Origin of the sequence: Blautia sp. HCN-1074 (genome assembly GCF_037890165.1) — a bacterium.
Classification (GTDB): Bacteria; Bacillota; Clostridia; order Lachnospirales; family Lachnospiraceae; genus Blautia_A.
This window is the reverse complement of sequence record NZ_JBBKBP010000025.1, coordinates 1-57671: the sequence shown is the minus strand read 5'-3', so window position 1 is coordinate 57671 and position 57671 is coordinate 1. Positions and strand designations below refer to the sequence as shown.

Sequence of the window (57671 nt, the reverse complement as noted above, 5' to 3'; positions counted from 1 at the left end):
TAACCATGCATTAAAAAATAAAACTTTACAAAAAAATATTTCTTATTCATTCTCTGCAAAGCTTGATTACTGTCATTCATTTCTCAGTCAGCAACTTGTTGGTACAGTGGTGTACTGACCACTTGAATTACTGCAAAATAAAACTCCAATAGTGCTTTAGTTAGTTCTATCTAACCTCGTGTTTTAATATATACTAAAATGATTCTGCTGTCAAGTTAATTTTATATAACTTTTTCTTTTATCTCAAAATCCTTTATTTGAACGCTCATTGTTTATTCGCAATATTTTATAAATATGATCTCAACCAAAAGAAGTGCGGCCAAAAGCCACACCCCCTTCTTAATTTTCTATTGTGATAACACTGCCAATTCCATCTTCTGTTCTTTTTTTATTCACTATGATCTTTTTGTCAATACGCTCTTTCAGTTCTGATACATGAGAAACAATTCCCACTAATCTGCTTCCCTGACTTAAATCTTTTAACGCGCGGATTGCCTGATCCAGTGAATCTTCATCCAGAGATCCGAAACCTTCATCCACAAACATGGTGTCCAGCTGAATTCCACCTGAATTTGACTGAATCTCATCAGAAAGACCAAGCGCCAGAGATAAGGAAGCCTGAAAAGATTCTCCACCTGAAAGAGATTTGACGCTTCGGTTGCTTCCGTTATAATGATCGATAACATCCAGTTCCAGTCCAGTTTTTCCTACTCTGCTTTTATTTTCTTTTCGCCGGATCAATTCATACTGACCACCACTCATTGTCATCAGCCGGATATTTGCTCTCGCAAGAATACGGTCAAAATACTGCATCTGAATGTAAGTTTCCAGCATGATTCTTGCCTTACCTGTTATCGTGCCATTTGCGGTATCTGACAAAGATTTCATCCATTTCCATCGGGTTTCCGTTTTCATAAGTTCGGTCTGCTGCCTGCGGACTTTTTCATACATATCACCGTTGATTTCCAGACGGGCATGAACTTCATCACGTTCTGATGAAAGTATTTTCTTTTGCTCCTGAAAACTTTCCTTCTGAATTTTTAAATCTTCTGATGAAATATTTACAGATTCTTTTAACTGTTCTGTCAAAGATGTGATTACCGAATTCAGCTCTGTCATTCTCTTCTCTAAGGCATCTTTTTTCTCTGTTATTGTCTTATAATGCAGCTCCAGTTCCTGACGTTTCTGTGTCTGGCTCTGGATCTGAGACAGGATTTCCTCTTTCGTGCGCTCTCCAAGCTCTTTTTCCATTGTCTCTTTCTGTTTCAGGAGCTGATCATATCGTGATTTCTCTGCCGCTATCTGCTGCTGATTTTGATTTATCTTATCTGTAAAAACAGTAAGATCCGTCTGTATTTTAGTGATCTGCGTCTCCAGAAGTTTTCTGTATTCCAGAAGTCCCGCCAGTTTTTCCTGCTTCTGATTCAGGAAATTCTGTTGCTCTTTCAGCCATTTTTCTGCATTCTTTCCCCTATTCACAAATAACAGCATATTATCACAATTTTGCTGATGATTTTCTTCCACCTTATCAATCTGTTGTTGTAGCAATACTAAGTTCTCGTCGCTTTTTTGCCTGTCCTCTTTATACATTGACTCAAGCAGCTGATTATCCAGCTGGCTTTGAAGCTGCTCACTGATACTCTCCTGCTGGCTTTTTCTCTTTTCAAGACTGATACGAAGTTTCTGGTATTCTTTCTCGTGCTCCTCTGATTGCAAAGTCATTTCTTCCTTTTGCTTCAAGATAGCCTGCTGAGCTTTTTTCTGCTCTTGGATTTCTTCTATCTGTATCTGAACAACGCTTTCCTGTGTCTCAAGAAGCTGCTGTGTCACTGAAACATCCTCTTTTTCCACATCCAGGTACTGTACTGCATAATTTTTGTAATTTTCCTGTAATTCTTCCTGTGAATGCTGTAACAGTCCGGCAGCTTCTCCTGCCTGCACACTTGCTGCAGAAGCTTCTTTCTCTGCCATTTCCGCAAGTTTTTTCTGCTGTTTCAGCTGTTTTTCTGTCGGTACTTTTTCTGGAATCTGTGTAAGCTTTGGATGATGGACAGAACCGCATACAGGACAAGGAATTCCTTCCTGTAAATTAGCCGCAAGAACCCCTGCCTGCGCATCCAGAAAAGCCTGTTCCATTTTATTTAAAAGATCTTTTGTTTCTGCCAGCTTCGCAGACGCGGCCAGATATGCTGCTCTTTTGCTTTCTGCCTCTTTTGCAAAATTCTGACAACGTATCTGCTGCTCTTTCATCTTTCTGATATGCTGCATTCGCTGAATCAGATTATTCTCTTTAACTTCCAGATTCTCACCAGAAATAAGTTTTTGTTCCAGCTCACCCAGATTCTTTTTTAATTTCTCAGAAAGTGTTTCTTCTTCCTCGGACTGCCTCTCCAATTCCAGAATTTTTGTATGCAGAAAATCCAGATTTCCACAATTTTTGTGGATTTCTGTATAGAGATTATCAATCTTCTCCTTCTGATAATCTGTTTCCGCTTTCTCTTTCTCAGTCTTATCTGTTGTCTGATATTCTTTTTGTTTCTCTTCCAGAATGCTGCCTGCCCCTTTTTGTTTCTCATCCAGAGACACGCTGTTTTTTTTCAGATTCTCTATCTGCGCACCGGCATCTTCCAGTTCTTTTATCAGATTTTCCAGCCTTGTATAGCGATCCAGATTTTCTTTTTCTTTCTGTATGGAAAGCAACAACTGCTGAACCTGTTCTGGTTCTGTCGCAGCATTTTCTGCCTCTTCTTTTGCTTTTGCAAGCTGTGGAATCAACATTTCCATCTCTTTTTGCAGCTGTTCCCTTTTTACTTTTGCATCCGCTTCTTTATGAACCTTTCCTAAAAGCTGATTCACATCTTCCAGCTTTATATCATTCTCTTTAATCTGCTTATTTAAATCTTTCAGAACTTTTTTATCTGCTTTAAGCAGCTCTCCCAGAAGTTCCAGTCCTTCTTCCAGATTTCCCTCAAATCCATTCTTCTCAAGCAACTCCCACTGCTGTCCCAGTGTATCCTGTGCCGGATATCTGACCTGTTCTGTGTATTGCCGGATACTGCGCAACAGTTCTTTATACGCCTTATCCAGACTGCCAGCCTCGAATTTCAGCTTCTCCTGAATAACCTTGTAAATATCTGTATGAAAAAGTTTTCTGAAAATATTGCTCCGCTCTTCTGTATCCGCTAAAAGCAGCTTTCTGAAATCTCCCTGTGCGATCATGGCAATCTGCGTAAACTGCTTCATGTCCAGCCCAAGCAACTCTGTGATTGTCTGATTTACCTCTTTCAGCTTCGTCACCGGCGCTTTCCCATCAGAAAAAGTCAGAAGTGCCTCTCCCTTCTGTATCGTCATCCCAGTGCCTCTGGCTTTCGGACGCTCATAATCCGGACTCCGTTTTACCGTATACATCTTATCTTTATATTCAAAAACATATTCCGCATAAGTAGGAGTCTCCGATTTTGCATACTTACTTCTAAGCATCGATGCCTCTCGAATCCCACCGCTGGTTTCCCCGTACAGAGCAAACGTAATTCCATCAAAGATCGTAGTCTTTCCGGCTCCCGTATCTCCTGTCACCAGAAAAAGCCCCTGACCGCCAAACTGCGTAAAATCAATCACCGTCTCACCTGCATACGGTCCAAATGCAGATAATGTCAGCCTCAATGGTTTCATGCCTGCACCTCCTTCAGATTCTGAATCAGCCTTTCCATAAACTCCGTCTGCTCTTCCTTCATCGGCTCATTATTCAAAAGTTCATAAAACTCCCCAAACAACTCCAGCTCCGACTTCTGCTCCTGTGCCTCAACAGCCTGAACTTCCCTGTTCTCCCTGGTGCGCTTATTATCATACTCCAGCCGCATCAGATTCGGGTAAATCGTACGCAGTTTCTGCAACGCACCCGGCACATCCTCTTCATCTGTCAACGTAATCTGTAGATAATCCATCTTATTCTCCGCAGTATAACTCTCCTTCGCTGTCACTTCCATATAAGTTCCACGAACTTTTCGCATATCCCTCAAAGGAACCAATGGAACCGTACTAATCTGCACATTCCCCTTTTCTAATAGCTCCACGATTGTCACCGACTTCTTATGTTCCACTTCCGAAAAAGAATACTTCAACGGTGTCCCACTATAACGCAGCGTCTCTTTTCCCATCTTCTGCGGCCTGTGAATATGCCCCAGCGCCACATAATCAAACTCATCAAACACTTCTGCACTCACATTATCAAGACCACCCACCGAGGTCTCTTCAGAATCACACCTGTCAGCCCCAGTCACAAACTGATGCGCAACCAGAACATTTCTCTGTGAAGCATCCACCTCACATTCCTGCAAGGCAACCGTAACACTATCCTCATAACTTTCGATATCATCCCTCTGCAAAACATGACGCACCGTCGCCGGCTTCAAAAACGGCAGAAGATAAACATTCACTAACCCATACTCATCCTCCAGCCCAACCTTCTTCACCTTCCCGTCATAAACCTGTGAAATATAAATATCACTGCTCTCAAACAACTTCGCCCCAAAAGAAAGCCTCTCCGCCGAATCATGATTTCCACTGATCATATACACCGGCATCTTCAACTTCGCCAGCCTCGTAATAAACTCATCAAACAATTGCACCGCCTCCGCCGACGGCACCACCTTATCATAAACATCCCCGGCAATCAGAATCCCATCAACACGCTGTTCTTCAAAAATTCCCAGCATCTGATCCAATATATACCTCTGATCCTCCAACATAGAAAAATCATGCACTCTTTTCCCAATATGCAGATCCGCAATATGTGCAAACTTCATCCATACACCCTCTCCCATTCAAAATAGCAACCCCCGCAGGAGACTTACTTGATTCGGTTAATATATCTATAAATTGATTTTTGAATCAATAATCAAGATATCAACTTATTGATACCACTCCCATTACTTAATTTATACCTTCAGAATATTTCTGCTTTCCCTATATTCCTCCGGAATCTCTTCCGTCAGAATACATCCATCTGCAAATTCCCCAAATGTCACAGAACTCACCTGTCCAAACTTAGTCGTATCTGCCAGAACATACACATCTTTGCACTGTTTCATCGCTGTGCTCTTCACGATTGCCTCATTGGCATCCGGTGTTGTGAAGCCCTCTCTTTTCGCGATTCCATTCGTTCCAAAGAAGCCTTTGGTGAAATGATACATCTGGATCATCTGCATCGCCTGGCTTCCGACAACCGCCTCTGTAGAACTCTTCAGTTCTCCCCCGATCAGGTAGACGCGAATCCCCATCTTCGCCAACGTCTGCGCATGGGATACTGCATTTGTGACAAAGGATGCCTGTGTACCTTCCAGATATTCTAACATCAGCCCTGTGGTAGTTCCTGCATCCAGATAAACAAAGTCATCCGGTAAAATAAGACTGGCTGCATATTTTGCTATCTTTTTCTTTTCTTCTTTATTTAGTTCTGATTTCTGCGCTACTGTGGGTTCGTAGGCAGTTACCTTGTGATTTAATGCCACTGCCCCGCCAAAAACTTTGGTAAGCTTTCCTGCTTTATCCAGCGCTGTGATATCTCTGCGCACTGTGGACTCTGATGCATCCAGAAGTTCTTTCAGTTCCGTAACAGTGATACTCTTTTTTTCCTCCAGAAGCCTCAGAATAATTTCATGTCTCTGTTCTGTCAGCATACTGTGCCTCCATTTATCTATTTTAATTCAAATATTATAAACCCCATCGCCAAAGGCGATTTTCAATGAGCTTTACCTGATGATTATATTCTCTATTTCATTATAACAGAAACAGGAGATGATTGCATCATCTCCTGTCCCTCTTATTCCTTATATTTAATTCCGCTAATTACAGATTCTCCTGCATAAATTTGCTTACTGCTTCATATGCTGCTTCTTCATCAGCACCTTCGATTGTGAATGTTACTTCATGACCTTTCTTAACGCCAAGTCCCATCAGTGCAAGAAGTTTTCTGCAGTCTACTTTCTTTCCTTCTTTTTCGATAGATACTGTAGATTCAAAACCTTTTACCAGTTTTACAAGTTCTCCTGCCGGACGTGCATGAATTCCTTCGTTGTCTGTGATTACATACTTAAATTCTTTCATTTTTAATATCCTCCATATCTTTGTTTTGTTTTTTACCTGTTTGATTCATATACCAATGAACGGTAAACAGACCTGTCAGTTTTTGTTTCATTTGACTATCTTTTAACTGTTTATGCAATCTTCTTTTTTAACAGGCCAAGCAGGGCTGCTGAGATTACAGTTCCCACAACTAATGCCACCAGATACATTACTGCATTTCCAACTACAGGGAATACGAAGATTCCACCATGTGGTGCCATCAGTGTACAGTTAAATGCCATGGAAATAGCGCCTGCTACAGCAGATCCGATGATGCAGGATGGAAGTACACGAAGCGGATCAGATGCTGCGAACGGAATCGCACCTTCTGTGATAAATGCAAGGCCCATGATAAAGTTTGTCGGACCTGCGTCTCTCTCTTCTTTTGTGAACTTATCCTTAAACAGCAGTGTTGCCAGTGCGATTGCACAAGGAGGTGTCATGCCACCGATCATAACTGCTGCCATAATATCATAGTTACCTGCTGCAATAGCAGCTGTTCCAAATACATATGCTGCTTTGTTGAACGGGCCGCCCATATCGATTGCCATCATTCCACCAAGCACCATACCTAACACTACTTTACTAGAACTTCCCATTCCTGTCAAGGCATTGTTCAAACCTGTGTTGATACCGCCCATGATTGGTTCTACGATAAATGTCATCAAGAGTCCCATAACAAGGATTCCGACTACAGGATAGATCAGAACAGGTGCGATTTTCTCTAATGCTTCAGGAAGTTTGTCACATAATTTACGGAGTCCAAGAATCAGGTATCCTGCTACAAAACCTGCAAGCAATGCACCAAGGAAACCAGATTTTCCGTTAGCTGCCATCATACCACCAACCAGACCAAGTGCAAGCGCAGGTCTGTCACCAATCGCCATAGCGATAAATCCGGCAAGAATCGGGAGCATAAATCCAAATGCTGTTCCACCAATATTCTTAAACAAAGCTGCTACCGGTGTGATCGTACCAAAGTTTACTCTCTGGTCTGCCGGAAGTGCGCTTAAATCTACGCTCAATCCATCGATCAGGAATGCGATCGCGATCAGAATACCGCCGCCTACAACTAATGGAAGCATATGAGATACGCCGTTCATCAGCTGCATATATATTTTATGCCCTACACCGCCGCCGGATTTCGTATTAGAGGAAGATGACTGTGAACCGGCTGCCGCATGATAAACGGGCGCATCTCCGTTAATTGCTCTCTCAATCAGCTGTTCTGCTTTGCTGATTCCATCTGATACCTGACATTCAATTACTTTTTTACCATCAAATCGTTCCATCGGAACTTTGGCATCTGCTGCAACAATAATACAATCTGCTTCTGCAATTTCCTGATCTGTCAGCACATTCTTTGCACCACCGGATCCACGGGTTTCAATCTTCACAAAACAGTTCTTTGCTTTTGCAGCTTTTTCAATTCCTTCTGCTGCCATGTACGTATGTGCGATACCGGTAGGACAGGAAGTAACCGCAAGAATCTTCGCCTGTGTTCCTTCTGCTGATCCGGTATCTGCCAGTCTCTCATCAATATCTTTCTTTTCACTGTCTGCCCTGTCAATAATGTCCATAAACTCATCTACAGAAGATGCATTGCGGAGAGATTCTGTAAACTCCTCATCCATCAGCATCACAGAGAGCTTACTGAGTACATCCAGGTGAATGTTATCCTCTGTATTCGATGCTGCGATCAGGAATAATAAGGTTACAGGTTCGTCATCCAGTGCTTCAAACTCTACACCATTTTTGATGACCATTGCCGCAAGCCCCGGCTTCTTAACTGCATCACATTTACCATGAGGAATGGCAATTCCCTCGCCAATACCTGTCGTGCTCTCTTCTTCTCTTAAATATACCTGTTTACGATAAGCCTCACGATTGCTGATCTTCTCACTCTTTACCATCAGATCAACTGCCATATCCAGAGTTTCTGACTTTGTTTTCGGAGCAGCTGTCAGCGATACGCTTCGTCTGTCAAGCAGATCTGTTATTCTCATCTTTTCTTCCCCCTTTATTATTTTCCGGTTATCTGACCATAAACCGCTTCTATTTCTTCCTTTGTTGCAAGATTTTCAGAAAATGCACTTGCACTTCCTGCTGCAATTCCCATGTGGAATGCATGTTCATAATCCTTCTTCTCCATCCAGCCTGCAACAAATCCTGCTACCATGGAATCTCCTGCACCCACACCATTTACCAGTCTGCCTTTTGGTGCAGGTTCCTCAAATACCTGTCCATCCTCTGCTACCAGAACCGCACCTTCGCCAGCCATGGAGATCAGAACATTTCCTGCACCTTTTTCCTGAAGTTTCTTTCCATAAGGAATTACATCTTTTCTTGTTTTTAATTCTACACCGAAGATCTCGCCCAGTTCATGATTGTTTGGCTTTACAAGGAATGGATGATATTTCAGAACATTGACTAGAAGATCCTTTGTTGCATCAACTACGATCATCACACCTTTTCCATCCAGTCTTGCCATGATCTGTTCATACATGTCATCCGGCATAGAAGATGGAATGCTGCCTGCCAGGAAAAGTACATCTCCTTCTCCAAGTTCTTCCAGCTTCTTCATCAGTTCCTCTACTTTATCCTTGCTGATCATCGGTCCTGCACCATTGATCTCGGTTCCGTCAATAGATTTCAGTTTCAGATTGATTCTTGAAACCCCTTCACTAATCTGAATGAACTCAGATTTCACTCCCATCTCATGTAATCTGCGGATAATTTCTTCCCCTACAAACCCTGCGGTAAATCCAAGTGCAGTGTTCTCAATCCCAAGATTCATAAGGACTGTGGAAACATTAATTCCCTTTCCCCCCGGAAGCATCAGTTCTGAACTTGTTCTGTTTGTCAGTCCCAGTTTAAAATCATCTACCGAAACGATGTAGTCCAGAGATGGATTAAAAGTTACTGTGTAAATCATCTCTTCTTTCCCTCCCGTTTTATATTGATATACTTTCGAACTCTTTATTGCACTTGCCCAAAAAGATTCCAAGAGCACATATTGTCATGTCTTTTCTGCGTGTTCGTGACTGTTTTTTGTTTACGGTCTTAGTATAATGTCATATTCGCTCAAAGTCAATCAAACTAATTCATAAAAATAATGACTGATTTTGGTTAACTTTGCACAAAATAAAGTCATAATCAAGCAAACGCAAGCAAAAAAATCCTCTGATCAGGATTGCTATAAATTCCATAATCAGAGGATTTACTGTTTTCTGTTCTTTTATTACTTTTGATTTCTTACATTTTATGCTTTTCTGCTGCAAAAAATGTTTTTGTTTCTTTTACGATCACTCCGCTTAATGCGAACAATGCGATCATATTCGGAATCGCCATCAGTCCGTTGAAGATATCTGCGATCGTCCATACAGCACTTACTGTCATATACGGTCCGATAAACACTGCCAGAATGTAAAGCCAGCGGTATGTAAGGATTGTTTTCTTATGTCCGTTTGTCAGATATTCCAGACATCTTTCACTGTAATAATCCCATCCAAGAATCGTAGTAAATGCAAAGAATACCAGACAGATCATTAATACAAATGCAGAAACCTGTCCAGGGATCGGAAGTCCGTGCTGGAATGCATAGGTAGTTACCTGAACACCTTCCAGACCTTCTACCTGCCATGCACCTGTCAGTACGATGGAAAGACCTGTCATTGTACAGATCACGATGGTATCAATAAATGTACCAGTCATACTTACAAGGCCCTGACGTACAGGCTCTTTTGTCTGAGCTGCTGCCGCTGCGATAGGCGCACTACCAAGACCTGCTTCATTTGAGAAGATACCACGAGCCACACCTTTCTGCATGGATACGATCATTGTTCCTACCACACCGCCTGTCACTGCTGACGGATTAAAGGCTCCCTTCACAACTGTAACGATTGCTGCCGGAATCTCTGTAATGTTTAAAAGAATCAACGCAACACTGAAGATCAGATAAATCACCGCCATAAACGGTACAATAATCTGGCTGACTGTTGCAATTCGTTTCAGACCTCCGATGAGGATTGCTGCAACACAGGCTGCAAGGATCAGGGAAGAAATTACAACTGCCCAGGAATACTCTCCAAGGAATGGGATATTCACGCAGTTTGATTTGTTCGGATCAAAGAAATTCTGAACTGCACTGGAAATACCATTTACCTGGCTGAATGTACCGATTCCGAAAAGGCCTACACATACGCCAAAGAATGCAAAGATCTTTGCAAGCCATTTCCATTTTGTTCCCATACCTTTCTCAATGTAATAGAAAGGACCGCCAAGGCTGTGACCGTCTTCTGCTACCACACGGTATTTCACTGCAAGAAGACCTTCAGAGAATTTTGTTGCCATTCCGAAGAATGCTGCAAGAATCATCCAGAATAAAGCTCCGGGACCACCGGCGCAGACAGCAGTTGCAACACCGACTATATTACCGGTTCCGATTGTAGCGCTCAGTGCTGTACATAAAGCTGCGAAGCTGGAAATCTCACCATCGCCTTCTTCTTCGTTTTTAAACATCCATTTTAATGCAAGGGGGAGTCTTCGTATCTGAAGAAGTCCGAGTCTGACAGTTAACAGGATACCACCTGCCATGATCAGGACCATAAGGGGTACACCCCAGACCAGATTGTCTACTGTTGTCAAAAAAGAATTGATCGCTTCCCACATAATAATAAATCTCCTTTTTCTTTTAAAAAGTGTAATATATTGTACAGCTGGGAAACAAAGTAATAACAGACCGTTTCAAAAATCAGAAGTTCAGAAAATACTGTTCATATATTTAAAATGAATCAGCAGGGATGATAAAGCATCCTCTGTCCTTTTGCCTGAGAGATTCAAAACACGGATCAGATAACCAGTTGTGGGAAGTTATCCACATTCCATGTTATTTGCACCTTCGGCCCCCGATCTAACGGGTGTCTCCAGAGAAACGATCCATTTGCAGTTCTTCCCTGCATCCAGGGAACCTGAGAGTTTTACTCCTTCGGTGGGTATAGCCTTTTGTGTGGCTTCCTCTTTCCTGCAAACTTCACCTCGTTAATTTGCTGTTACTGTGGTATACTATAGCTCTTAAATTTGAACTCGTCAATAGAAAATTAAACTTTTATAAAAAAAGTATAAAAATTCCAGAGATTTCCACCTTGTAAAATCCCTGGATATTTAAATAATTTTTATACATCAGCCATATCAGCTGCAAACAGCGCCGCGCCAAGTGCACCGCAAAGCTGAGCTTTGTCACTGATTACCAGCTTTGTTCCAAGCTTCTCTTCCAGTGTCTTTACCAGACCCTTATTCTTAGAAACACCACCGGTCATCATATATTTCTCCTCACCGCCCACACGTCTGGTAAGAGCTGCGGTTTTTACAGCAACCGCCTTATTCAGACCATGGACAATATCATCTGTTGCCTTATTCTGGGCGATCAGAGATACAACTTCTGATTCTGCAAACACTGTACACATACTGGAAATTGTAATATCTTCTTTGAATTCCAGCCCACATTCGCTCATCTGATCCAGATTCATTTCCATGGTACGTGCCATCATTTCCAGAAATCGTCCGGTTCCTGCCGCACATTTGTCATTCATAACAAAGTTTGCAACTGCACCGTTCTCATCCAGTCGGATCACCTTGCTGTCCTGTCCGCCAATGTCAATAACAGTACGGACTTCCGGATTCAGGAAATGCGCACCTCTTGCATGGCAGGTGATCTCTGTGATACTCTTATCACCATTTTTAATAGCTGTACGTCCGTATCCGGTAGTAACCAGCGCATCAATATCTTCTCTCTGCAATCCGGCCTCTTTCAATGCCTCTGCAAGGGCACGGTCTGCTCCAATAGCAGCTCCTGCTCCTGTAGGCAGGATAATACTGGTCACAATCTCATGATCTTTATTTAAAATCACCACATCTGTACTGGTGGAACCACTGTCAATCCCTGCGAAATAGCCTTTTCCCATTTTTCTCTCTCCTTTTGTGTCTCCATCTATGGTCTGCTCCAGTGTTTCAGGCTGAATGCTCTCTGCAAAAGCTTCCAGCCTGGTAAGAAGCTGACCGCTGCTCTGAATGGTATAATCTGATTCAATTTTTAAAAGAGGTACATCTGTATGGTTCTTAATCTCAGCATATTCGAAGCTGTAAAAATCACAAAACTTCACTGTATGATAAATAATTCCTGCAACAGACGGATCATTATAAAGCTTCTTACGGCCTGTGGGGTCCATCATCCGCATACATGGAATCTGCCCCAGAAGCTCTCCTGCATACCAGTCCATCAGTTCATCAAAAGAAGCACCCTCCGGTGGAAGTATATTTCCCACAGAGCGGTTATGCACACAGGTATCATTCTCTACAGGAAGGGGCATAGCCTTGCTGGTCATTTCAAATAATTCCTGTCCCATTCTGGCACCAAGCACTGCAATATGAGGCTTTGTAATTTTCTCCTGTGCATGGAAAGCAGCCCGGAATTTTCCGGCATCAAACTCTGTACCTTTGTACTGCGCATAAGCCTTGGCCAGACCTTTTAACTGTGCAGCCATACGCTCTCTGCTGCAGGCACTGTCACAGTGAAGCACATCCAAAATATAAAGAAAATCCAGCTTACCGCTTTCCAGCAGAATATCATACACACTTCGGATGGTATCACAGCAGCTCACCAGAACAAGTTCCTTAATTTTTCCCTCCATGACTCCTTCCAGAAGTGTTTTCCCAAAACCACAGATATTGGGATGTGAAACCTGATCAGCCAGGTCAAAGCCATCCGGCATATGGTTAAAGTTCTCACATTCCCTGCCAAGAGATTCCAGAAGCTCAATTGGAGTATATTTACAGACATAATAAGTTTTATTCATTCTCAGCACCTCCCAGCATTTCCAGAAAAGCTCCCAGCCTGGTGGAAGTCTGTCCTTCTCCTCCATGGCTTCGATCACACCCGTCACCGTCCAGGATCAAAAGGGGCAGTCCGGCTTCCTCAAATTTCTTCTTTGCAAGCTGTGCAGCTCCAAGGGTATGTTTACAGCCCCAATGTCCAAACCACACAGCACCGTCTGCTCCTGCCTGTTTCGCATGACGGATGCCGGCTTCAATCCTTCTAAGGGCACTTCCGTTCAGTGAATGACATACCATTCTTTCTGCCATTGCTTCAAAGGGGTTCTCAGGATCAAAGTCCGGCTCACAGGTTTCTGCAAGTTCACATCCCACAATCTGGGCTTTCTCACTGAAGCAAAGCTCCTGGCGCACTGCATCCGACCAGAACGGAATGGTATGCATCCAGTAAATGTGTTTCCCTTTCGCTGCCGGTGCTTTCTTAATATCTTCAAGAAGCATCTGTGTATACTTTTCTTCTTCTGCTGTTCCAAGAAGGATATTGTTGGTCATTCCTGCATATAACGGTGTGACCAGATCAGAGGGCACATATCTGTCCGCACGCAGCTGCTGATATTTCCTATAATTTTCCAGAGTCCGCTTACTGCAGACAAGGCGTTCCTTTAATCTGTCCTCAGAGATTGTTGTTCCTGTATTTTTTTCCAGAAATACTTTTAAATCCCTTAACTGATCTGCCACATACTGTACATTCTCTTTCGTCTGATTCCATGGTACATCAATGGCAAATACAGGTACCTGGTAGAAATCTGCCAGGGTACGGAATGTAAGCAGGTTGGCATCGCAGGTCAGGTTGGTATAAACAATACATCTGGGCTTTGGCAAAAGTCCTTTCTGCGCTGCACCCAGAAATGTCTTATGATAACTGCACAATGTCTCTGCAATTCCCTGATTCTCTGCCTGCTGTAAAAATGCTCTCTCCGCTTTGCTTGCAGAAAGATAGCAGGAAAATCCCTCTACATTATAGGGATGTAATCCCACCTCCTGCATCATTTCGCAGGGAGTAAAAATACTTACAATAACAGAATCTTCCGGTTTCTGAAGGGGACGCAGCATGGTATCCATCATCAGATTTGCAAGATGCCTGTCTGCAGGCATCAGTCTCTTGTCCTGCATATAACGGAACTTCAGATTCTGTGCTTCCCAGCCGGTTTTTAGCAGCCAGCGGGCTGAGTCTGGCTTTGTATTAGTCAAATTTTCAACATAATGACCAAATGTCTCAATAATCTGCATAATTTTCTTCCTCATTATGGTGATGATAATTTATCAGTTGTTGGCGCACAAATAGCGCTACGTAATATTTTAGTAATATCTTTTTTTCAAGTCAAGCTGAATTTTCTCCAAAGTTCACCTGTTTTTGTACATTTTTCTTGACAAAAAAGTCTTAAATGATACACTTTTGAATGTATTATTTTTCAAAAAAGGCAGAAATAATATAGGAAAGATTTTTACGAAAGGAAGGAATTTTTAAAATGCGTTCATTGGCAGTTTATTTAAAAAACTACAAAAAAGAAAGCATCCTGGCGCCATTTTTTAAATTTCTGGAGGTTGTATTTGACCTGATCGTGCCTATTGTCATTGCACAGATCATTGACGTAGGTATCGCAAACCATGACAACAAATACATTGTCCAGAGATTTTTTATTCTTATTTTAATGGCAGCTCTTGGTCTTGCCAGCAGCATTACAGCTCAGTTCTTTGCAGCCAAAGCCAGCGTAGGCTTTGCCACTAAATTAAGACAGGCAGTTTATGACCATATACAGCGTCTGTCTTTTACAGAGCTGGATACTCTTGGAACAGATACTCTTATCACAAGACTCACCGATGATGTCAATCAGATTCAGAACGGATTAAATATGGGACTTCGTCTTCTTCTTCGAAGTCCGTTTATTGTACTTGGTTCCATGGTCATGGCATTTACTATCGACTTTAAATGTGCCCTGGTTTTTGCTGTTGCGATCCCGTTTCTGTTTCTGGTTGTCTTTGTTATTATGTTTCTCAGTATTCCTCTGTTCAAAAAGGTACAGGGAAAACTGGACACAGTAACCGGACTGACCAGAGAAAACCTTACAGGCGTCCGCGTTATCCGTGCATTCTGCCGTGAGAAGGAGGCTGTTGCAGAATTTGATACCCGCAATCAGGAGCTGACAAAGTTAAATCTCTTTGTAGGAAAGCTTTCCGCTTTGTTAAATCCGGTCACTTACGTACTGATCAATATTGCCACTGTCATCCTGATCCAGAAAGCAGGAGTAGAAGTAAATCTGGGCGGTATGCAGCAGGGACAGGTGGTTGCCCTTTATAACTATATGGCTCAGATGATCGTGGAGCTGATCAAGCTTGCCTCCCTGATCATCACTCTGAACAAATCCGCAGCATGTGCAGGACGTGTGGCAGATATCCTGAAAGTGAAATCTACTATGAACTACCCGTCTTTCTCCACATATTCTGCTCAGACATCGAAGGACCTTGCAACAGCAACTGCTGATGCTTCACTTTCTGAAAATGCCATCGTATTCGATGATGTAACCTTTGCGTACAGCAAAGCCGGTGCCCCCAGTCTTTCCCATATCAGTTTTTCTGTAAAAAAGGGCCAGACAATAGGTATTATTGGCGGTACCGGAAGTGGAAAAACCACTCTGGTAAATCTGATCTCCAGATTCTATGATGCCAGCAAAGGAACTGTTCTGCTAGACGGTCAGAATATTGAGAATTACACCAGAAGTGATCTCCGCTCCAGAATCGGCGTTGTTCCCCAGAAGGCAGCTCTTTTCAAGGGCTCTATCCGTGACAATCTGAAATGGGGGCGGGAAGATGCCTCTGACGAGGATCTGTGGCAGGCACTTGCCACAGCACAGGGAAAAGAGGTGGTAGAGGGGAAACCGGGACAGCTTGATTTTATGCTGGAACAGAACGGCAAGAACCTTTCCGGCGGTCAGAAACAAAGACTTACCATTGCCCGTGCCCTGGTAAAAAAACCTGAAATCCTGATCCTGGATGACAGTGCCAGTGCCCTGGACTTTGCCACTGATGCAGCACTGCGTAAGTCTCTCAACAGACTTGACTGGAGAGTAACCACATTTCTGGTATCCCAGCGTTCCTCCAGCATTCAGCAGGCAGACCTGATCCTTGTCCTTGATAACGGTACTCTGGCAGGTAAGGGTACTCATGCTGAACTGCTGCGCACCTGTGATACTTACCGGGAAATCTATTTCTCACAGTTTCCGGAAGAAAGAGACAAATACGCCTCTGTATCTGCAGATAATATAATGAAGGAGGTGACTGTATGAGCAGATCAACAGTAAAGGATCCTGCTAAGAGCAAAAGCAGTGAAACCTTTTTTAAAGTACTGCGTTTTATCGGAAGATACCGTTTCCTGCTAATCCTCAGTATCATACTGGCGGCAGTTTCCGTTATCCTTCAGCTGTATGTCCCGATCCTGTTCGGAAATGCCATTGACCAGGTCATTGCCCAACATCAGGTAAACTTCGAAATGATGTGGTACTATCTGTCACGTATTCTTGTAATGGTCATCCTCTCTTCTGCTGCCACATGGCTTATGAATGTGATCAATAACCGCATGACCTACCAGACAGTTAAGGATATCCGTGCCAAAGCCATCCGACACATCCAGGTACTTCCCCTCTCTTACCTTGACGGACACAGTACCGGTGATATCATCAGCCGTATTATCGCAGATACAGATATTCTGTCTGATGGTATGTTGCTTGGATTTACCCAGCTTTTTTCCGGAATCGTAACCATCATCGGAACACTGATCTTCATGTTCTCCAAAAACTTCTGGATTACTTTGATGGTCATTGTCCTGACCCCCGTAAGCTTTTTGGTGGCCAAATTTATTTCTTCCCATACCTTCCAGATGTTCCGTAAGCAGAGCGATACCAGAGGACGTCAGACTGCTCTCATTGAAGAGATGATCGGAAACCAGAAGGTGGTTCAGGCTTTTGGATATGAGGAAAAATCTTCTGAACGCTTTGCAAAGGTCAACGAAGAATTACAGGAATGCAGCCTGAAGGCTGTCTTTTACAGCAGCCTGACAAACCCTTCCACCCGTTTTGTCAATAATATTATTTATGCCTGTGTTGCGCTGGTGGGTGCGTTCATTATCCCGGGAGGCAGACTGACAGTCGGAGGTCTTTCCGTACTTCTCTCCTATGCCAATCAGTATATGAAGCCATTCAATGACATCAGTTCCGTTGTTACAGAACTTCAGAATGCTCTTGCCTGTGCAGGCAGAATCTTTGATCTGCTGGAGGAGGAACCAGAAGTTACAGAGGCTTCTGAGACGCTGAAAGATGTGAAGGGTGAAGTAGATATTAAGAATGTATGCTTCCATTATGATGAATCAAAGAAACTGATTGAGAACTTCAACCTTCATGTAAAACCAGGTATGCGCATTGCCATCGTAGGACCTACCGGGTGCGGTAAATCAACCTTTATCAATCTTCTGATGAGATTCTATGATGTAAATGCCGGATCCATTTCCGTAGACGGCAAACAGATCAGAGACATTACCCGCCATTCCCTCAGAAGCAGCTACGGTATGGTGCTTCAGGAAACATGGATCAAAAACGGAACTGTCCGCGACAATATCTCCATTGGAAAACCGGAAGCTACAGATACCGAAATCATCGAAGCAGCCAAGCTTACCCACAGCTGGGAATTTATCCGGAGACTTCCCAAAGGACTGGACACCATACTCAATGAAGACAGCTTAAGCCAGGGGCAGAAACAGCTGCTGTGTATCACAAGAGTTATGCTCTGTCTGCCTCCGATGCTGATCCTGGATGAAGCTACTTCAAGTATTGATACCAGAACAGAATTACAGATCCAGGAAGCGTTTGAACGAATGATGGAGGGAAGAACAAGCTTTATCGTAGCTCACCGCCTCTCTACGATCCGAAACGCAGACCTGATCCTTGTTATGAAAGACGGCAGCATTATTGAGCAGGGTACTCATGATGAACTGATCGCAAAAGGCGGCTTTTATCACACTCTGTATAACAGCCAGTTTGCAAAAGTTTCTGAATAAACCAAACCAGATAATAAATCAAAAAGGAACAGCTGTCCATCACGGCTGTTCCTCTTTTTGATTTTGTAAAATGTTTTTTTATTTTTATCAGATTGCCCGGGTAGCATCTTTCAGCCATTCTTTTTCTTCTTCGTTCAAATACGGAGAAATCTTCTCATATACCTGTGCATGGTAATCATTGAGAAGGTTACGTTCCCGGACACTCATCAGTTCCGGCACCACTCCATCCAGATCAAAAGGTACCATGGTCAGAAATTCAAAGCACATAAACTGACCATACTCTGTTTTTTCAGCTTTTTTGCAGACCATCAGATTTTCATGACGGATTCCAAATCCATCCTCTCTGTAATATCCCGGCTCATCGGAGGTGATCATTCCCTCCTCCAGCACTGCATTTCCACCCGGAACAGTTTTCCATCGGAAACTATTGGGTCCTTCATGGACATTCAGAAGATACCCTACTCCATGACCGGTTCCATGCTTAAAATCCTCTCCCATTTCCCACAGTGGCTGTCTCGCCAGAATATCCAGATTTACGCCGGTACAGCCATGAAGAAATCTGGCAGCTCCCAGATTCAGAGTTCCCCGCAAAACTGCTGTGAAGTACTTTTTCTCTTCCTCAGAAGTGGGTCCCATGACAATAGTACGGGTAATATCAGTAGTTCCCTCTTTATAATGTCCTCCTGTATCTGCCAGAAGAAAACCGGTTGGTTCCAGAGGAATATCTGTTTCGGGTGTTGCAAAATAATGTACAATGGCAGCATGCTTTCCATAGGCAATAATCGGATCAAAACTGTTATCTATGAAATTCTCCTGTTCCGAACGGAATTCATACAGCTTTTCTGCTGCACTTAATTCTGTGATCGGAATCCTTCCAACATTTTTCTTTAACCAATATATGAACTTTGTAACTGCAGCTCCGTCTCTGATATGCGCAATGCGTTCATTTTCCACCTCAACAGGATTCTTAGTCGCCTTGGGAAGAAGTGTAAGATTTTCTTCATCCAGAATCCGGGTGTCTGCCGGAATATTACTAACCAGACGACTGTTGACTTTCTTTTTGCAGAGAAGAACTTTTTCGTCCTTTTTAAATGTTTTCACATACTCATAGATATTGTCATAGGGAAAAAGAGTCACACCATCTTTTTCCAGTGCTTCCAGTACGTCTGTCTGAAAGGCTTTCTCATTTGCAAAAAGTCTGATCTCTGTTTTTGTCATTACCAGATAAGAAAGAACCACCGGACAGCAGTGGATATCTCCCCCACGTATATTTAACAGCCAGGCAATATCATCCAGAGAGGTCAGTACAAATAAATCTGCACCCTTTTTCTCCACTGCTTTGCGGATTCTTGCGCATTTATCAGCTCTGGATTCTCCTGCCCATTTTATATCCAGCTCTGTAACCGGTTCACAGGAAAGTACTGGGCGGTTTTCCCATATATCGCCTGCCAGATCATGATCAACACTGAGAGACACACCGTTTTCATCCAGCATTTTCTCTAATTCTGCTGCCTCTTTTGCACTGACAGTACGTCCGTCAAATCCCAGACACATTCCCTGTGTCAGATTTTTTTTCAGGAATTCATGAACTGTCGGAACTTCCGGCTCACCCATTTTAAATAAAGTAATTCCTGTTCCCTTCAGCTGATTTGCAGCCTGAATAAAATAACGTCCATCCGTCCATAACCCTGCCATATCCTGCATAATCAACGCAGTACCTGCAGAACCGGTAAATCCTGTGATATATTTTCTGCATTTGAAATATTCACCTACATATTCTGAACCATGAAAATCATCTGTAGGAATCAGATATGCATCAATTCCTGTCTCTTTCATGCGTGCACGAAGTGCTGCTATTCTCTCTTTTACTGTCATTCGTTTTTACCCTTAAGGCTGCTATCTGCAGTCGTTTTATCATTTTCGCCAAGTGTTTCGTTCATACTTCCCATACGATATCCCAGAATATCCATGGTCACATAAGTAAATCCATACTCCTTAAATTTCTTTGCAATATCCTCTCGGACATTTTTTTCCAGAAGTTTCGGAAATTCCTCCGGCATGATCTCAATTCTTGCAAGTAAACCGTGAATACGGACACGTACCTGATGGAATCCATAGTCAAGCAAAAGCTGCTCTGCTTTCTCAACCATTCCAAGCTTTTCCTCACTGATAGTCTCACCGTACACAAACCTGGAGGACAGACAGGCAAATGACTGTTTATCCCAGGTCGGAAGCCCCATTTCTTTGGAATATTCTCTAATCTCTGCCTTTGTCAGTTTCGCCTCACGTAGCGGACTCTTAACTCCCAGCTCTTTTACGGCAATCAGACCTGGTCTGTAATCGCCGTTATCATCCATATTTGATCCCTCTGCAATATATTCAATCCCATTTTTTTTCGCAATATCGCCAATCTTCTCAAACAGTTCTTTTTTACATAAATAACATCTGTTCGGAGGATTCTTTGAAAATCCCTCAATCTCCAGTTCCTCAGACTGGCAGATCACATGCCTGATCCCCTCTTTCTCACAGAATGCCTTTGCCTCATTCAGTTCTCTTTTCGGGAAAGAACATGACTGGGCTGTAATGGCGATTACTTTGTCCCCAAGTACATCATGCGCTACCTTTAACAGAAAAGTAGAATCCACGCCGCTTGAAAAAGCAACCGCTACGCTTCCGAGTTCTTTCAGATATTCTTTTAAATGTTCCAGTTTATTTTCCATGGTGTAAACCTCCTGCTTGTTTTCCTCTTCGTTACTATCAAACGGATATTTATAAGCTACTTTCGCAATTTACTCATAACCGTCTTTTTTCTTTGTAAAATTCTAATTCGATTAATCATATCATTAAAGTAGGGTATAATGTCAAGTGCTAAATTTGTTACTGAGAACGGAACCCGTTACTGTTCACTCCGTACCCGATAACCGGAGCCCCAATACACAATATTGAAATTCCAATATTGCTAACGAAATAGATATATTATATAATACATTCGTGTGTGTTTGAAATACCATTTTGCAAGATTTATCATAAGTTTGCCAAAGATTTTTTATTATCAGGCACGAAATGGGCACTGGCATCATTACTGTTCACATCCCTTTTTCAAACACACTCTGGAAATTTTATATCATAAAAAATATATTGGAGTATATCATGAAAAAATCAACTACCTCATCAGTTCATGCATTTGGCAGTCAGGAATCTCTCTGTCTTAAGGGAATTGCCATCGTCATGCTGATCTGTCACCACTGTTTTTTAGGTCCGGCGCGCTATAAGGGTCAGGCCGTTACGTTTATCATTCCAGAAAACATATGGAATTATGTTGCTCTCTTTTTCAAGATTTGTGTATGTATTTTTGCATTTATCAGTGCCTATGGAATTACCTGGAAAATAAAAAGTTCCTGTCATTTTGATTCTGCAGAGCAAACTCAGAAAGACCTCAGAAATATATTACTTTCCCGCCTGATCCGCCTTCTGGCCAGTTTTATTTTGGTTTTTCTGCTCGTAGACGTTTTTGCTTTGTTTTATGATCCAGGGCGCTTTGCAGAAATTTATGGAACTTCATTTCCTGTATGTATCGCATATTTTATTTTAGATATGCTGGGACTTGCACAGCTTTTACACACACCTACTTTTTTAGGTACTTATTGGTATTACAGTCTGGCAATTGTGATCATTCTGCTGGTACCATGTTTTTACTTACTTATCAGGAAGATAGGGACTGTTCCTTTTCTTGGGCTGATCGCAGTCATCAATTTTACAGTTTCTATTCCAAATCATAATTTCTGGCGTTATCTTTTATGTATTGCAGTTGGAGTTTCATGTGCTTACAACAATACCATTGTTAAAATTATGAATTGGGATATCATAAAATCACAAAAATGGAACCATCTTGTAAAATTTTTCATAGAATTTTTACTACTATTTGTTCTTATGGTTCTACGACAGGGTCCATTAATGGATATACTCTATCCATTTTGGGATGCAGTAATTCCAGTTGTTTTTGCTTCTTTTTGCTGTGAATTTATAGTTATAATTCCTGGTTTGCGACAGCTTCTTATATTCCTTGGAACATATTCGGCTAATATTTTTATTATACACAATTACATTCGCAAAGTATGGTTTTATGATTTTACCTATAGCTTTAAATACCCTCTGTTAATCGTAATGGTTTTACTTTCAATTTCACTGGTTTTGTCCATCTGTATTGAACAACTAAAGAAAATCATTCATTACAATAGTTTTACCTGTCTTTTGGTTCAGAAAATATGTAAATAAAAACTTTATCCATCACACAAAATGTCCCTGTGTTACCATCGTAAGTAACGCAGGGACATTTTATTATTCCTTTATTTTTCATCTGTATGTGTGACCTTTGCCAGCGTATCCAGTGACAGTATTTTTCTGATATTTAACAAAAATAACGTACAGGCAGTAACTACAGAAATGATATCTGCAATTGGCTCTGCATAATACACACCCATAACACCAAAGAAATGCGGCAGAATAACAGCAAAAGGAATTAACAGCACTACTTTTCTAAGTATTGCAATACACAGAGAAATTTTCGCCTGTCCCAGGCCAAGGAAAGAGCTCTGTATTCCACTCTGAAGTCCGAAAATAGACATTCCCATAATATATATCGGCAGAACTCTCTTTACCAGATCTATCAAATCCGCATCATTCGTAAACATTCCTGCAAAAACACCCGGACAGATCATTGCAAACATCACATATGCAAAAGAAAACAAAAATGTGATAATAAGCATATTTTTTATTGCTTTTTTGACACGTTCAAACTGTCCTGCGCCAAAATTATAACTGATAATCGGCTGTACTCCATTTGTGAATCCATTGATTGGTACAAAAATCAGCTGTAGAACACTCTGTAAAATTGTCATAGATCCAACATACAAGTCTCCGCCATACGTCTGTAATCCATGATTCATTACAATAGTTATCGCACTCTCCGTAGCAGCCATAATAAACGGAGATACTCCCAATGCCAGTATTGAGCCAAGGATTTTCACGTCTGGCTTCAAATCAGAAATTCGGAGATGGATCTGCGATTTCGCTGAAATCAGGAAACGCAGCACCCAGACCGCACTTAATGCCTGCGAAATCACAGTTGCTGTCGCAGCTCCTACAACTCCCATATCCAGAACAAAAATGAAAACAGGATCCAGAATAATGTTAACTATTGCACCGATTAATACTGAAATCATAGCCGTTCTTGCATATCCCTGACAGCTGATAAACGTATTAAGTCCTACCGCAAGCTCCACAAAAACTGTTCCCAGAAGATATACTGTTATATACGAAGCCGCATATTCTATAGTATAATCACTGGCGCCAAACATATAAAGCAATGGCTTTTTTAATCCCAGAAATACTGCCATGAGCCCGCCTGAAAATACTAATAGCAAAAAAGTAGAATTCCCAAGAATTTTTTCTGCACGTTTATTGTCTCTTTGTCCCATAGCAATAGCTGCCAATGGTGCTCCTCCTCCATTGGCAAATCCTGCAAATGCAGATACGATCGTAATGACAGGAAAGGTAACTCCCACTCCGGTCAGTGCTGCTGCTCCGACTCCCGGAATCCTTCCTATATATATTCTGTCGATAATATTATATAAAACATTTACTATCTGCGCTAATACAGATGGCAATGCCAGCTGCAGCATCAATTTTAATATCTTTTCCGTTCCAAGACGACTGTCTGATTTTGTTTCCATATGATTTCCTAATTTCCTTTTCGTTAATGTGTTGATTTCGCTTTCGGGTAAATATGTTTCATCCTGGCATCGTCAAAATGTGTATCCACCCATTTTTCTATCTGATTCTGTGCCGTTATTCCCTGTGCACGCTGATCATAACGTATCAGTGCTATAGAGGAAACATGCTCTTAAAAAAACGGGCATTTGCCTTGATAGTACTTTCTGTAAGATTTACACAATGAGTTTCTTTTTAAAATGCTACTCCAGGTTCATTGAATCCAATATGATCATTTCCTCCAATTCCAAGAAGCTACAAATCAATCCCACCTACCATGGAAATTATCTTGTCATATTCTTTACAGGCATGCTCACTGTCTGCATCCATTCCGTCTGGAACATATGCATGGGATTTTTCAATATTTATATGGTTCAATAAATTTTGATCCATATAATATCGGTAACTCTGATCATTGTCTGGAGACAAACCTTTATATTCATCCAGATTTACAGTAGCAATTTTTGAAAAATCAAAATTCCCTTTTTTATGCCACTCAATCAACTGTTGATACATACCCACTGGTGTAGAACCAGTTGCTAAGCCCAGTACTAGTACAGCGAATATTAAGTAACTGCTATATTGATTTGTCTGATTTTTCATCTGCGGCGTTGTCGTCAATCGCCGTAGCCACCGTTGTTGATGTTACCGAGCCTATCTGTCAGGCGATTGACTCTGCAAAAGCGGATATGACCATCTTTGATTCTTCCGGCATAGAAGCATTTGTTACCGAAAATAATCCCAAGTATGCTAACAGGATCATCAAACAGCTTAAGGCATACGCGAAAGCTCAGGGCTTTGATAAATCCTATGATCCTTATAAAGCTGCCTATGGTTCCATGCCTTCTCATGCTTCTGCTAATCCTGAGATTAAGCAGCTCTATATCAATGGGCATTTTTGCTATGTCTTCAAGTTCGGCATTGTCACTAACGGATTGGGCATCATCCGCCACATATCTTTTTATAACAAAAACTTTATGGCTTCACATCCTGATATCGTTGTTGAAAAGAAACCCGATTCCCCTGACGAAGATAAATGTGTTCATGATCCAAAGCTTTTAATCCCGACACTTAAGGACTTCTTTTCCAAGCATCCTTTGATTAATCCAAAAACCTTCCTGGGTGATGCTGCTTTCGATACCGCACAGCTCTATAAGAGACTTCTTACCGGTAACACTTTTGGTAATGACAAACATTTCTCGAAAGCTTATATTCCGCTGAATGCAAGATCCGGACTTGAAAATCTGGATTATTCCATCAATGAAGATGGTATTCCGTGTTGTCCCCATGATCCTTCTTTACAAATGAAGTACGAAGGCACTTCCAAACTTCGCAGTGGAGTAACAAGATATAAATTTGTCTGTCCAAGAATGAAATGGATTTATGATAAATCAACTCAAAAATCCCATCGTCATTGTTTCTGTGACAACCCTTGTACTTCTTCTAAATGTGGGCGGATGGTCTACATCTACCCGGAAAAGGATCTTCGTTCTTATCCCGGAACGATCCGCGGCACCGAAAAATGGGATGATACCTATAAAATCAGGACTGTTGTCGAAAGAGATATCAACCACATCAAAGACAATCTCTGTATTGCAGGACGCCGAACCCAAAATGAGAAGACTCTGCATGCTGATCTGATTCTTGCCGGGATCACACAACTTATTACTGTTGTTCTCACAGATAAGATCAACCACCACGAATATATTCGAAGCATAAAACCACTCATAGCTTAGGACTTACCACTTTCATAAAGTCCATAGCTTATTAAAGTGCGCCTAAAATGTCCGATTATCCATTTTTCATTCCAGAAGTCGTGCTCTGCGCGAATTCTTCCTTGTTTTGGTTCAAGGTTGCGAACGAGCACCGCGAGTTTCGCAATTACCTAAATATATATTGATTCGGCTCAACAGAACGTAAAAGTTGAACTGTCTCAAATGTATTATTTAAAAAGGTGCTATAGCTTCATTATAATATAGGCAATGACTGTTCAGCAACTTATTTTTCACATTGCGAAGTGTGTTACTGAAAATAGAACGAATAATATTGATTTATGGATGTTTTTTCGTTCCAATCGTGATTCATCGCATAGGTGAAGTTACTAATTTATATTGTTCAGATTGTATCATTTAAATCACATCCGCTGGTAATCCGATCCCAACGGTTTTCACGCTTATCCATTTCATCAGTAAAATATGGAAGTCTGGTCTCTTCCAGTTCTTCCAACCTGGAAACCTTTCCATTCAGGTAATTATCAATCCGGCGTCCTGTGCTTTTAAGTCTGGTGATCACTCCACCTAATTTCACATCAAGTAGCTCATAACCAAATGGCTTTGCATCTGTCATCCAGATTTCCTCTCTGATCCGTTTCATCTCTTCCAGATTGCAGATGATATCAGGGATTTCATTCTGACTGATTTCTTTTAGTATCTCTTTCTCTTCCCTGTCATAGGCATCTTTGATATGTACTCCCAGATCAGCTTTACCAGACAGTACAGCTGCCAGCTTTTCGTAGAAAGAAAACACAAGTCCATATTTCGCTGATTTCGTACAATCTTCAGACAAACAGTTGTATATTTCCTGATAATATGCCTTAATATCTGTACTTGATGCCTTTACATGATAATCAAAGAGACCCAGCATTTTCTCATAATCCCTGATATCATCATGATAATAATCCCAGTATACCAGTCCTAAATTCCTGTCCGGTTTTTCCCATTGAGAGCAGTCAGCATTTTCCGGCACATCATAATAACCCCCACGCGTATTTGCAGTAATATACATATCACTCCATATCATCGGTTTTAACCCCAGTGCCTTACAAATATCCATGACTCTTTCACAATGTTCCCTGATCAGCAGAGATCCTTCTTTATATCCATTTTCTCTCAGGGAATTTCCCAGACCCAGCATAACCGCTTCATCCATTCCAAGATGTACCCTGCTTGTAGAAAAATTCTCTTTCACTGAAATCAGAAGTTTTTCAATAAACTGATAGGTTTCTTCCTTATCCGGCTGAAGAATATCAGCGGAATCACGGATTTTACTCATTTCCGGCCATTTAAGGGCATTATGCAAATGAGCCAGTGTTTGAATACATGGAACCAGTTCTATTCCAAACATAGCAGCATATGTATCAATTTCCTTTATCTCATCTCTGGTATATTTTCCACGATAGGCTCCAAAATAAGGTTCACTCTTTACTTCGTAAGTATCTTCTGTATAAAGCATAAGCACGTTCATTCCCAGCTTTGCCAGTATTCGAATCAGGAATTTCACTTTTTCAACTGTAAACACAGCATTTCTGGAACAATCCAACATCAGACCGTTTCTTTCAAAATAAATATGCTCCTGATACTGGAATGTTTTATCTTCCATATGATGTAACACATAGTTTAATGCACGGTAATAATGAGCTGCTTCACGGCAGATCACATGGATCTGGTTTCCATTCTTACTTACCGCCATTTCCGGTCTGTCCTGAAATTCTACAGACAATTCTATATTTTCAGTAAAAATGTCACTTTCACTGAGTAATATTTCTGTCCCCTGCCTGATATTTTTATATGTTTCTTTATCGGATGTAAAAATAATGTTCATTAATATTCCTTTCTCCTTAAAATTTTACTCTTCTCAGCAACACGTTATCCAAACAGACCCAGGTAATTACAAGTCTATGCTGGAAGTATATGGATCAGATTCCCCTTTAAGCAAATAAGCTCACAGGGGAATGAGCGCAAAAAAAGCAGCAAACCTTTTTCAAGATTTACTGCTTATATACTGCTGTGATGGGCTGCTGATATTTATATCGATTCCATAAAATACTGCAATCAATCCAGTGCATTTATTATCTTCAAAAGAAAGTTACACATCCAGCAGCTCAATCAACTTATCAAGAAATGCCTCCTCTCCTAATGTATTAATTTTGAAAAACACAGCCTGGCTTCCTCCTGCCGTAATTGCAGAAAGTTGAACAGGATCTTCACCGTTTTGAAAAAGTGTAATATTGAGACTCACTCTGTTTCCTCCAGCATAGCTGTAACGTTCAAAAATACGAACACTGCAACGCGCAGTCCCACTTTGAAAATCACTGGCATCTTCTAAAGTTGCTGATATACTGCTATTTAATATTCCGTTTTCGATATTTGAAAGTAACTGATCGAAATCTTCATTTATGCTTCTTTCTATTTTTGCCATACACAAACCTTCCTTTTCTCAGCTGTTTAAACTTAAATTCGATATATCATATCACCCATATTCCATATTCTCATGATTCCAAAAAGAGGATCACTTCCTTCTTGCCATATATACCCCTGAAAAGTTGTGTCGTATCCACAATATCCCTCTGTAACGATTTCAAACTCTGCATTAGGGTATTGCTTTTTAAATTCCTCAAACGACATTTCTTTTCCAGAAAAGGATTTCACGCCCTCGAACCCATATGGAGTGTTAAACACCATAATATCGCACTCCTCTTTATCAATCTTTGTGAATTCAATTATTCCTGGATACCATTTTTCTTCACTCTCAACATATTGAGATATTCGATCCATCTTTAAAGATAATCTATTTTCATCAATTTCAATCTGTACTATCCGACTATCGTGCAAGCTAAACGAAAAAGTTCTTTTCCTATCTCTAATATAATCCATATCGTTGCTCTCCTCAAAATTCCTTAACAGTTTGTTACTCACATTATTCCATATTTTTTCTTCATTTGCACAACTATATATTTGCATCAACAATGTAAGCTGTCTCTGTGGGGATAATGCAGCTTCCGGCTCGTCAAAAAGATACAAACCATTTGGACGCAGATTATTCTGTGCCAATGCGAGAAAACTCTCCCCCCCATGTGATTTTTCATGATATTTAGCGAAAGGATGTGCGAGATCTGCATATTCTTCTTCCTTCGTTGCAACATTATAAAAACTTTCAGCCCTAAGAAAATACCCTCTCTTTTGCTTCCGATAGCCTTTGGAAATTCTTATCGCATCACACAACTCTGAATGTGTACAAAGAATCCTTTTATTTCAATTTTTATAATGTTTCAAGAAAACGCATGAATGCTTCTCTTCCCTCGGTCGTACATTTGTATACTCCTGCATCTTCCAAAACATGGGTAAATACGATTCCAATCTCTTTCTGAAGAATGCCACGGATGTTTTCTTTTGTGATTTCCGGATATTTCGGAAGGAACTTCTTAACCCACTCTGCATGTTTCTCAATCTGTTCATTTGAAGAAATATCTTTGCCTTCGAGAATATACTTTTCCAGAAGTTCCATCTCTCCTTTTAATCTGGCCGGAAGAACTGCAAGGCCCATGACTTCGATCAGGCCGATATTCTCTTTCTTAATATGATGATATTCTGCATGCGGATGATACACCCCCAGCGGATGTTCTTCTGTTGTAATGTTGTTTCTTAATGTCAGATCCAATTCGTAGATATCCCCTACTTTACGTGCAATTGGTGTAATTGTATTATGAGGCTCTCCATTGGTTTCAGCATAAATAAATGCTGCTTCGTCAGTATAACCTCTCCATACTTCCAGCACATGTGTTGCCAGATCTACCAAACGGTTAGAATCTTTATGACGAATACGAAGTACAGATAACGGCCATTTTACAATTCCAGCCTCTACATCTTCAAATCCCGGAAGTACCACGTGCTGCTCAATTGGTGCTTTTGCCATTGCAAATGTATAATGTCCACCCTGGAAATGATCATGGCTTAAGATCGAGCCGCCTACGATCGGCAGATCTGCATTAGATCCAAGGAAATAATGCGGAAACAGTTTTACAAAATCAAACAGTTTAATGAATGCATTTCTCTCGATTTTCATTGGAGTATGCTGGCAATTAAATACAATACAATGCTCATTGTAATATACATACGGAGAATACTGGAATCCCCAAGGAGTATCATTGATCGTGATCGGAATAATCCTGTGATTCTGCCTTGCCGGATGATTAACACTTCCCGCATATCCTTCATTTTCCGGGCAAAGAAGACATTTCGGATAGCTTCCGGATTTTACATTCCTTGCCGCGGCAATTGCTTTTGGATCTTTTTCCGGTTTGGACAAATTGATGGTAATATCAATCTCACCGTATGGACTGTCTACCTTCCACTTTTGATCCTTCTCTACGCGATATCTGCGGATATAATTGCTGTCCTGACTCAGTTTATAAAAATAATCGGTTGCTTCCTTTGGGCTTTCTTTATATTTATCCCAGAACTCTTTTTGCACCTGGCCCGGACGCGGCATCAGACAGTTCATTAATTTGGTATCAAATAGATCCCGGTATACAATACTGTCTTCGATCAGTCCTCTTTTTACGGCTTCATCCAGCAATTTACCCAATGTTGCTTCAAGATTAACAGGTTCCTCAATGTTGTCCGGTTTCTCATAGTCATCCTCATGAAAAACGTCCAGCAGAAGATTTGTTGTGTAGTTTCTTTCACATTCCGGTGTCAGACCTGTTGTAATCCCATACTGTACCAGCTTTGCAATGCTTTCACTTAACATTTTTCTTCCTCCTGTGCTTCACTTTTAAATTTATATTTTGGGTAGCATATATACCGATTCCCCTGATAAGTCAGCATACCTTGATCGCCTTTTTCCAATTCACGAAAATCTCCCTGTTGTATTTGAAATTCCATCAAACTTCCATCCGTCATCTCAAACACAACACGAAACCAAGGTACATGTGCTTCAGACTGCATATGGGTATAGATTCCTTGCTTCTTTTCAACTACAGTCGCATCAACAGATTCAACTGCCGCACTGCTGTTATTGCCAAAACTTAACAACATTTTGGTAAATACAAACATCATGATTATGAGTGCTGCTATACAGATTATAAATGCCATCCTATTTCTCCTTTAGACCTCAAATCCTGCATCCAGGCAAATGTCTGTGATGCTCTGATTAGTACATTCCAATTAATCTCCTGCAAGTTTTGTCTACTTTTTCTTCCCATTTGGCAAGTAATATACGTCTTCTGATATTATAATGTGCTTGTAAGATAAAGAAAGGAGGAAAACGAAATGAAAAGATTTAAAGCATACGTCAACTACCTCATGAACTTCTATGCAAACTACTTCAAAATTTACCGCTATATGTAAAGGACACTCCTGCCATCACAGGAATGTCCAATACGGAAACCCAGTTTCAATGGTTTCCCTTATTATACTCTAATTTAGTTGCATTTGTACATGAACAGGATTCTCGAAAACATAGACAAAATTGAACAGAATTATGAAAATAGTCTTACCACGTTTTTTGATTTGTAAACCACTTATCAGCAGACGGATCCGCCAATGCTGAAAACGGATAGGCCGTTTTCCCTTCAGCTTTTAATTTATGTGACATTTCGTTTCTCTTTTTGTGGTATAAAAATAGCTCATTAACCATTTGGATAAAATACTATTTAAACTGTTCGTAAATCAGGTAAATAGAAATTTATAACTTTCTCCAAATAATCAGTTTTAGGATAATACATACGACCACCACAACAGCCACCAAGGCACCATCCAACAGTAACTCTGTGTACCACGGTGCAGATTGCATGACATATAGATTTGGATAGGTTTTAAAATGCCAAAACTTATAAATTCCGAACCCAATGAAAACTCCTATGAATGAACCGATAACGATGTTTAAAAAACAATTCAACTTTCTCAGCATGGCAGTGCCCCCTTTCCAAATTCCAATTTATTTCTTCTCATTGTTTTTGATAGCTTTTAGAATACAAATTCCCATTGCCAAAACAGGAAGCAGCACCCTAAGAGCCAAAATCCTTGAGGATCACCAAAATCACTCTTAGCATGACCATCAAATAAAAAAAGCTAAACAAAAAAGTAAAACTTATTATGTTTGGCTAGGTCAACTTGTTATTTTTTTATCACTTCTTATGGTTGTATTATACTATATATTTCTCTATAGTGAAACAATTTTTATATTATTTTTTATTTTAATATTATATTTCTACTATCATCAATTTTTCAGACATTTTCAACGCATAAACAATGCTATTAACTACAATATTTCCGGAAAATTCATCATAGGTTTGTGTTGCCACAAAGAAACGCTGGCTCTGAAAATCAAAGCCGCCGTTTCAAATGGGCGTGTTAATAGGCTGCTATACGATGGTTTTTTTTCTTTTGCCGTCACGCGGCAGATAATCAATTCATTCTATTTTGAACTTCTTTTATGCTACCTGATGTCTGCAATAGGAATGAATCGCCAAGAATGTAAACACAAATAATTCAATTCCTGCCGAGATCAAAATAACATACGGTGTCCAGAAGCTCATTCCACCGATATGCAGATAGTTGAAATTCGCCAGCTGATAAAAGAAATTGTTCTGCATACCAATTCCGGCAGATGGAAGTATGGTGGAGAACCATGTTGCTCCCATCGCCACATAAGCAAAAAGCGGCATGAAAAGAACCACAATAGAGATCAGTAAAACCGTCAAGGTATCTTTAAACTTCGCAGACAGGAATAGCGTACAGCTAACCGTTGCTAATACGGAGAGCAAGCCTGCTGCGGCAAGAATTATCTGCAACTGTCCCAGATTGATGTTTGGCAGGTTAATGATAGAGTATAGCATCTGGAATGATGTTTTTAAGCAATCCGTCCCGAACGCTGCATCTAAAAGAAGCTGTCCACTACGGACAGCCTCTTCTCTATAATAAGATTTTCATTACTGATATATGTCCACCAATCCTGTTTTTAACATTGAATCTGAAAACTCATATGCAGCTCCATCACCGTTGAGATTCAGATACATATTATTCAAGTCATTCTCATTTACGATCCATGCCATATTCACCTGTATACTCTCACCAGGTTTTAATGAAGAAATATAGTTTCCTCCATTTCCATAATCCTCTGATATACTGTTGTATGTCATTTCAGCTGTACGTGCAACACCATCCCATATAACACGATCGTAGTCATCTCCGGACTGTTCTGTCGGATCGTAAATTTGATATGATCCATCTTCATGGTCCATCAACAGCAATGTACCAATATAAAGCATATGGTTAATTTCTTCATCTGACTTATTGGTATAAGTAACTGTCGCATAGACGAGCTTTTGTTTCACACTTTCTGTTTTTACAATCTCATCCACTGAATCAATGCCATTACCGGACTTAATATAAGACAGCGTATTATTTACTAAATTTCCATCAGTTCCAACTGCATCAGTCCATTCTTCCGGCACATTATTCTGACCAAGCAGCTGCAGATTGTCCTCCACCTGAACAGCATCAACACAAACTGAAATTTTATCATTTTCAATATAGTTGCCATCTGTGTCTTCACCAGATGCTGATATATCAAACACTTCACCAATCTGATGCATTAGCAATTTATTATCTGCAATAGAAGTCATCACTGCTTCTCCCGATGATTCTTCAGGGGATACCATTTCGCTCCACGTATACAAACCAGCGGTTTCAATCATTGTATCATTTTCAGTGATTACAAGGTTTTCTACCACTTTAATGGCATCCTCTTTTGAAATATCATCACCGATATAAACAGTAATTACACGATATACATCTGGGCGAAGAAGGTAAATCCTTTGATTAAAAGATCCATCCTCTGCCAGGTCATTATATTTAAGATATACACCTTCATAATTGCCAAAAGTTCGTTTCTCACAGTCAACAACATTCTTATCTTGCATTACTTTGCTCAAATCATCCTCGTCTAAAAGCACAGATGCAAAGCTGAATCCTCCGGTTCGATCATGCTCAGGATATTCCAGATGAAATTCATCAATCCATTCCATTCCTTCTGGAATATATCCTGCTGAGATATCTATATCATGAATTTTTTCAGGAAGATTAATTTTCCCTGTGCTGCCATCCGCCTTAATTCCCGTTACGATACTGTAGGCTCCTTGTTTTTCTAAAAATACATGATATAATTTGGTACCCGCATAGACTATGGTAGATGTAGCCAATACACATACGGCTATTGCTACAGCCACTCTGGCACTTGTCCATTTTTTCACTCTCCTTGTCTGAATATTAACCACCTTCGTGTCCTGAAGCTGTTTTTTCACTTCGCTTTGGACCATCGTGTGGATGAACTCCGGAGTTTCAGGAATATCTTTTTTCATATCTTCTAACCTCATACTGTCAACTCCTCACTTTCCTGTAAATTACGCTTAAGCTTTCCCCGTGCTCTGGCAAGTCTTTTTTGAACTGCTCCCTCGGTTATCTCAAGAATCTGCGCAATCTCTTTTATGTTGAAATCCTCAATATAGTACAGAATAACTGGCATTCGTAATTCTTCCTTCAAAGAATTTACGGCTCTGTACAAGTCGCTGTAGTCAGTTCTCTGATCTGTCTCAATTTCTGTCATTTCACTCATCCCTTCCAAAGAAACAAGTTTACTCGACTTTCTCAAAAGAGTATAACACTCATTGATCAATATACGAATCAACCAAGTCTTGGCATATTTGTCATTTCTCAAAGTTCCAATCTTTGAAAATGCCTTAACAATCGTTTCCTGAATAGCATCCGCACAATCTTGATCGTTAATTAAAATTGTTTTGGCAGTAGAATACAATTGTCTCTCTGAATTGAGAATCAACGTCCCTAATTCTTCTTTGGTCACTTTAACACCACCTTCTTTAGCCGGCCGGCAATTTTCATTTACATAGATTAGACGTACAGTTTTTCAAAATATCCCCAAATAAACTTTATTTTTTAATAATAGAGGAAATAAATCTTTCCCCTCTGTTGACATTATACACCTGTCTTACTTCTTACCTATATACAATTGTGAAGGCTTTTTCCAACGTCGGTACATTAAAAAACGATAACTATGCCCGGACCTGGTTAATCCGTATCTTAATCAACGAATGTTACAGCCTTGTGCGTAAATCCAGTAAATTTATCCCATTGGAAAATCTAGCTGACAGACAGGAGCCGGAATCATCAACGGTATCCAAACAGATTTTGGCTTTTTGCACAACACCAAAATCAAAGAAAGAGCTTGCAGCATTTTGCGGCTTCAAAGATTTAAGAAACTTCATTTTGAATAAACAAAGGAGCAGGGCATTGGGTAGCATCCCCATTGTCCTGCTTCTTTGTTTATTCTGTATAGATGTTCCCATTCTCATCCGTCCAGGTGCCATCACCATTGTCTGTGTATCCGACCCCATCTGCGTCACAATAGTAATAATCTCCGTTTGTTGTTTCTTTTACAGTAACGGTACCGTTACTGCCCTGGAGTTCATGCTGTTCCAGTTGGTTTCCGGAATAATAATCTTCGTCATTCCAGGTACGATATGAATTGCCATTAGCATCTGCCCAGTTTCCATCTCCCTGATAACTGTATCGGCTCCCATAATCATCAGAATAGGTCCCATCTCCGTTATCGTAAAGAACTCTGGATTCTTCATCTCCTCCACCCGGTGCTACAATTGATGCTACACCGGAGGCAGTACTGAATCCACTGGTATATGGTACGCCTGCTGGCAGACTCTCATAAGATGAAACAGACCCGTTATTGTCAGAGGTAATTCCATCATCGGTCGTTTCACTTACCTGTCCGCTGTTTTCCATGACAGGTTCATCGTTTGTTTCCGCATCTGTTTTTTCCTCTTCGTCTACAGAATCCTCTGTATCTGCAGTCTCTGTCACTTCTCCTTCGTCCTGTGTTTCAGCAGCTTTCTGCATAGTTACCATTTCAGAAAACGGTGCGTAATCCGGTACATTATTTTTCTCTGGATCTGCATTTTTTTCAATACCAGACTTCTCCGTCTCTACTGAAACTGTATCTGTCCCGGCAGAAACATTAAATACCAGATTACCGCCTGCAAGCAGCAACGTCACAAGAATTCCCGGAAGAATTCCTCTGCGAAGCTTCCGAATGTTCACCATATACAGAATCCGATCTTTAAACACCATTTCGCTGTCATTAAGACTTGCTGACACATATGGAATCTGATTTTCCATGGCCACTGTCCTGAGAAGCAGCTGTCGATATAATTTATGTTCTTTTTTATTAACTCTGCGAACAACTGCTGTATCACACAGATTCTCAATATCCTTATCCGCTTCTTTCAGCATGATAAGAAGAAAGGGATTGAACCAGTATATCGATGCACAGATTCGAAGGAGCATCTTATACCAGAGATCCCGATGACAGTAATGTGTAAGTTCATGGTAAAAGATAAGTTTTCTTTCTTCTGCTGAATACCCGGTTGCTGGTAGATACAATTTTGTATGAAAAAGTCCCGCAAGAAGCGGTGTGGTAAGACCTGCGTTTTGCCTGAGCTCCGGTCTTCTGCGTACGTGCTTCTTTTGACATGCTGCACGGTACATCTGAATACTCACTGTATCACTTACCTGCAGACTCATCCGTTCCAGATTCCTTATAGAAAAATAATATGCCAGCAATTCTCCTGTCAGTTTAAGTACCGCTACGCTCAGCCAGACGGCAGCAAAAATCACAGCCACAATTCCCATCCATTTATCTGATTCATACCTGACAGTTCTCTTTTGTTCCGGGATTTCTGTCAGATTTTTCATGTCATTGCTCGCAGATGATACGGTTTCTGTTATCTTCTGACTTTCCTCTGGTCTGACTGCGTAATCCGTTATCTTCGGGTTTTGCGTATTCTGTTGACTGCTTCTAAGCACTTTGAAATCCACCAGTGCCAGATTCGCCGGAAGGCGTACCGGAACACAAAGGCTTATCGTAATCAACAGCCAGATAAAGTACTTCCATCTCGCTGATACATGTCCTTTAAACAGAGTCGCAAGCACTTTTACCAGTAAAATTACTACTGCTGCAATAATGTTCAGTTTCAGAATGTGCAGAACAAGAACCTCCATAATTCGCTATTCCTCCCTGTCCTCCAGGTTCTTAAGAAATTCACTGAGATCCTGGACTTCTTCCGAGCTAATTTTCTTTCCATGATAAAGTGAAGTTACAAACTTTTTTAGTGAATTCCCATAAAGCTTCTCAAGAACACTCTGGCTTTCATGTGCCTGATAATCTGACTGCGAAACCAAGGGTGTATACAGATTCATTTTTCCCTGTTTCGTCACTTCCACGAAATTTTTGTTCTCCAATCTGGTCAGCAATGACAAAATTGTTGTTGATGCAAGATTTTTCTTCATATTGATCACTTTCTCAATCTCCGGTCTGGTCATCGGCGGAGTATTATTCCAAAGAACGAGCATAATATCCAGCTCTGATTCCGGAAGTCTCTGGTAAGTTTTTTTCACTCTTTCATACCTCCTGTTACATATTTTCTACAAATGTAGGAATAATTCTATTTTACCACGGTTCACGGAAATGGCAAGGGCTTTTGCACAATTTGCAAATACCCTTGCCATTCCTACAGCAACTAACCACTATCAGTCTATTTCTGTATAACTGTTGCCATTTTCATCACTCCATGTCCCGTCTCCGTTGTCCGTAAATCCTGTACCATTTTCGTCCTGGAAATAATAATCACCATTTGTAGTTTCCGTAACCGTCACAGTATTACCGTTTGCATCCTGAAGATCATGCTGCTCCAATGTATGTCCCAGATGATGAGTGTCATCATTCAGAGCTGAGTAGGTATTTCCATTTTCGTCGGTATAAGTTTCATCCCCATTATCGGTATAGTTCATTCCATCATCTCCACGATATTCACAAGAATAATCTTTGTGAAGAATGTAATTAATCTCAATGGTATTTCCATCACTGTCAACTAATGTCATTGGGGAGGTAGTAAGGATATCTGAATCTCCTCCTGACTTCTGACTGGCAGTATCTGTAGTTGCCTTATCAGAATCATCAGAAGAATCATCTGTCTGGTTTTCGTTCTCCTGTCTGGTAAGCGAAGGATTTCCGGGATAAGAAATATATTCTACAAATTTTCTGACTTCACTGATGTCATCTGCATCTTTTGCATATCCCACTGCCATGTACAGGCTGTTTCCCTCTGAATAAATTGTCTGATAGCAGGCATCGTATGTGTCATTGCATTTGGCAATCCCTGTTTTGACATCCTCCAGCGAATATTTATAGATATTTACATAATCATTTCCGTTCGTATAGCTTGCATAGGTACCTTCAGTATCTGCTTTTTCCCATTCAGATCCAGCCGGCGGCTGTGTATGGAAATCGTTATTTCCTGCTGCCATAACCGTTGCCGCTGAAAAAATCCCAAGTGTTGCTACCGTCATAAGTGTCATAAATTTTGTCTTCATCGTGGATTCTCCTAGAATTTTATTTTCTACATCTGTAGAAGTTAATTGTATTCTACAACTGTAGAATACAATTGTCAATTCTTTTTTCTATATTTTTTTCACCACTTTACAACTTTATAAATGATATCCCTGATAACGTATTACCTGTTTCAAGGCATTAATTGTATGGTTTGATTTTATATGCTTTTCGATGTTTTTTACGAAACTGGCATAAAAAATCTGTTCACGTATTCCCTGACTTAAGACAAACCGGAATTCCTGTACACTGTTATCACGATACTCATCGAACTGTTCATCGCAATAAGGCAGAATCTTTCTGGTACGATGTGCATTCAAAAGCTGATGCCATCTGGCTTCTTCCTGTTCCTCCATGCTTTCAACCTGCGCGTCTACATCCTCCTGTTCTTATTTATTTTTGTCTTCTCTGCTCCATCCAGAAAGCTCCTTTTCCGCCGGTACTCAGGAAAGACAAAAGAAAACACAAAAAAAGCAGCCCGTTTAAAGCTGCTTTCTTCATGCCTTCTTTTTACAGATACCATTCTATAATACACGGAATTCTAGGTCAATATTACTTTAATTGCAATAGCGTTGCATATCGGTTTCTTTTATGCAGCCTGTATAACAGAAGGATTTGGTGACACTAATAATTACTCGATTCCTGCTGTGCTTTAGCTATGTGCAGTTAACCTATCACCTTTATTCGTTGCACCGCAACTTAAATATACCTCCACCTCTATATGTAGGTTGTCATTTTGTCCAAAACATCTAATAGTATTTCATCTGTTTTTCTAATTACTCAATCTTCCATCATACTTCTAATGCAATATTTCTAAGAAGTTAATGGTATAAGTTTACCATAAACTAATTAATATCACATTTCCCTCTGACATAATCCAATACATCCTGGTTTTTTTTAATAATGCTCTTATTCGAATACATCTGATCCATTGTCTTCCAACAATATTTTTTTCCATTAAGTTTAAAAACAGATTCACTATTATTAGGCAAAATTCCATTGTCGATTTCAAAAAAATGAAATTGAAATTTTTTTGTTACCTTATCACTATATGAAAATTTACGGCTTTCTTTTTCACCGATATATTTTACGTTCATTCGATCTGTTATTTTTAAATCACGTTTTATATTGGCTTTTATCTGTTTAATTTCTGCATTCTCATCAAACTTCCCATCCTGACATCTATAGTTTGGGAAAAGCCAACACTGCCATCGTTTGGAGTAAAAAAGTAAATACTTTCCCTTTTCATGGATATTTCTAAATACAACAATATTAAACGAATGTTCTGTTTTAGGATCTAAATCTACTACTTCATCATACAAATTTTTAATGGAATATGAGTGTTTTTTTGAAACTATTAGTCTGTAAATACCATGCCCTAATATTGAAGCTGTAATTGCCCACACAATAAGTTCAAAATACAATGATGGCATAAATGTTATTTTACTGCAATCCGTCACAAGCAATGTTATTGCAAGCGATATTCCTGAAATAATTTCCCCAAATTCCGCAAAGTTTGAGCCATTAATAAATTTTTTTCTTTTCTCTAACAACAGCTTTAATTCTGTCTCGTCAATCTCAAGCATTTTTAACCCTCTCCTCATATAAGTAATTTATTTTTGCAATACTACTTTCACTCTTTTCAATCAACTCCTCCTACCAGTTATTGCAAAAACACAATTTCTTATTGACAGATATAAGCTATCATGATAGAATTTCAAAGGTTGTTTTCAATAATTGTATTAACAAAAATACAATTCCGAAAGCAATTTAATCTATATGGCAGACAGCGATCATAAAACTTTCTCAGGGTGACAGATCGCTGTCGTTGTGTATTTTGCACTAGCCATTGTATCAGACATTTTTTCAGAATTCAAGAATGAATATCCCTGTATCTTTATTCATTTTCATCATGCATCCTTTCTATTTGAATGTGCAACATCAAATAAAGTTTATTTCTTTCTGTCATTTGCTATCTATCGCGAAAATTATTTTAATTTTTGCTACATATGATGCAATTATTTTTGATGATTTTTAATAATTTTTTTGTTTGTGTCTTATCTTTTTTGTATATTCCCCTTTAACGTTCTTTGCTATTTTGTAAGTCGGCATGACTATTTATCATCAATAATGAATAATTATGAATCTCGGAATAATAATATTACCTGACAAATTAAACATATTTTTTCTTGCCAACTCTACTCAGCACACTTTTATATATTTCTAATAACCCTCATCCATTTTACCGCAACAGGTAACGTTTTTTATACCATCACTACTTTAAAACCGTAAAAGGCCAAATAATCTTTAACAAGGTTATCTGGTCTTTTTCATATTTCCTTCAAATTGTTATCACATTAAATTTTCCCATTAATTTTCTATATTCTCTAATCCAATTCGCAATTGTTCGAAAAAGACCGCCACATTACAATAACGGTTCAGGGAATGGTTTCCATCCATGATAAATTCCCATGTATCTTTATAAGTACCGCACACATGGAAACCATCGTCATACAGATATTCCAGAAACTTTTCCGGCTGATCTGTATATTGATCTGCAATGTCAAATGCCAGATTTTCCTTTTCATCATCAGTCAGATCTTCTGCCCTGTCATGCAGCACATGTTCCATATTCCTAGAAAAATAGTAAATTTCATAAGGAAATCCTGCCACAGTTTCCCGGTTATACAGAGAATATACAATCTTTCTCTTACTTAGATTTCTGCGGATCAATCGATTCTTATTTTTCGCCTCTATATGCGTATCAAAATATTCCGTTTTTCCATTTTCAGACTGCCTGACCAACGATGGCGGAATAAAAGCTCCGTCTGTATCAATGATCTGAATCACCTTAAGGATATCATCCGCTACTATGAAAGGATTTTTAAGCAGATACTTTTGGATTTCCTTATCAATCCGTTCTTCAATATATTTTACCGTCATGTTTTCGTCTGCAGTGATATCTGTATGGAGCACGTCAAATTCTATATCATGATCGTTTACCAGTTTTGTAAATATCACAGCCAGTGCATCTTCATCCGTCGGCCCTTCTACAAGAAACAGAATAACTTTTTTAGTCATTAGCACGTATCCTTCCTGCCCGCCTCATAGCAAGCTCCATCTCATATATATTTGTTTCATTGTAGAGCTTTTCTTTTTGCCCACCAAGCTTGATCGTCCGCAAATAAGATAATCGGGTATTTTGTGTGTTTTTGATATAAGTAGATTTTATATAGCAATTCTCAGGATTCACAGTCGTATAAAGCAGAGAATCGTTTTCAAGGATTTCCAATGGGCGTAAGTTATGTGACGTAAAGATCAATTGTCCTTTAGCTTTATCCTGCATAACTTCCAGGCATTCTCCCAGTAAATATTCATAAATACCAGAATCCAGCTCGTCTACCACAAGGCAATAAGATTCTCTGTTATAGCAGGCAACTAAATTACTGCAAATAGAAATCAGCTTCTTTATTCCTGCGGATTCATACAAAAGCGGAATCCGGTTCTCTCCACGCATGGCAATGATTTCAAACTGCACTCCGTCTTTTCCTTCCTTCAATAGCCTATCAAACGCATTATAAATTTCTATATTGATCTCAGGTATTAATGATTTTATTACAATATTAATCTGCTTGATCGTATTTGCTACATAAGGAAAAACTTCTTTTGGCACCACATTTATATCTGTGAAGCGTAAGAAGATGCCTTCGCCTTTTTTTGGTATCGTATCCGGCCAGTCAATATTAACGGGCATATTTTCCAGATTTAAGGATAAATAACCGTATTGCGCGTTTTCAACAACAGCAAGATCATAAATTCCATATTTCTGAAAACACTGACTCAGTAGAGAAAGCAATGCAGCCTCACCTTCAGTTTTTTCAAAGACTTCCTGTGCTTTTCTTGAAAATAAAAAGGAACCTACCTCCGGAACACCCTTTTCCTCATTATAGTTCTGTGTTGCCTGCTCTGCGACTCCAAGTGCAATAACATTCTGGATATCCTTAGAAAAACGCTCATACAATTTCAACGGACGAAAAAGCTCTTTCCTGCCTTTTTGGTAATCAAAAACAGGTGTGATCCGTTTTCCTTCGGACATTTCTCTCTGGCTGAATTTTTCTTTACTGATGCAGAAGCTCTTCTTACCGTTTTTCAGCAGTTCAATTTCATATTCTACCAGATAGCATTTCTCTTCGATTTTCAGCTCAAAGCGATACTTTACAGAGGAGGTATTACTTGCTTCATTTATATAATAATAAAAATTTGACGGGATCTGACGTCCGGAAAGAAGATATTTCAACAATACCATACAGTCCACAATTACTGTTTTTCCAGATCCATTAGCTCCATAGATTCCTAAAATGCTTCCTTTTTTATTTTGGGGCATTTCAATTTCACCGTGTATTACGTTTTTTATGTTGTTTATCTCCATTCCCAAAAGCCGAATAACGTACTTCATCTCCATCACATCTCCTTTCAGTTTCATTCACCTGTACTTAGTATATCTTATTATATTGCAAAAATCAATTCTTATTATACTTTTGTTAATATTTTTAACATTATTCTTTTTACTTTTCTAGTAAACATACACGTATCTTGCTTATTGTAGATGCTTCTAAGATAAAGGATAATTCCTAATTATCCATGTTCCCAGTAGTCTTAAACCATTATATTAATTATGAAATAAAAGGGGGAAGCATATTATGAGATTGCTTATATTGGCTACAACGAAATTTGCACCTACATATAATGAAAAACTTATATCACAGATTAATTATTTTAATATCTTTGACAATATGAAGGCAGATATTTTTATTGATGCTTCTTTAGTAGAAATTGAAAAAATGTTAAGTACATCACAGTATGATCTTATTTATCCAACAACTGTTTTTGATTATAGTAATGACGGATCAAGTATTATTTCATTTAATTCATATTTATACAAATTATTAGAGTATTATAATATAAATTATATTGGAAGCCCACTTTTTTCTCATTTGTTGTTAAATGATAAAGCACTTACAAATTTAGAGTCAGGAATGGGACTTCCAAATCAAATTGTTACAAGACAAGCATGGATTGCTAATAGAAAATCTGTCGAAAAAAAATTATTAACCTTTAAACTACCGGCAATTGTAAAACCAAATACATTAGCTGCATCATTAGGCATTGATGAATCTTCTATAATATGGAATACTGATGATTTTGGAAAAATTATTGATCAACGTTTTCAAAGCTTCCCACATCTTACCGAAATACTAATAGAATCGTATCTGAACGATGCTACAGAATATACGGTTTCCATAACAGGAAATACGGGAAGGTATTTATTTAATGTATCTAAATTGAAATCTAAAACCCAGCATCATGCATTGCATTCATATAATAGTAAGCTTACCATTTCAGAAAAAAGAGATTTTACATATGTTATTGAAGATAACCGTGGAGTATTATATGAACTTCAAAAGCATACAGAACAACTTTTTGAGCAAATGCATCTTCGCGATATGGCCAGATTTGATTATTTGCAAGATAAAAATGGAAAATTATATTTGATAGATGCGAATTCGCTTCCTGCTTTGTCTAATAATTATCTATATGAATATATTTCTACCAGACGGTTGCGTTTAGAACAATTGTTATTGCTAATTTGTTTAGTAGCACAAAAAAGAATTGGATTAAAAATAAACACTAAATTATTAGAGGAATATCCTGTTGAAATTGTCAGGGCTCTGTTTTAAACAGGACCCTGACAATTCAATAATTCATCAATGTTTTTTTGAAGTTTTTGCGCTTCAAGAAAATATAAATGATCAGTTGCATTGAGGCTTTCGTAATAACTTATAGCATAAGCGATATACCTTTGGGCCTCTCGTAATAATGAAATATCTGATCTGTTATGCTCAAGAATAATTTGTGCAAATTTTCTGCAGCAGTCACAAGCCCTATATGGAATATTGTATTTAATAGATAACTGATACCCCTCTCGTAAAGAATTAAGAGCTTTCTCATAATTTTTTTCTAATATCTGAACACGTGCCAGCATCCTATAATATTGTATTCTCCTTAATGGGACAGGATATTTTTTTAGTATTTTCTCCATTTCAGTTATATAGTTTCTCGCCGATGATACACTATTAATTTGAAAATATTGGGCTATGGCACATAGTTCAATTAATTCAGCTTGAATTTCTAACTGCAGCAGAACATCGTCACATGTTTTGGCATAATGGTAAACAAATTTAAAAAATTCTTCAGTTTTTTTGTAATTTTCATAATCGGAAAAACTTACATTTCCTTCAGAAATTCTTAATTGCAGTCTATTTTTTAGAATGATTCCTGTGTTTAACTTTAACCGAGCATTCCAATACGCAGATAAATTACATGTATTTTCTATTTTTTCATAAACTGTCATAGCATCATCAAATCGTGTTAATTCTCTGTAAATTGCACCTAATTCTAATGCTGTTTGACATGTTTTATCCGGGACTAAATGTTTTAATTGGTTATCAAGCACTTTTTTTAAAAGTTCTACAGAATCATTAAGTTTACCTTCATATCTGAGAAGAATAGCATATAAAATGTCAATATCATCATGCAAGCTATTTTTTGAAGCAATCAACAAATTACTTGCTTTAGCACAGTGAACTTTGGCTTGATAAAACACGTCATTTTCAAATTTATAAGCAAAAACATATAAATATTTTGCATAGATAAATTCATAATAGGCCTGGTCATCAAAATCAATAATAGGATTTATATTATATGTTGTATAAATAATAGGATTTAATGAGTCCAATATTTTAATTGAAAATTGTTGCTTCTCATCCAAAAGATTATTTATTTCCTGTAAGATTGCTATTAAAAATTTTGAATGATAATCTAAACCGATTCTATAATCAATTTTGTTAAACAATGCAATCCAGAAATCTTCTACAGGTTGTTCTTCCTGCATTTTTAAGATTGATTCTATAAGTACTTTTGTTAATGAATAATTATCCCTTGTAAGAAAGCGTAATAAAATATTTAAATAATTCTCTGAATTAAAATATTTTTGAATCCTTAAATAGTCTAATAAGGATAATGTTAAAATTGTAGGACTTTTTTGTTTTTCATAAATTGATGCACAAAAATTTTCCGGATTATCTATCTGTGTTAAATATTTTGTCAAAAAGATTTGTTCATAACTTTCATGTGAAAAATTTATCTGTCCCGTTGTTTTTTCGTATGCTAAAATACCAGAAGATTGCAGTTTTAATATGTCTTTTTCTAATTTTTCTTTTGCAATATGCATTTTTCTAACAATATCGTTTATGAACACTTTTCTTCCTTCATATTGATATTTTACTAAAATAATTGCTTCTGTAACATTCGATAGCTCGTTTTGTATCACTTCATCTTTGGCAATATTATTAAAAATTGCATCATACCATTTCAATGAAAAAATGGCAAATTCTTTTTCACCCAAATCAGAGAAAGAACATAAAATTTGTCCAAATAATTGAATATAAAAAGGTGTTTGTAATATACTAGAAAACTCATGGTATAATTTTTTCAAAATTTGTCGATTTAAGGATGTTTCCTTTTGAAGTAATTTCAAAGTCTGAGATTCTGAAAAAACTGGAAGTTGATATAGTGGAAAAATAGTTCTATTTTCTGCCAAAGGCGTATAAAATACACCTGGTCTGGGCTCGAGTGCTTCATTTTGACGCAATTGAAGATATGAGTCCGTTCTTAAAGAAAGAATAATTTTGATATTGCGATATTCCTTTTGTGATAACATTTCTGTAAATTTTATTAATTCATTATAATTGTCCTGTAAAAAATTAAAATCCCCAGGCATTTCATTTAACGCATCATAAACTAATACCAGTGTTTGCTCCCTGCATAAAAATAACTTATTAATTACTTCAAGTTTTTCAAAATCGGAAAACCAATTAGAAAATACGTTGATTCCTCTTTGTAATAAACGTTGTTCCCTTCCGCTAAATGGAAGTATAACGAAGTTACTTGTATTCTGGAGGTTTTTTATTAAATATCCCAACAAAGTGGTTTTTCCACTGCCACTAGCACCTAAGAGCATAAATCCAGAATTTATAGAATCGAGAAAATCATGCAGAACATTAACTACATCAGTGATGATAAAATTTTCTAAATTAATTTTTTCGAAAAAATTGCAGCAAAATTCCTTGCTTTTCTGTAAAAGTTCATCATATAAGCCTAATTCTTGACCAGATTTATTGTCAACATCATAAACTATGTAAATACTTTCTATGAAATATGTTTGACGTGTCCCAAGTGTACTATGAAAAGGAGCATACATATCTAAAAGATATTTACGAAGTATTCGATCATCTTCCTGAGTTAAATCCTCCAACGTTATAGTTGTAGCTCGAGCAGAAGGCTCTATTTTCTTACAATTATTTTCTAATAATATTTTGGCACGATATTCATAGGATGGAAGTTTATTGTGAGAAAAAGCAGTTTTTTCAAACAATGCTATGATTTTAATCATAGAAAATAATGATTGTATTTCAGAGAACTCACCCTTTTTCAAAACATATGAAAAATCTTTATTTATGTCAAAAGTTACAATAATCTCATAGTAATTTTGAGCATTTTTCTCTATAAGAAATAATTTTTTTAACAAATCCCAAAAATCATCATTAAGTCTTGGGGCATCGGGATGTATTTCATATCTTGCTTTGATATTATCAATAAATTTTATCGGAACTATAGGATAACCTTGTGTTTGAGCATAAATGTCTAATGCAAAGGCTAATATTAAGGCTTCAACACCATTGGCTATTTTAGATATACTATTTTGAGGAAGAATTTTATCCTGACAAATATTAATTAATATAGACAACAGTGAAGAAGAAGCTTCTGAAAAATAGGGGGCCTGTATTTTCCATTCATATATATCTAGTAATTCATGTTCGATTTTTAGTAAAATTGAGAATACTAATGAAATTCGTTTACTTAATGATATTGTATCAAACAAAAAACTGTTCTTCCAAATTTCAACCGTTTTAAAAGTTTCATTCGGTAATGCAGACAATTTTCTTACTAATGTGGGAAATAGGATATTAAAATCACCGTATTCTCCATAAATAAAGTTTCCTTCTGAATTGCGTTTTTTCATCCAGTCATAAATAGGGTCATTTGTATATCCATCATATATTTCTGGCTTTGTAGGACTCACCCAAAAGGCACAATGATCATCAGATGTATTTAATGAATTCATGATGCCAATATCTTGCCCACGGTATCCAACAACAATTACAATCCCTTTTGTTAACTGACGAATTTTATTTTCTAATTCAGCAGGTAATTTTTGCAGTTCAAATGGTGAAAAACGAAGATTGCCATATTTTAAATCTCCATGAGCTTTAATAAACGTGATTTTGGGATTATCACCCAGTTCACTAGTTAGTTCTCCTACGATTTTTCGATGTGGAATATTTTCTAATATCTTATCAATTAATGGATCAAAATTTGTTGTAATTATATTTTGAACATAACCATGTTCAATCAAATATTTTATTGCAAGATATCCCTCTGAAGGCTTTAAATCATTGAAATACGGCTTCAATAAATTTATCTTATCTTTTTTTCCCAATCCATTCCACGCGATATTTATGAATGTTTTATATAATTCATTCCAGGTATCAGGCATTCCAGAAATATCTTCAAGCTGAGTTTCCACAATGTTTTTTACAATACCATATGTAGAAATGTCATGAGGTGAACTTGCTAAAGAGCATCCTGCCCCTAAGAATAAAGTTATTCCATCATTTTCATCAGATTGATGTATTTTCATTTGATGGATCATTTTTCCGATTTTAATATCTGAATAATCATTCATTTACATTATCTCCTGCCAAATATAGATAGTTATATAATTCATTGCTTGTATGGACAAATTACAATGATGGATAATTAGGAATTATTTATATAATTATAACAACTTCATCTGTCTTTTTCCATAAAATTCATCTCAAAATCCAGTTATTTTCGTCTTCTAACATTTGTTCACCAATTACCCTATAATATTTATACGCCAAAAAGACCGCCCTTTTCCGCCGATCTCTTCTCCTGCATTTTATATATGTATCTTTATGCGTTCCTTTACGCTGCTCCTATGATCTTCATATTATTCCGTGGGTGCATATCCCGTAAGATTTCTGCCTGTTTTCTGGCTGCCACATGAATATAGATCTGTGTTGTCTTTATGGAAGAATGCCCCAGTATCCGCTGTACACAGCTTATGTCCACTCCTTCCTCAATCAGATATGTTGCAAATGAATGTCTGAACATATGCGGTGTGATATTTCTTTCTATTCCAGCCTGAGCTGTATATTTTTTTAGCATCAGTCGAATGGACTGTTCCGTATACCGGTTGCCCCTGCCATTTACAAAAAAATATCCACTTTTTTTAATCGCCGCTCTGTTTTCAGCATAATATTTCCGCAAAATATTCAACACTGAGGTACTGCCAATCTGAACATATCTTTCTTTCGCTCCTTTTCCCATGAGTTGAATCAGCCCAGTATTCAGATTCACATTTTCTGCCCGTATATTTGATATTTCATAAACTCTGGCCCCGGTTGCAAAGAAAATCTCGATTACTGCCACATCTCTCAGGCAATATTTATAAACCGTCTCCGATTCCTGCTGCAGACAGCCATACATATGGTTTAATAAATGTTCAATCTCTTCACGCGGTATAATTCTCGGAAGAATCAAATTTTCCTTAAATTTGACTTTTATTTTTCGAAATGGACTTTCTTTAATCAATTCATTCTCTTCCAAATAACTATAATATGCTTTGACAGAGGCTATTTTGCGTTTCACTGTTTTTTGCTTATATTTTTTATGTAATTCTGTAATATATTCCTCAATCTTCTCTTTGTCTGGCTCTTCGCAAGCAACAAAAGTAAAATACTGATTGAGATCGATTCGATATGCTTTTACTGTTTTCTGATCCAGTTCCTTTCTATATGTGCAATATTCCAGATACGGTACTAATTTATCCTGCAATCTCATTTTTCGTTCTCCCCTACGTTTTTTAACATTCTCCATATCATACTACCATTTCACCAGAATATTTTCAGAAATTTTACAAACAAAAAGACAGACATATTCCATATCATATTTTCTTAAAAATAAAAAGTACAGCCTTTCGGTTCATCCAATTAGCTGTACTCGCATTTCTTATCTAGTTTTATGGTAGTATTCTTCAGAATATTGCTCAGAAAAATCTTCAACATTCAGATGATGTAACGTTAAAAATTCATGTAAAGTATCATCAGATATCTCATCCAGGGAAAACGGTTTTAATTCTTTAATAAACCCTTTTATCTGATCCTTCAGGATCTTAAGTTTATTTGGACGAATTATCTTAACTTTATGTGTAAAATCTCCCTCATAAGAAAGTGTCTTTGTCGAAATAATCATAAATCTGTCTACATTTGCATTTGGGCCATATTGATCTTCAAACCATGCACAATGGTTATTCATTTGTCCCGCTTCATGTTTCGTGATTTCCTGACGGGTTCCGGACACCTCACTTTTGCATTCAAATAATAAATAATGATCATTCGAACCACACCAAAGATTATCAGGTCCCTTCCGAATTTCTTTATCTGGACGCTGGCTGACATAGCCAAGTAAAGCGCCAACATCTTTTAATGCAGCTTCAAATTTAGTAGCTTCAATACCAAAAGACAAATTATCTAATGTCGCATTAACTGACAAAAACAATTCACCATAATCTGAAAATTTCCGCATATATGTTCTGATATTATTTAGGCGGTCTTGGTGTATATAAGAAATTTTTGTATAATCAATTCCTGTACTCGGTTTTAAAAGCTGTGTATTTTTCTTAAATGCACTTTTTTGAATTTTAATCGATTCTGCAATACTTGTCGGATATGTATATCTTGCTAATTGCTGTAAATACCAACCCTTTTCTGTGTCATCAACATTAAGCCCATCAATCAATCGCTGCATGGAAGAAATAGCTTTCTCATACTCACCTTCACAAAAAAATTGTTCTGCCTGCCGTTCTTTTAAAAGCCTGTCATATACCTGTGATTCTGCATTATCTTCTACAATCGTATCCATTTCAGAAGCATAATATTCTTTCCAGCCTTCATCACGCACTAACATCTGCTTTATCAAAGAAAGCACAACTTTTATAGGGCTTTCAGTTTTATCTTCTTTCGCCATGTCAGCAATTTCGATGCCAATGTCAATTTGTTTTCTCGTTTGTGGTGAAAAGAATTTATTAGTTGCAATACTCCGCATAAACCGAACCAATTCTGAGCCAATTATTAAAATGGCGCAATAATCTTTTTCACCACGGACACCTCTGCCAATACCCTGTTCAATTTTTTGAGCTATCCGTTTATTGATCAGTTCACTATTTGGACACGCCTGTTCTTCATAGCGATCTGCCAAGCTATCAAAATACGGAAGGCTATCCATAATCAGTATTCGACAACTTTCATCAGGCAAGTCAATGCCATCATATCTGTTATTAATTACAACGATTTTTGAAAAAATTCCTTTTTTTAACTTATCAAGTTCCTCAACAATATTTCCCGTAGTAGCCGTAATTGCTCCTAAATTTTGATATTGTCTACAATTTTTCGTACTAGGCACCAATGCCACTATGCCAAATTTTGAAAGAGAGCTCTTGCAAAAATTAGTGACAATTAAATCATGATCACAAGATTCTTCAACAAGCGATGGTATTATCAACATTTTTTCGCCAGACCATTTTTGTTTTTCATTCCGCAACGGATTCTTCACAGCCTCTGGCCTAAACTCTAAGCCCTTTACAAAAAATGAATCATCCTGAGTTGTTGCAGACATTAAAATTCTATGCGTAGCATATGAAAAAGAACCAAAAGTACGAATGCTAACATTATACGGAGAAATCTCAATTTTACTTCCGGATATGTAACAACAATAATTTTCTATCTGATCACGCATAAGAGGCCACGTATAATATATTTGACTGTTTTCCTGGGCAGCAGACAAAATCTTTAGCATTTCTGTTTTCTTATTATTCCAGCTCCAGTACGGGACTGCCATAAAAGTATTATAATCTCCAGCCTGAATATCAAGCCAGCTTCCTTCCCCTTGTTCAATCATATCATCATTGAAAAGTGTCAGAATCTTCGAGTAAATTTCAGGATTTTCACTTTTGCTTATTGAAATGGTAAAAGCGCTTTTAATGGTATCTATACAAGCATGTGAATCATCCATAAGAACGGCTCCCGTTTTTATATAGTTGTTGTCTGTTCCAAATACAGATCTTCCGTTAAATATTTTCTGTACATGAGTAATAAGTATTTTGGAACCTGCAAGAAAATCATTTGGGATTTCGGTACTTTCACCAAATGTACAAAAGGGAATACCAAATTTATCCGCTTCTGAACATACCTGCCTGACAAGATATTTATTAGGACATATATAAAGACATGGCCCCTCCTTTGAATTGAGTAAAGATTGAAGAAGTAGCAATCCTACTAATGTTTTCCCTTCGCCAGTATGCAATTTAATAATTAAATCCTTATCTGCACGTCGTTTTGTATACCACTCAGATAGAACAATTTCCTGTGCTGGGCGAAGAGGACCAGCAACGCTTTTTCGGTCTAAAGTTCCATATAACTCAATGGGATTAGTTTTCGGTGTTATTGTTCTGCTTGCTAATTTTTTCTTAAAATCAATTGCCATTAAACTCCCTCCTATTGTCTCTCTACAAAATATTTATCTGATCCATAGTCGCAATTATATGTACTTTTTTCTTTTGACAATCCATAACGTATCTTTTGAATTCTGCTCTTTTTGCCTCGTCATCATCCAGATATTTATATACCTTATCTAAAGCAATCAAAGAAAAATCGCAGACAAATGCAAATATATTTCCTCCATTTTGGGGATTTCTAATTCGTTGTAAATAAAGGCCATCTGCCACTGCCTGTATTGCTCGCGCAGCATTTAGTGCATGTATTTCATAAGAAAGTCCCCCATAACTCCCCTCATAATATTTTTCATGTCCAGTTTCTCTCATCATCTCTCGAAAGTTCTGTACATTAGTTCCGATTTCATACCATTGAATATGTATTTTGTTGATATTTTTTCGTTTCTTTTTCTTCCAGTATTTTCGTTTGGACTCTATGGCTTTCTCTCTGGCATCAGCCACTTCCTTAAACAGCTCATTTGTATCTATCAAATGCTGAAAAGCATCTTTTTTTCGCTGAAATCTTTTACTATCTTCCGTAAACTGCGCTTCACCCAGTAGTTTAATTGCATTTTTACTCTTTTCGGATTTTCTGGCAAAAAGCTTTTCCCCTGTCTCAATTTCTTTATAATGCTGTTCCAGATAATATGCAGCAGCCCTCTTTCTGGTATCTTCTTTTAAAATAAATTCCAGACCTACGGTGTTTTCAAGCAATGTCCTTACAATAACTTGCATCGGCGAAAAAGCTCCTGCATCTATAAGAATATTGAGTGCATCTAGCTGTTCCATTATTTTCCTGAGAAAAAGGCATATTACTGTGTCTACAAATTCATCCTGTGCAGATGTTCTTGCAGTAATCTCATTTATGAGTTCCCCATATTTTATTATAATAGAAGCAAGCACCTCACTCGCTTCCTCAATTATTTTCTTATTATCCTGATCTTCTTTAATGTTATAAAACATATTGCCAAAGAGTTTTAAATAATTGTCTTCCATGTTTCTCCCCATATAGATACTTTACGTTTTTCTCTCCTTTATTTTATCAGTTTTTTCTGATAAATGCTACCCTACATCTTTAATTCTGCACAACAAAAAAAGGCAGTAACACCCTTTTGGTTAGGATATTACCGCCCTTTCACACTTCAAATACTGCGTATTCTCTAATTGAAGCCCTGCTTCATTCCACGCAATCCATTTTCGTACTGTATTCTTGAAAAATACCAGATTTTACCCTGGATTTTTCTGCAGATATGATTTTCAAACAAATAGCATTCACTGCACAATTCTGGATTATCCCGTCTCCATCCGCTTTTTTCCAGAAATTCCTCTATATTTTCATATACTTCAATGCAGCTTTCTGCAAGCAGTATTTTTTCCACCTCCTGCTCCTTCAGATAAAGTCCAAATTCCTTGGCAAGCAGAACTCTGAATCCATAGCTTCATATACCTGCTCATCCAGTATCTGAAATTCCTGCTGCTGTTTTTCCCACTTTCGGTACCAGTCCGGAATATGATCCACAACCTTTTCCATCTTCAGTTTTCCGGCATCTGCATGTTCCGTATAATCCATTTTCTTAAACCGAAGCACATTGTGTCCTCGGATGATCAGGATTCCCTGATCCAGCGGATAACGAAGGATCTCATCTGGCAAAAGGAGCTGCCGTTTTCCAATGGAACGTGATTCCGAATATTCCGGCACATAGTCTGTGGCACGAATCGTAAAAAAGTTCTTTCGGATAGAAGCAACTGAAACTGTAATCTCACCGATCCGGTCACTGTAGTAGGTAGCGGTTGTCATATCATTACAGCCCAGAAAGATTGAGAAATCACAGCCGCCAAGGATCTCTTCCCACTGGTTGTCCGGATAACGGTTCTGAAGCTGTGGAATATTCTGAAACAGGATGCTCATGCCTATCCGCCGGGATCTGGCCGTAGCCAGTTTCTTTTTAAAATCCGGAACAACACCGATATTTGGAAATTCATCCAGTATAAAACTTATCGGTACTGGTAGGACACGTTCTTCCGTTCTGTCAGCCAGACGAACCAGCTTGATACTTAAAAATGACGTAAACAGTGTAGCAAGCATATCGTATGTAGAATCCTGATTCAAATGCAAAAATTTGATCCTTTAAAGAAGTATTCTTTTCGAAAGGCACGTGATTGGAAGTATCCGCTATGGTGCTCTTTAGCAGTCAATGCTTATCTGGACTGGCTTAGGAGAAGCTTCCATAGTGAAGGTACCATTAGGTCCTATAAATATGTTGTATACAATTTTTGTGATTTTCTTTTGCTAAAAAAGTTAAGTTCATTTGAAGATCTAAATCGAAATCTGATAAATGAATTTCTTAGGATTGATCTGCATAGCACGGTAAATGGCACCTCTGGAAGAAATAGCGTTTTACGTCAATTCATAACATTTCTGGAAGATAATAATTATCTTGCGGATCAAACAATACATGGCGTAATACCGGCAAAGCTTGCTCACCACAGAAAAATCATTACAATATTGTCAGATGAGCAGATATCATGTATAAATGAATACCGTAAAACATGTAATTCACCAATCGAACTTAGAGATGCTGCAATGGTTATGATAGGACTGAAACTTGGATTTAGAAGCTCTAATGTTATCAATCTGAAGCTTTCGGATATCGACTGGATGAATAAAAAGATATCCATCACACAATACAAAACGAAAGTCTCTATCTCCCTGCCCTTAAGTGTTGATGTCGGGAATGCAGTTTTCAGATATATGAAATACGGGAGACCTGAATGTGATGACCCGCATGTATTTGTTAGACATAAGGCTCCATACGGAATTCTTTCAGGAAAGATATGTTCAAATGCCTTGAATCGAGTTTTGAGTACTGTCAGCGACGGTTCATCTGTTAAATTTCATACATTAAGAAAAACATTTGCAACAAGTATTTTGAAAAACAATGCTGGTGTAGAGCGTGTTATAGATGCATTGGGGAACCGGGATTCAACAACAGTAAATGTATATCTTACATACGATGAATTGCATATGAGAAAATGTGCACTCTCTCTCAAAGAGATGTCTATTCCGATGGGAGGTGCAACCAAATGATTCTTGAAGAATATATTTTTACCAGTTGTTTTTTGAATGATATACAGGGACTAATTGAGCAGAAAAAGCAGTCGGGTTATATCTATGATTCAGCGAAATACATCCTTATACAATTTGACAAGTTTTGTGTAGAGAATCATATCGATAGGGCAATCATAACAAAAGAATTATCGGACACATGGCTGTCTTATCATGCAGATGAAGCAAAATCGCGCCGTGCAAGCCGTATGAGTGTGCTGCGGCAACTGGTTCAGTACATGAATTCACAGGGCAGTGAATGCTACATTCCCTCAAAATTTTCCGCCAAAAGTTATCGAGTTCCATATGTTATGAATGAACGTGAAATTAGGGAATTCTTTACAGTAGCAGATGATTACATCCCAAAGGTGAATGCCGATCGTTTTAGCATACTGGCTGAGGAATATAAAGTACTGTTTCGCTTTATTTATTGCTGTGGATTACGTGTATCAGAAGCACGTAAATTAAAACTGGAAGATATAGATTTTGAAAGAAAAACAGCTCTAATACTACGCTCGAAAGGGGATAAGGATAGGTTGATCTATATCGCAGATGATGTATGCAACATGTGTCTGGATATGCTGGATTTATTGCATGATAAGTATCATTTTTACTCAGAATATCTGTTTCCATCATCTGATCCCAATACCCCCTTGCAGGTGGCATCTATAAACAAAAAATTTCAGGAATTCTGCAATAATATTGTATATATATGTTTTTAATGAAGATATTTGATATGTATTACCAACTAAATAAAGGAAATTCAGTATTCCTACTTCATACTCAGTTACACGAACCAATCCAAAATTTTCATTTAAGTTCAAATCATGTTCACATGTTAAAGACAAAAGGACTTCTCTGGTCTTATAAGAAGGATTTTTCTCAAACTTTTCCACACATTCACATAATGTATCTAAAATCTGTTCACGCGCATTCGCTGGCCATTTTTCTGGCTTGTCATCTGTTTCTTTCTCATAATACATTTCACTGCCCTTCCGTTCATATAAAATTAAAAGCAATTCTTTTCATCTTGAATCAAAATCAACATGATTATATTATATCCTCAGAATCTGCTTTTTTCCAGCAAAATAACGCCCCAGCCATAAAGCCAGAGCGTTACATACTTTCCATATCAAATTACCTTAAACTTTTTCTGTGCCATCGACTTTTCCTTTATAATTTATCAGTCTCCAAAATTTCTTTTTTCGAATCTTAATTTTCTGCTCTTCAGCACTATATTCAGCTTGATAAAAAGTAAAATCTGATAATTCGTCCTTATGCTTTATCAGCTTATCCAGAATCTGTTTTTTATCATATTCACTGGTTCTGATTCCAAAGATAACACCTTTCAAAAGGTTCCAATCAAATGACATATTCTGCTTTTGAGGAACATCAAATTCACCAAATGTATTTGACACAGCTACCCTAAATTCCTTTTCATGTTCCCAGTTTTTTGTCTTGCGATAGATTTTCGCATCATAGATCTTCCAGTAACGTTTTCTCCATTCCTCTACATCAGAAAATGCTTCATAACAGGAACTGACGCCGTCTACTCCAAGTAACCATTCTCTTATTTGAACCATAGTCAATCGTCCTAATGTCTGGAAAAAATTACATTCAATGGACTCTCCACCATAAGAAATTGCTCTTACATCAAGAGGAATATGTCGCCCTCCTACCTTAAGTTTTGCCTCGTCACCTGTATCATAAATCAGACATACACCCTTATGACAGTCTGCATAGTTTCCCCACATAGCAGAATTATCATTTTTTTTAGAAAAACAAACAACATAGCTTTTGGGGTATATCATATCCCTCAACTGAGCCACAAACACTTTTGGAAAATCAGCCATAACAATTAACCACTTTCTATGCTGTTGAACTACTGAATTGCCATCATTATTATATATTTGTTCTTCAGAGCCTTTACCATGAAGAAATATGTCGTTTTCTGCACCTTTCATTATATAGGAGAATTCCTTCATTTCCTCGAATATTTCTTCCATAGATTCAATTGTCTGGACACGCATTTTTTCATTAGAAAAGACTTTCTTTATTGCATCTACTAATTTTCCCACAGAAAGTGAAAAATTAAGAAGTTTAACCTGTTTCTCAGCTTCCTCTGCAGGTACAAATTTATTTTTCTTAAATTCTTCCAGACACCTAATTAGTGCATTATTATGAATATAAAAAAGAATATATTGAAGTTCCTTTTCTGATACTTTCAAACAATTGTCACCATAAACTCCTGCCAGATTTTGTACATCTGTATCCGTTATGAACTCTTCTCCTAATTTCAATAAAATTTTCTCAAAAAAGTTATTTTTATAGCAATGAACATCTGCAACCAAAGTACCATGATATAACGTTTCATCATCGGCTTTCAGAATATAGAGTTCCAGTGCACGCGCTACGCTATATATATAATGTCTGAACAATCCCTCCCAGGCCATCTTATCTCCCTGCCAGAAAACACGTACAAACCCTTCCAACGGATCATTTAACTCTTCTTTCGATGCAAAATGAAAAGTGCCATTTTCAATTTCTAATAATGCACTGCTTATTGAACGGTAGTGGTATAATTTCATTTTTTCCTTCTTTCGATAAATTATTCAAATAGTTATGATGAAGTCTGCTCTTCATAAACCATGGATTGACATGCAGCTTCCTATACGAAAGCTTAATACCTATCTTCTATTTTTTCTTTGTGAATATCTATTTAGGTATTA

40 protein-coding genes, 3 pseudogenes and 1 riboswitch are annotated in these 57671 nt (G+C 38.3%); of the genes and pseudogenes, 7 read left to right on the top strand and 36 right to left on the bottom strand.

From position 1 onward, the window contains the following. Positions 1–339 precede the first annotated feature (339 nt). The 9 genes from WKT11_RS16665 to WKT11_RS16625 form a co-directional block, all read right to left on the bottom strand. A complete protein-coding gene (locus WKT11_RS16665) occupies positions 340–3672 on the bottom strand; it encodes an AAA family ATPase (protein WP_340285226.1) in 3333 nt (1110 codons plus the stop codon). After that, the gene (locus tag WKT11_RS16660) at positions 3669–4805 is read right to left on the bottom strand and encodes an exonuclease SbcCD subunit D (RefSeq protein ID WP_340285225.1); all 1137 of its coding nucleotides are present in this window, start codon (positions 4803–4805) and stop codon (positions 3669–3671) included. Before WKT11_RS16660 ends, WKT11_RS16665 begins: the two co-directional genes overlap by 4 nt. A 132-nt stretch (positions 4806–4937) precedes the next feature. Continuing rightward, entirely contained in the window at positions 4938–5678 is a 741-nt protein-coding gene (locus WKT11_RS16655; RefSeq protein ID WP_117675331.1) for a DeoR/GlpR family DNA-binding transcription regulator, read from the bottom strand. A 169-nt stretch (positions 5679–5847) separates the two neighbouring features. Continuing rightward, complete coding sequence (locus tag WKT11_RS16650; protein ID WP_117675333.1) at positions 5848–6105, bottom strand: HPr family phosphocarrier protein; 258 nt, start codon at positions 6103–6105, stop codon at positions 5848–5850. A 110-nt stretch (positions 6106–6215) separates the two neighbouring features. Beyond that, complete coding sequence (locus WKT11_RS16645) at positions 6216–8129, bottom strand: PTS fructose transporter subunit IIABC (RefSeq protein ID WP_340285224.1); 1914 nt, start codon at positions 8127–8129, stop codon at positions 6216–6218. A gap of 17 nt (positions 8130–8146) precedes the next feature. Further along, positions 8147–9058, bottom strand: coding sequence for a 1-phosphofructokinase (gene pfkB / locus WKT11_RS16640; protein ID WP_117675337.1), 912 nt, complete (start codon positions 9056–9058; stop codon positions 8147–8149). 320 nt (positions 9059–9378) lie between these two features. Then, on the bottom strand, positions 9379–10794 hold the full coding sequence (locus WKT11_RS16635; RefSeq protein ID WP_117675339.1) for an alanine/glycine:cation symporter family protein: 1416 nt from the start codon (positions 10792–10794) through the stop codon (positions 9379–9381). A 136-nt stretch (positions 10795–10930) separates the two neighbouring features. Further along, positions 10931–11062: riboswitch (glycine riboswitch) on the bottom strand. Between the two features lie 235 nt (positions 11063–11297). Next, entirely contained in the window at positions 11298–12977 is a 1680-nt protein-coding gene (locus tag WKT11_RS16630) for an acyl-CoA dehydratase activase (RefSeq protein ID WP_340285223.1), read from the bottom strand. Continuing rightward, on the bottom strand, positions 12970–14256 hold the full coding sequence (locus WKT11_RS16625; RefSeq protein ID WP_340285222.1) for a 2-hydroxyacyl-CoA dehydratase subunit D: 1287 nt from the start codon (positions 14254–14256) through the stop codon (positions 12970–12972). Before WKT11_RS16625 ends, WKT11_RS16630 begins: the two co-directional genes overlap by 8 nt. Positions 14257–14480: 224 nt before the next feature. Between WKT11_RS16625 and WKT11_RS16620 the strand changes: the two genes are divergently transcribed. After that, positions 14481–16295, top strand: a complete 1815-nt coding sequence (locus tag WKT11_RS16620; RefSeq protein WP_340285221.1) for an ABC transporter ATP-binding protein — start codon at positions 14481–14483, stop codon at positions 16293–16295. Further along, complete coding sequence (locus WKT11_RS16615) at positions 16292–18058, top strand: ABC transporter ATP-binding protein (RefSeq protein WP_340285220.1); 1767 nt, start codon at positions 16292–16294, stop codon at positions 18056–18058. The genes WKT11_RS16620 and WKT11_RS16615 overlap by 4 nt, the downstream gene beginning before the upstream one ends. Before the next feature lie 87 nt (positions 18059–18145). On the opposite strand, the gene WKT11_RS16610 is transcribed toward WKT11_RS16615, so the two are convergent. Further along, positions 18146–19933, bottom strand: coding sequence for an aminopeptidase P family protein (locus WKT11_RS16610; RefSeq protein WP_340285219.1), 1788 nt, complete (start codon positions 19931–19933; stop codon positions 18146–18148). Then, a complete protein-coding gene (larE, locus tag WKT11_RS16605) occupies positions 19930–20778 on the bottom strand; it encodes an ATP-dependent sacrificial sulfur transferase LarE (RefSeq protein WP_340285218.1) in 849 nt (282 codons plus the stop codon). Before larE ends, WKT11_RS16610 begins: the two co-directional genes overlap by 4 nt. Before the next feature lie 430 nt (positions 20779–21208). Here larE and WKT11_RS16600 point away from each other — a divergent pair, with 430 nt between their 5' ends. Next, positions 21209–22333: an acyltransferase family protein gene (locus WKT11_RS16600; RefSeq protein ID WP_178760739.1), complete on the top strand. Its 1125-nt coding sequence runs from the start codon at positions 21209–21211 to the stop codon at positions 22331–22333. A gap of 71 nt (positions 22334–22404) precedes the next feature. On the opposite strand, the gene WKT11_RS16595 is transcribed toward WKT11_RS16600, so the two are convergent. Together WKT11_RS16595 and WKT11_RS16590 are read right to left on the bottom strand one after the other, a co-directional pair. Continuing rightward, positions 22405–23790 (bottom strand): MATE family efflux transporter, encoded by a 1386-nt coding sequence (locus WKT11_RS16595; RefSeq protein ID WP_117675354.1) that lies wholly within the window; start codon positions 23788–23790, stop codon positions 22405–22407. A 166-nt stretch (positions 23791–23956) separates the two neighbouring features. Beyond that, positions 23957–24379, bottom strand: a pseudogene (locus tag WKT11_RS16590) (glucosamine-6-phosphate deaminase); the annotation flags it as partial. Positions 24380–24462: 83 nt separating this feature from the next. Between WKT11_RS16590 and WKT11_RS16585 the strand changes: the two are divergent. Beyond that, a pseudogene (locus tag WKT11_RS16585) lies at positions 24463–25563 on the top strand (ISNCY family transposase); the annotation flags it as partial. A gap of 379 nt (positions 25564–25942) precedes the next feature. Here WKT11_RS16585 and WKT11_RS16580 read toward each other — a convergent pair. The 16 genes and pseudogenes from WKT11_RS16580 to WKT11_RS16505 all read right to left on the bottom strand — a co-directional run bounded on the left by WKT11_RS16580 (position 25943) and on the right by WKT11_RS16505 (position 42539). Continuing rightward, a complete protein-coding gene (locus WKT11_RS16580) occupies positions 25943–27427 on the bottom strand; it encodes a family 20 glycosylhydrolase (protein ID WP_117675356.1) in 1485 nt (494 codons plus the stop codon). A 264-nt stretch (positions 27428–27691) separates the two neighbouring features. Beyond that, the gene (locus WKT11_RS16575) at positions 27692–28024 is read right to left on the bottom strand and encodes a DUF6054 family protein (protein WP_019162084.1); all 333 of its coding nucleotides are present in this window, start codon (positions 28022–28024) and stop codon (positions 27692–27694) included. A gap of 515 nt (positions 28025–28539) precedes the next feature. Next, positions 28540–28839 (bottom strand): annotated as a pseudogene (locus WKT11_RS16570) (AAA family ATPase); the annotation flags it as partial. A gap of 25 nt (positions 28840–28864) precedes the next feature. Beyond that, complete coding sequence (gene galT / locus WKT11_RS16565) at positions 28865–30355, bottom strand: UDP-glucose--hexose-1-phosphate uridylyltransferase (protein ID WP_340285217.1); 1491 nt, start codon at positions 30353–30355, stop codon at positions 28865–28867. After that, the gene (locus WKT11_RS16560) at positions 30349–30699 is read right to left on the bottom strand and encodes a DUF2500 domain-containing protein (protein ID WP_117845992.1); all 351 of its coding nucleotides are present in this window, start codon (positions 30697–30699) and stop codon (positions 30349–30351) included. Before WKT11_RS16560 ends, galT begins: the two co-directional genes overlap by 7 nt. A 1340-nt stretch (positions 30700–32039) precedes the next feature. Next, positions 32040–32444 carry a hypothetical protein gene (locus tag WKT11_RS16555; RefSeq protein ID WP_243009947.1) on the bottom strand — a complete coding sequence of 135 codons (405 nt, stop codon included), beginning with the start codon at positions 32442–32444 and terminating at the stop codon, positions 32040–32042. Between the two features lie 93 nt (positions 32445–32537). Further along, entirely contained in the window at positions 32538–33983 is a 1446-nt protein-coding gene (locus WKT11_RS16550; RefSeq protein ID WP_117845996.1) for a DUF4367 domain-containing protein, read from the bottom strand. Beyond that, positions 33980–34468, bottom strand: a complete 489-nt coding sequence (locus WKT11_RS16545; protein WP_008703599.1) for a sigma-70 family RNA polymerase sigma factor — start codon at positions 34466–34468, stop codon at positions 33980–33982. The genes WKT11_RS16550 and WKT11_RS16545 overlap by 4 nt, the downstream gene beginning before the upstream one ends. Before the next feature lie 250 nt (positions 34469–34718). Further along, on the bottom strand, positions 34719–34976 hold the full coding sequence (locus tag WKT11_RS16540; RefSeq protein WP_340285216.1) for a hypothetical protein: 258 nt from the start codon (positions 34974–34976) through the stop codon (positions 34719–34721). Continuing rightward, complete coding sequence (locus WKT11_RS16535) at positions 34948–36696, bottom strand: M56 family metallopeptidase (RefSeq protein WP_117845998.1); 1749 nt, start codon at positions 36694–36696, stop codon at positions 34948–34950. The genes WKT11_RS16540 and WKT11_RS16535 overlap by 29 nt, the downstream gene beginning before the upstream one ends. Before the next feature lie 6 nt (positions 36697–36702). Beyond that, complete coding sequence (locus tag WKT11_RS16530; protein ID WP_055153430.1) at positions 36703–37092, bottom strand: BlaI/MecI/CopY family transcriptional regulator; 390 nt, start codon at positions 37090–37092, stop codon at positions 36703–36705. Positions 37093–37224: 132 nt separating this feature from the next. Further along, on the bottom strand, positions 37225–38067 hold the full coding sequence (locus WKT11_RS16525; RefSeq protein ID WP_117846000.1) for a hypothetical protein: 843 nt from the start codon (positions 38065–38067) through the stop codon (positions 37225–37227). Positions 38068–38181: 114 nt separating this feature from the next. Then, a complete protein-coding gene (locus tag WKT11_RS16520) occupies positions 38182–38439 on the bottom strand; it encodes a hypothetical protein (RefSeq protein ID WP_117846002.1) in 258 nt (85 codons plus the stop codon). 489 nt (positions 38440–38928) lie between these two features. Further along, positions 38929–39669, bottom strand: coding sequence for a hypothetical protein (locus tag WKT11_RS16515; RefSeq protein ID WP_117846004.1), 741 nt, complete (start codon positions 39667–39669; stop codon positions 38929–38931). Between the two features lie 784 nt (positions 39670–40453). Continuing rightward, positions 40454–41164, bottom strand: coding sequence for a hypothetical protein (locus tag WKT11_RS16510; RefSeq protein ID WP_117846006.1), 711 nt, complete (start codon positions 41162–41164; stop codon positions 40454–40456). Continuing rightward, entirely contained in the window at positions 41157–42539 is a 1383-nt protein-coding gene (locus tag WKT11_RS16505) for an AAA family ATPase (protein WP_340285215.1), read from the bottom strand. Before WKT11_RS16505 ends, WKT11_RS16510 begins: the two co-directional genes overlap by 8 nt. Positions 42540–42783: 244 nt before the next feature. On the opposite strand from WKT11_RS16505, the gene WKT11_RS16500 reads away from it, so the two are divergent. Then, positions 42784–43821 (top strand): hypothetical protein, encoded by a 1038-nt coding sequence (locus WKT11_RS16500; protein WP_117846008.1) that lies wholly within the window; start codon positions 42784–42786, stop codon positions 43819–43821. Here the strand turns inward: WKT11_RS16500 and WKT11_RS16495 are convergent. The 6 genes from WKT11_RS16495 to WKT11_RS16470 form a co-directional block, all read right to left on the bottom strand. Next, positions 43818–47948 (bottom strand): hypothetical protein, encoded by a 4131-nt coding sequence (locus WKT11_RS16495; RefSeq protein ID WP_195480971.1) that lies wholly within the window; start codon positions 47946–47948, stop codon positions 43818–43820. The genes WKT11_RS16500 and WKT11_RS16495 overlap by 4 nt on opposite strands. Before the next feature lie 263 nt (positions 47949–48211). Beyond that, entirely contained in the window at positions 48212–49129 is a 918-nt protein-coding gene (locus WKT11_RS16490; RefSeq protein WP_181993312.1) for a tyrosine-type recombinase/integrase, read from the bottom strand. 168 nt (positions 49130–49297) lie between these two features. Then, complete coding sequence (locus WKT11_RS16485) at positions 49298–51829, bottom strand: DEAD/DEAH box helicase family protein (RefSeq protein ID WP_117846014.1); 2532 nt, start codon at positions 51827–51829, stop codon at positions 49298–49300. Positions 51830–51851: 22 nt separating this feature from the next. Next, positions 51852–52844 carry a DUF5677 domain-containing protein gene (locus WKT11_RS16480; RefSeq protein ID WP_340285214.1) on the bottom strand — a complete coding sequence of 331 codons (993 nt, stop codon included), beginning with the start codon at positions 52842–52844 and terminating at the stop codon, positions 51852–51854. A 152-nt stretch (positions 52845–52996) separates the two neighbouring features. Beyond that, positions 52997–53215, bottom strand: a complete 219-nt coding sequence (locus tag WKT11_RS16475) for a hypothetical protein (protein ID WP_020993988.1) — start codon at positions 53213–53215, stop codon at positions 52997–52999. An 11-nt stretch (positions 53216–53226) separates the two neighbouring features. Beyond that, positions 53227–53952 carry a type IV secretory system conjugative DNA transfer family protein gene (locus WKT11_RS16470; protein WP_008703619.1) on the bottom strand — a complete coding sequence of 242 codons (726 nt, stop codon included), beginning with the start codon at positions 53950–53952 and terminating at the stop codon, positions 53227–53229. Here WKT11_RS16470 and WKT11_RS16465 point away from each other — a divergent pair. Then, entirely contained in the window at positions 53947–54924 is a 978-nt protein-coding gene (locus WKT11_RS16465; protein ID WP_008703617.1) for a tyrosine-type recombinase/integrase, read from the top strand. The two genes, WKT11_RS16470 and WKT11_RS16465, sit on opposite strands and share 6 nt — an antisense overlap. Continuing rightward, a complete protein-coding gene (locus tag WKT11_RS16460; protein WP_020993990.1) occupies positions 54921–55664 on the top strand; it encodes a tyrosine-type recombinase/integrase in 744 nt (247 codons plus the stop codon). The genes WKT11_RS16465 and WKT11_RS16460 overlap by 4 nt, the downstream gene beginning before the upstream one ends. 420 nt (positions 55665–56084) lie before the next feature. Here the strand turns inward: WKT11_RS16460 and WKT11_RS16455 are convergent, their stop codons facing one another. Continuing rightward, the gene (locus WKT11_RS16455; RefSeq protein ID WP_117846015.1) at positions 56085–57530 is read right to left on the bottom strand and encodes a DUF2971 domain-containing protein; all 1446 of its coding nucleotides are present in this window, start codon (positions 57528–57530) and stop codon (positions 56085–56087) included. Between the last annotated feature and the right edge of the window lie 141 nt (positions 57531–57671).

What these genes read in the sequence shown, in the direction of transcription:
- WKT11_RS16665 (WP_340285226.1), bottom strand. Translation starts at nt 3,672, where the DNA reads ATGAAACCATTGAGGCTGACATTATCTGCATTTGGACCGTATGCAGGT.
- WKT11_RS16660 (WP_340285225.1), bottom strand. Translation starts at nt 4,805, where the DNA reads ATGAAGTTTGCACATATTGCGGATCTGCATATTGGGAAAAGAGTGCAT.
- WKT11_RS16655 (WP_117675331.1), bottom strand. Translation starts at nt 5,678, where the DNA reads ATGCTGACAGAACAGAGACATGAAATTATTCTGAGGCTTCTGGAGGAA.
- WKT11_RS16650 (WP_117675333.1), bottom strand. Translation starts at nt 6,105, where the DNA reads ATGAAAGAATTTAAGTATGTAATCACAGACAACGAAGGAATTCATGCA.
- WKT11_RS16645 (WP_340285224.1), bottom strand. Translation starts at nt 8,129, where the DNA reads ATGAGAATAACAGATCTGCTTGACAGACGAAGCGTATCGCTGACAGCT.
- pfkB (WP_117675337.1), bottom strand. Translation starts at nt 9,058, where the DNA reads ATGATTTACACAGTAACTTTTAATCCATCTCTGGACTACATCGTTTCG.
- WKT11_RS16635 (WP_117675339.1), bottom strand. Translation starts at nt 10,794, where the DNA reads ATGTGGGAAGCGATCAATTCTTTTTTGACAACAGTAGACAATCTGGTC.
- WKT11_RS16630 (WP_340285223.1), bottom strand. Translation starts at nt 12,977, where the DNA reads ATGAATAAAACTTATTATGTCTGTAAATATACTCCAATTGAGCTTCTG.
- WKT11_RS16625 (WP_340285222.1), bottom strand. Translation starts at nt 14,256, where the DNA reads ATGAGGAAGAAAATTATGCAGATTATTGAGACATTTGGTCATTATGTT.
- WKT11_RS16620 (WP_340285221.1), top strand. Translation starts at nt 14,481, where the DNA reads ATGCGTTCATTGGCAGTTTATTTAAAAAACTACAAAAAAGAAAGCATC.
- WKT11_RS16615 (WP_340285220.1), top strand. Translation starts at nt 16,292, where the DNA reads ATGAGCAGATCAACAGTAAAGGATCCTGCTAAGAGCAAAAGCAGTGAA.
- WKT11_RS16610 (WP_340285219.1), bottom strand. Translation starts at nt 19,933, where the DNA reads ATGACAGTAAAAGAGAGAATAGCAGCACTTCGTGCACGCATGAAAGAG.
- larE (WP_340285218.1), bottom strand. Translation starts at nt 20,778, where the DNA reads ATGGAAAATAAACTGGAACATTTAAAAGAATATCTGAAAGAACTCGGA.
- WKT11_RS16600 (WP_178760739.1), top strand. Translation starts at nt 21,209, where the DNA reads ATGAAAAAATCAACTACCTCATCAGTTCATGCATTTGGCAGTCAGGAA.
- WKT11_RS16595 (WP_117675354.1), bottom strand. Translation starts at nt 23,790, where the DNA reads ATGGAAACAAAATCAGACAGTCGTCTTGGAACGGAAAAGATATTAAAA.
- WKT11_RS16580 (WP_117675356.1), bottom strand. Translation starts at nt 27,427, where the DNA reads ATGAACATTATTTTTACATCCGATAAAGAAACATATAAAAATATCAGG.
- WKT11_RS16575 (WP_019162084.1), bottom strand. Translation starts at nt 28,024, where the DNA reads ATGGCAAAAATAGAAAGAAGCATAAATGAAGATTTCGATCAGTTACTT.
- galT (WP_340285217.1), bottom strand. Translation starts at nt 30,355, where the DNA reads ATGTTAAGTGAAAGCATTGCAAAGCTGGTACAGTATGGGATTACAACA.
- WKT11_RS16560 (WP_117845992.1), bottom strand. Translation starts at nt 30,699, where the DNA reads ATGGCATTTATAATCTGTATAGCAGCACTCATAATCATGATGTTTGTA.
- WKT11_RS16555 (WP_243009947.1), bottom strand. Translation starts at nt 32,444, where the DNA reads ATGCTATACTCTATCATTAACCTGCCAAACATCAATCTGGGACAGTTG.
- WKT11_RS16550 (WP_117845996.1), bottom strand. Translation starts at nt 33,983, where the DNA reads ATGAGGTTAGAAGATATGAAAAAAGATATTCCTGAAACTCCGGAGTTC.
- WKT11_RS16540 (WP_340285216.1), bottom strand. Translation starts at nt 34,976, where the DNA reads ATGAGAATGGGAACATCTATACAGAATAAACAAAGAAGCAGGACAATG.
- WKT11_RS16535 (WP_117845998.1), bottom strand. Translation starts at nt 36,696, where the DNA reads ATGGAGGTTCTTGTTCTGCACATTCTGAAACTGAACATTATTGCAGCA.
- WKT11_RS16525 (WP_117846000.1), bottom strand. Translation starts at nt 38,067, where the DNA reads ATGAAGACAAAATTTATGACACTTATGACGGTAGCAACACTTGGGATT.
- WKT11_RS16520 (WP_117846002.1), bottom strand. Translation starts at nt 38,439, where the DNA reads ATGGAGGAACAGGAAGAAGCCAGATGGCATCAGCTTTTGAATGCACAT.
- WKT11_RS16515 (WP_117846004.1), bottom strand. Translation starts at nt 39,669, where the DNA reads ATGCTTGAGATTGACGAGACAGAATTAAAGCTGTTGTTAGAGAAAAGA.
- WKT11_RS16510 (WP_117846006.1), bottom strand. Translation starts at nt 41,164, where the DNA reads ATGACTAAAAAAGTTATTCTGTTTCTTGTAGAAGGGCCGACGGATGAA.
- WKT11_RS16505 (WP_340285215.1), bottom strand. Translation starts at nt 42,539, where the DNA reads ATGAAGTACGTTATTCGGCTTTTGGGAATGGAGATAAACAACATAAAA.
- WKT11_RS16500 (WP_117846008.1), top strand. Translation starts at nt 42,784, where the DNA reads ATGAGATTGCTTATATTGGCTACAACGAAATTTGCACCTACATATAAT.
- WKT11_RS16495 (WP_195480971.1), bottom strand. Translation starts at nt 47,948, where the DNA reads ATGAATGATTATTCAGATATTAAAATCGGAAAAATGATCCATCAAATG.
- WKT11_RS16490 (WP_181993312.1), bottom strand. Translation starts at nt 49,129, where the DNA reads ATGAGATTGCAGGATAAATTAGTACCGTATCTGGAATATTGCACATAT.
- WKT11_RS16485 (WP_117846014.1), bottom strand. Translation starts at nt 51,829, where the DNA reads ATGGCAATTGATTTTAAGAAAAAATTAGCAAGCAGAACAATAACACCG.
- WKT11_RS16480 (WP_340285214.1), bottom strand. Translation starts at nt 52,844, where the DNA reads ATGGGGAGAAACATGGAAGACAATTATTTAAAACTCTTTGGCAATATG.
- WKT11_RS16465 (WP_008703617.1), top strand. Translation starts at nt 53,947, where the DNA reads ATGCAAAAATTTGATCCTTTAAAGAAGTATTCTTTTCGAAAGGCACGT.
- WKT11_RS16460 (WP_020993990.1), top strand. Translation starts at nt 54,921, where the DNA reads ATGATTCTTGAAGAATATATTTTTACCAGTTGTTTTTTGAATGATATA.
- WKT11_RS16455 (WP_117846015.1), bottom strand. Translation starts at nt 57,530, where the DNA reads ATGAAATTATACCACTACCGTTCAATAAGCAGTGCATTATTAGAAATT.